Below are 56,823 nucleotides of genomic sequence, written 5' to 3'. Positions count from 1 at the left end.
CAGCGTTGATTGAGTCGGCAGCAAATGCACCGAATGACAGGACAGACAGGACGCTCAGAGCCGCTACAGTCGTTTTGATTTTCATGATTGTTTACCTCGTCGAATTTATTGGGGTCTTTCGTTTCGTGACCCTCATCACAAAATCAAGTATACACTAGTCACGGCAAAAATTAATACCACGCTAATTATTCCGTGGGTAATTACGTGTTAACCAGTCACTTTTTTATAACCAAATTGCATAGAAATGATCGTTTTTTCGTCACATTGAGAATGGATACATAAGTAAATCATAGGGATATGAAACTTTGATTTTTTGTGCGATTTGTTGATTTACGATTCACTGGATGAATAAAAACAGGCAGGTAAAAGCACTATTTGCAAAAGTAACGGCAACAGAATGGGGAGGTTAACGAGACGGGTGCAGAAGATTCCCCGCTGCGAGGGCAGCAGGGAAAGGGATTACAGCTCTTGTTCGAACAACATCAGGATCGCTTCGTAGAGATCTTTAACGGAGAAACCGTTCGCCGGCGTGGTAAAGATGGTGTCATCACCCGCGATGGTGCCGAGGATCCCTTCTGCTTTACCCAGTGAATCCAGCAGGCGGGCAATCAGCTGTGCCGCACCAGGACTGGTGTGGATCACCACCACCGCATCGTTGTAATCAATATCCAGCACCAAATTCTTCAGCGGGCTGGAGGTGGTCGGCACGCCCAGCTCGGCTGGCAGGCAGTAGACCATTTCCATTTTGGCGTTGCGGGTACGCACGGCGCCAAACTTGGTTAACATACGGGAGACTTTCGACTGATTAATGTTCTCGAAACCTTGTTCCTGTAAAGCCAGAACAATCTCTCCCTGAGAACTGAATTTCTCTTCTTTGAGCAGCGCTTTGAACGCCTTCACTAATTCTTCTTGTTTTGACGAGCTACGCATAAGTCACCCGGAATATGACGAAAGAAACTTCATTATTATGCATGTAAATGAATTTTTATGCAAATTATCTGCCCGAACCCAGGCTGAAATAATGTTATGAAAGGGAGTGATTTTATCAAATTTCGTTATCAGAAAACATGCCTGCATCACGGCACGCAAATAACCTTAAAAGTAAATTAAATGTTATCAAAATGATGTTGTTTTGCTGGCGAGTGAGGGTGTATTGTAACCACCGTCTTGATTGGCTACTTCGTTGCCACAGCTTGCTGAGTGCATACCGGCAAAGATGAAAGGCGCGTGACCTCAAATTCTTTAGCTACGAAAATTGTAATTATTTACCTGCTGAATTAATGTCGCCGCAACGGAGTAACAGATATTAAAGTTAACCATAATAAGGAGTTTAGGATGAAAGTTGCAGTCCTCGGCGCTGCTGGTGGTATCGGCCAGGCGCTTGCCCTACTACTGAAAACCCAACTGCCTTCAGGCTCAGAACTCTCCCTGTATGATATTGCTCCGGTCACCCCTGGTGTCGCTGTTGACCTGAGCCACATCCCAACAGCTGTGAAAATCAAAGGCTTCTCCGGTGAAAACGCACGCCCGGCGCTCGAAGGCGCAGACGTGGTGCTGATCTCCGCGGGCGTTGCCCGTAAGCCTGGCATGGACCGTTCCGATCTGTTCAACGTCAACGCCGGTATCGTGAAGAACCTGGTGCAGCAGATCGCAGAAACCTGCCCGAAAGCCTGTATCGGTATCATCACTAACCCGGTCAACACCACTGTGGCTATCGCTGCGGAAGTGCTGAAGAAAGCGGGCGTGTACGATAAGAACAAACTGTTTGGCGTGACCACGCTGGACATCATCCGTTCCAACACCTTCGTGGCAGAACTGAAAGGCAAACTGCCTTCAGACATCGAAGTGCCGGTGATCGGTGGTCACTCTGGCGTGACTATCCTGCCACTGTTGTCTCAGATCCCAGGCGTGAGCTTCTCCGAGCAGGAAGTGGCTGACCTGACCAAACGTATCCAGAACGCGGGCACCGAAGTGGTGGAAGCGAAGGCGGGTGGCGGCTCTGCAACCCTGTCTATGGGCCAGGCGGCTGCACGTTTTGGTCTGTCTCTGGTTCGCGCCCTGCAAGGCGAGAAAGGCGTGGTGGAATGTGCGTATGTGGAAGGTGACGGCGAACACGCCCGCTTCTTCTCACAGCCGCTGCTGCTGGGCAAAAACGGCGTTGAAGAACGTCAGTCAATCGGCAAGCTGAGCGCGTTTGAACAACAAGCGATGGAAGGCATGCTCGATACGCTGAAGAAAGATATCACCCTGGGTGAAGAGTTCGTTAACAAGTAAGCGAATGCCAGGCGATAAAAAACCGGAGCCATAATGACTCCGGTTTTTTTATGCCACTCAGTTGGTGGCCGGGTATTCCTGGATGGTGACCTGAATGGTCAGCTTCTTATCATTACGCATGACTTCCACCGGAATGATGGAACCCGGGCGAATCTCCGCCACCTGGTCCATGGTCTCCAGCGCTGACACCGCCGGCGTCCCGTTTACCGACACAATCACGTCGTTGACCTGCAGTCCTGCCGCGGCCGCCGGGCCACCCGGAGTGACTTCGTTTACCACGATACCCTGAATCTGATCGATCCCGCCGCCCTGACTATGCATCGGCGCGATTTCACGCCCGCCAATCCCAATGTATCCACGGATCACTCGACCGTCGCGGATCAGCTTATCCATAATTTTGGTCGCCAGCTGGAAGGGGATCGCAAAGCCAATCCCTTCCGGCGTCTCGCCGTCGTTGCTCTTATCAAACGACAGGGTATTGATGCCCATCAGTTCGCCCAGCGAGTTCACCAGCGCGCCGCCAGAGTTCCCGTGGTTGATAGAGGCATCTGTCTGCAGGAAGTTCTGCCGTCCTGACGGGTTCAGGCCGATACGACCGGTGGCGCTGATAATCCCCTGGGTAATGGTCTGGCCCAGGTTATAAGGGTTACCGATCGCCATCACCACGTCGCCGATATGCGGCGTGCGTTTACGGTTAATCGGGATCACCGGCAGTCCGCCCGTCGCTGTGATTTTCAGCACGGCGAGGTCCGTCAGACTATCTGACCCAACCAGCAGGGCTTCAAAGACACGGCCATCCTGCAACGCCACGATAATCTGATCGGCGTCGTTGATGACGTGCTTGTTGGTAATGATGTACCCGCGCTCGTCCATGATCACGCCGGACCCGAGCGTGCGGATCTCCAGCTGATTATTGGCGGAACTGTTGAGACCGCGGTTATAGACGTTAACCACGGCAGGTGCCGCACGGCGAACCGCCTGGTTGTAACTCACCGGGGTTTCATCCGTACTGTCGAATTGAGGCGCCGCCAGTTTGTTGAACTGACGTAAAGAGGGCATTGCAGCCAGTAATAAACCGCCAACAACCAAACCGATGGCGACCGAACGAAAGAGCTTAAGAACCATGATGCGGGCGTCGTTAATTAAGGAACGGTTGCAGCATAACATGACTTATCCGGACATCACACGCAGCGGTGATGTCCGGCGTCAGTGCTTAGCGTAATAAGATGTAGAGCGTATCGTTGCCGCGGACGATTTGCAGGGCAATCACCGTCGGTTTGCTCTCCAGCACTTTGCGCATTTCCGCGATTGACTGCACGCGGTTGCGGTTCACCCCGATGATCACGTCATCCTGATGCAGACCTGCCTGTGCGGCCGGGCTGCTCTTCTCTACGCTCTCAATGGTGATGCCTTTGGTACCGTCTTTCAGCTGTCCGTCGCTCAGGGCCGCACCTTGCAGGGCAGGGGCGATCAGCTCGGCGCTGGCCGATGCCGAGGTGCTTTTATCCAGCGTCACTTCCACGTCGAGCGGTTTGCCGTCGCGCAGCAGGCCGAGTTTCACTTTCGTGCCCGGCTCCGTGGTGGCGATGCGCGAGCGCAGTTCGGCGAAGCTGCTGAGCGGCTTACCGTTCAGGCTGACAATTACGTCGCCCGATTTCACGCCCGCTTTCGCCGAGCCAGAGTTGGCCAGCACTTCGCTGACAAAGGCCCCGCGCTGCACGTTGAGATTAAAGGCTTTGGCAATATCGGCGCTCATCTCCATGCCTTTGATGCCCAGCAGCCCGCGTTTCACTTCGCCGGATTCAATCAGCTGCTGCGCCAGGGTTTTGGCCATATTGCTCGGAATAGCGAAGCCAATGCCGATGCTGCCGCCGCCCGGCGCGAGGATCGCGGTGTTAATCCCGATCAGCTCGCCGTTGAGGTTCAGCAGTGCGCCGCCGGAGTTCCCGCGGTTAATGGAGGCGTCGGTCTGGATAAAGTTCTCCAGCCCTTCCAGATTCAGGCCGCTGCGACCGAGCGCCGAGACAATCCCGGAGGTGGCGGTCTGGCCTAAACCAAACGGGTTGCCGACGGCCACAGCGAAATCACCGACGCGCAGTTTGTCGGAATCCGCGATAACAATTTGCGTCAGGTTGCTGGGGTTTTGAATTTGCAGCAGCGCGATGTCGCTCTGGTCGTCGCCGCCGATCAATTTGGCGTCAAACTCGCGACCGTCATTCATCTGCACGCTGATTTTATCGGCCTGGCTGATGACGTGGTTGTTGGTCAGCACGTAACCTTTAGCTGCGTCAATGACCACGCCGGAGCCGAGCCCTTCAAAGGGTTGAGCCTGCTGATCCGGACCCTCTTCACCGAAGTATTTTTTCAGCTCTTCCGGCACGCGCTGGCTTTGTGCCGCGGTGCCTTCCACTTTCACACTCACGACCGCAGGCAATACTTTTTCAAGCATCGGCGCCAGGCTTGGGATCGCCGCTGCGCCAGGCACTTGCGAAGGAAGCGCCGCGGCCGCAGGCCAGGACGCCGTCAAAGATAACCCGACACTTAACGCTATCGCGCTTAACAGCTGGTTTTTTTTCTTCATTGATGCTGGCTCTCGTTGCCTGGAGTAAGGAAAAACGGCCCAAAAACAGTTTGATGTTATTGAATTTTAAACCACTGAACAATGCGGCAATTGACTAAATAATAGCTGGGAAGGGAAAGAAAGGACGGGCGCGATGACGGCGCCCGTGAAATAGTTCGTAGATGTGCGATTAATCGCGTTTTGCGCCACCGCGCAGCAGGCCGGATGCTCCGTCGGAGTAATCACGTGGCATCTGTACCGGTGCCTGATCGTTGCTGGCTTCGGACTCGGCCAGACGATTGCGGAACGGGTTGGTGTCACCGCTCAGTTCCGGCAGCAGGCTGCTGGAGCTTTTCGCCATGTGCTGATACAGCTGACGATAATCTGTCGCCATGTTATCCAGCAGTTCGGCGCTACGGGCAAAGTGGCTGACCAGCTCTTCACGATACTCTTCCAGCTCAGCTTTGTTCTTTTCCAGTTCATACTGCAGCGACTGTTGCTGACGCAGTTTGCGATTACCAAAACGCATGGCCACGGCACCGATGGCGATACCGACGACTAAACCAATTAGCGCATATTCCCAGGTCATGAACTTCTCCCGTTGTCTTGTTGTTCCGTAGGGTAGTGGCTCGGCTCCTGCCTGTGCCTGATTATGCCACTATAACCGCTATTTCTTCAGAAGTGGAATCCTGACGCATCATCGCGTACTGTAGAACGGCCTTTTTTTCGCCAGTCACGCACTCAGGCGAGGTTTAATTGAAGGAATAACAACAAGATCATGCAAAGCCTGTCCCCCACATCGCGTTACCAACAAGCCCTGAACGAGGGCACTCACCAGCCCGATGACGTTCAGCGTGAAGCCGTTCATCGCCTCGATGTTATCTATCAGGAATTGACTCAACAAACGCCCGCCCCCGCGCAGAGCGGCGGTCTGAAAGCGGCGTTTGGTCGATTGCTCGGAAAAAAAGAGCCGCAGAGTGCCGCGCCTGTTCGCGGCTTATATATGTGGGGCGGGGTAGGCCGGGGAAAAACCTGGCTGATGGACATGTTTTATCAGAGCCTGCCGGGCACCCGTAAACAGCGTCTGCACTTCCACCGTTTTATGCTGCGGGTCCATGAAGAGCTGAACGCTCTGCAGGGCCACAGCGATCCGCTGGATATCATCGCTGAGCGCTTTAAAGCCGAAACCGACGTTTTGTGTTTCGACGAGTTTTTCGTCTCGGATATCACCGACGCCATGCTGCTCGGCGGCCTGATGAAAGCCCTGTTTGCGCGCGGTATTACGCTGGTGGCCACCTCCAACATTCCGCCGGACGATCTCTATCGCAACGGTCTGCAGCGCGCGCGTTTCCTGCCCGCTATTGATGCTATCAAAGCACATTGCGACATCATGAACGTCGATGCGGGCGTGGACTATCGTTTGCGCACGCTGACTCAGGCGCACCTCTGGCTGTCACCGTTAAATGATGAGACGCAAAGCCAGATGGACAAACTCTGGCTGGCCCTGGCCGGTGCTAAGCGCGACAAAGCTCCGGAGCTGGAAATTAACCACCGCCCGCTGCAAACCCTGGGCGTTGAAAACCAGACCCTGGCCGTCTCTTTCGCGACGCTGTGTGTCGATGCCCGCAGCCAGCATGATTACATCGCGCTGTCGCGCCTGTTCCATACGGTGATGCTATTTGATGTTCCGGTGATGACGCCGCTGATGGAAAGCGAAGCCCGCCGCTTTATCGCGCTGGTGGATGAGTTTTACGAGCGTCATGTGAAGCTGGTGGTAAGCGCCGCTGTACCCCTGTATGAGGTGTATCAGGGCGAGCGGCTGAAGTTTGAGTTCCAGCGCTGCCTGTCGCGCCTGCAGGAAATGCAGAGCGAGGAGTATTTGAAGCGCGCGCACATGCCTTAGTACGCTACCCTCTCCCCGTGGGAGAGGGGCTGGGGGTGAGGGCATCAGGCCGCACAGAGGCTATGCTCGAAAACCTTGCGACTAATCACATTTAAGGGTCGATCTTTGACCTCGACTTCTCTATAATCTTGCGACCCCACGTTACGAGAAGGTTTTTTTCCCAAAACTTTCTATGTGCTGGCATAGGCTATTCGAAGGGGTAGGTTTGCCGGACTTTGTCGTGTGAGCCTCAACTTTTAAAACGTTTGGGTGTTCACCAACGTGTAACTTATTTATTTGGGTAAGCTTTTAATGAAAACTTTTACAGCTAAACCAGAAACCGTACAGCGCGACTGGTATGTTGTTGACGCGACCGGTAAAACTCTGGGTCGTCTGGCTTCCGAACTGGCTCGTCGCCTGCGCGGTAAGCACAAAGCGGAATACACCCCGCACGTAGATACCGGTGATTACATCATCGTTCTGAACGCAGAAAAAGTTGCTGTAACCGGCAACAAGCGTGAAGACAAGGTGTACTACCACCACACCGGCCACATCGGCGGTATTAAACAAGCGACCTTTGAAGAGATGATTGCCCGCCGTCCTGAGCGTGTGATTGAAATCGCGGTTAAAGGCATGCTGCCAAAAGGCCCGCTGGGTCGTGCTATGTACCGTAAACTGAAAGTTTACGCAGGCAACGAGCACAACCACGCGGCACAGCAACCGCAAGTTCTTGACATCTAATCGGGATTATAGGCAATGGCTGAAAATCAATACTACGGCACTGGTCGCCGCAAAAGCTCCGCCGCTCGCGTGTTCATCAAACCGGGCAGTGGTAAAATCGTTATCAACCAACGTTCTCTGGAACAGTACTTCGGTCGTGAAACTGCCCGCATGGTAGTTCGTCAGCCGCTGGAACTGGTTGATATGGTTGAGAAATTCGATCTGTACATCACCGTTAAAGGTGGTGGTACTTCTGGTCAGGCTGGTGCGATCCGTCACGGTATCACCCGCGCTCTGATGGAGTACGACGAGTCCCTGCGTGGCGAACTGCGTAAAGCTGGCTTCGTTACTCGTGATGCTCGTGAAGTTGAACGTAAGAAAGTCGGCCTGCGTAAAGCACGTCGTCGTCCACAGTTCTCCAAGCGTTAATCTTTTTTCTGCTTCGGCAGAGAGATTGGCGAAAAACCCGCTTCGGCGGGTTTTTTTTATGGATAATCCGACGGTTATCCACAGTATTTATTTGATTCTCAGCTCTTTTTCCGTATTTCCGGAATCCCCTCACCACAAAGCCTGCAAAATCTGGTAAACTATCATCCAATTTTCTGCCCAAATGTCAGTGAATACACCACTTTTGTTCGATTTTTGAGCGATAGAGTTTGTTCCTGGGATGGGTAACAAATCATCTGGCTGGCCCCCGGGCCGGTAGCAGTAATATTCTGAATATACCTGGAGGTTTTCATGGCTGTCGCTGCCAACAAACGTTCGGTAATGACGCTGTTTTCTGGTCCTACTGACATTTATAGCCATCAGGTTCGTATCGTGCTGGCCGAGAAAGGTGTCAGTTTTGAGATCGAGCATGTGGAAAAGGATAACCCACCTCAGGATCTGATCGATCTCAACCCGAACCAGAGCGTACCAACGCTGGTGGATCGCGAGCTGACCCTGTGGGAATCCCGCATCATTATGGAATATCTGGATGAGCGATTCCCTCATCCGCCGCTGATGCCGGTTTATCCGGTTGCGCGTGGTGAAAGCCGCCTGTACATGCAGCGTATCGAGAAAGACTGGTACACCCTGATGAACGTGATCGTGAACGGTTCATCCTCTGAAGCAGACGCGGCGCGTAAGCAACTGCGTGAAGAGCTGCTGGCGATTGCTCCGGTGTTTGGCCAGAAGCCATTCTTCCTGAGCGACGAGTTCAGCCTGGTCGATTGCTACCTGGCTCCGCTGCTGTGGCGCCTGCAGGCACTGGGCGTAGAGTTCAGCGGTCCTGGCGCGAAAGAGCTGAAAGGCTACATGACTCGCGTGTTTGAGCGCGACTCTTTCCTGGCTTCTCTGACAGAACCGGAACGCGAAATGCGTCTTGGTCGAGGTTAACGATTGTGGAAATGTCACAGCTGTCTCCACGCCGTCCGTATCTGCTGCGTGCCTTCTATGAATGGCTGCTGGACAACCAGCTTACGCCGCACCTGGTAGTGGATGTGACGTTACCGGGCGTGAGCGTTCCGATGGAATACGCACGTGATGGGCAGATCGTTCTGAACATCGCGCCACGCGCGGTGGGTAATCTTGAACTGGCTAACGACGAAGTGCGCTTCAACGCGCGTTTCGGCGGTGTTCCGCGTCAGGTTTCTGTGCCGCTGGCTGCTGTTTTGGCTGTCTACGCACGTGAAAACGGTGCGGGTACGATGTTTGAGCCGGAAGCGGCTTATGACGAAGATGTCACCAGCCTTAACGATGAAGACGGTTCACCCGCAAGCGAAAGCGAAACGGTCATGTCGATCATCGATGGCGACAAGCCGGATCACGATAACGACAATGACCCTGATGACGATCCGCCGCCGCGCGGTGGCCGTCCAGCGTTACGCGTTGTGAAATAACTGAACAGGCCCGATGGGCCTGTTTTGCTATTCAGGGCTTTTCGCCCAGCCAAAAATCCTGTGTTATGATGAATCGTTGTCACTGATTGTCACTCTTCTGACCCGAGTCTTTATGAAACCATTTGATCTTCAGGCGGAAAATTCAACCGAAACCCTTGGTCGCAGTTTGCGTCGTCGCCCGCTGGCGCGTAAAAAACTTTCCGATATGGTGGAAGAAGAGCTGGAGCAGATGATCCGCCGTCAGGAGTTTGCCCAGGGTGAACAACTCCCTTCTGAACGTGAACTGATGGAGTTTTTCAACGTCGGCCGCCCGTCGGTCCGCGAAGCGCTGGCCGCCTTGAAGCGCAAAGGGTTGGTGCAAATCAACAACGGCGAACGTGCCCGCGTCTCAATGCCCTCAGCCGACACCATCATCAGCGAACTCTCCGGCATGGCGAAGGATTTCCTCACCCAGCCGGGTGGTATAACCCATTTCGAACAGCTGCGGCTCTTTTTTGAATCGAGCCTGGTGCGTTACGCGGCGGAATACGCCACGGACGAACAGGTGGAACGCCTGTCGAAAGCGCTGGAAATCAACAGCCAGTCCCTCAACGATAACGCGCTGTTTATCCGCTCTGACGTCGATTTCCACCGCGTACTGGCAGAGATCCCCGGCAACCCAATCTTTATGGCAATCCACGTCGCGCTGCTCGACTGGCTGATCGCCGCCCGTCCGAAAGTCTCCGACGCCGAGCTGTATCAGCACAACGACGTGAGCTATCAGCAGCATATCGCCATTGTTGACGCCATCCGCCGCCGCGATCCCGATGAAGCCGACCGCGCGCTGCAAACCCATCTCAACAGCGTTTCCGCCACCTGGCACGCCATCGGCCAGGGATCCAAAAAGAAAAAATAACGATCCTTTAGTGAAGCAGATCGCAATATAAGCGTTCTGTATGGGGTGCTGATTATTTGATCTGGTATAACAGGTATAAAGGTATATCGATAAACAGACCAAACATCACTTGAGGTATCTATGGCAAAGCAATTACGTGGCGTGATGGCCGCACTCCTGACTCCGTTCAATTCACAGCAGGCGCTGGATAAAGAGAGCCTGCGCCGTCTGGTGCAATTCAACATTCAGCAGGGTATCGACGGCCTGTACGTGGGCGGCTCAACGGGCGAAGCCTTTGTGCAGAGCCTCGCCGAGCGCGAGCAGGTGCTGGAGATCGTGGCAGAAGAGGCGAAGGGCAAAGTGACGCTGATCGCCCATGTCGGCTGCGTCAGCACGGCGGAAAGCCAGCAGCTCGCGGCCGCGGCCAGCCGTAACGGCTTCGACGCTGTGTCGGCGGTCACACCCTTCTACTATCCCTTCAGCTTTGAAGAACACTGCGACCACTACCGTGCAATCATTGATTCGTCGGATGGTTTGCCGATGGTGGTGTACAACATTCCGGCGCTGAGCGGCGTGAAGTTATCCCTCGATCAAATTAATACGCTGGTGACGCTGCCGGGCGTTGGCGCGCTGAAACAGACCTCCGGCGATCTCTTCCAGATGGAGCAGATCCGCCGCGCGCATCCGGATCTGGTGCTTTATAACGGCTACGACGAGATCTTCGCCTCCGGTCTGCTGGCGGGCGCGGACGGCGGGATCGGCAGCACGTACAACATCATGGGCGCGCGCTATCAGGCGATAGCCAGCGCGATCCGTGAAGGGGACAACGCCACCGCGCAGCGTCTGCAGAGCGAGTGCAACAAGGTTATCGATCTGCTGATCAAAGTCGGCGTGTTCCGTGGCCTGAAAACCGTTCTGCACTATATGGACGTGGTCGCCGTTCCGCTGTGCCGTAAACCTTTTGCCCCGGTCGCGGAGCAGTACCTGCCGGAGCTGAAAGCCCTCGCAGAGCAACTGCTGGCTGAGAAGCGCTGATTCCTTGCCGGATGGCGCTTCGCTTATCCGGCCTACAAAACATGATCGATTCGCATATACGTAGGCCGGATAAGGCGAAGCCGCCATCCGGCAAAGGCAAACACACACGTACGCCGGATGATGTGAACCCATCGTCCGGCAATACAACACAGAATTCGTCGGGAGAGTGTTATGAGTATTTCTACCCAAAGCATCCCGTGGTACCGCCATCTTTCCCGCCCACAGTGGCGCGCATTCTCCGCCGCCTGGCTGGGATATCTGCTCGATGGCTTTGATTTTGTTTTGATCGCGCTGGTGTTAACAGAAGTCAAAAGTGAATTTGGTTTAACGACGGTGGAAGCAGCCAGCCTGATTTCTGCCGCCTTTATCTCGCGCTGGTTTGGCGGCCTGCTGCTGGGCGCGATGGGCGATCGCTACGGTCGCAAGCTGGCGATGATCACCAGTATCGTCCTCTTCTCCTGCGGTACGCTGGCGTGCGGGTTTGCGCCGGGCTACGTCACCATGTTTATCGCCCGGATGGTGATCGGCATGGGCATGGCAGGCGAATACGGCTCCAGCGCGACCTATGTCATCGAAAGCTGGCCGAAACATCTGCGCAATAAGGCCAGCGGATTTTTAATCTCCGGTTTTTCCATCGGTGCGGTGGTTGCGGCGCAGATCTACAGCCTGGTCGTTCCCGTGTGGGGCTGGCGTGCGCTGTTCTTTATTGGCATCCTGCCGATCATTTTCGCCCTGTGGCTGCGGAAAAACATTCCCGAAGCGGAAGACTGGAAAGCGAAGCACGAGGGTAAAGCGCCGGTGCGTACGATGGTCGATATCCTCTATCGCGGCAAGTATCGTCTCATCAATATCGTGATGACGCTTTTTGCCGGAACCGCGCTGTGGCTCTGCTTCGCCGGAGAGCTGAACAACGCCGGGCTGGTGGTGATTCTGGGGCTGCTGTGCGCCTGCGTGTTCATTAGCTTTATGGTGCAAAGCAGCGGCAAACGCTGGCCGACGGGTGTGACTCTGATGGTCGTTGTGCTCTTCGCGTTCCTCTATTCATGGCCGATTCAGGCGCTGCTGCCTACTTATCTGAAAACGGATCTGGCCTACGATCCGATGACAGTCGCGCACGTGCTGTTCTTCAGCGGTTTTGGCGCGGCAGTGGGCTGCTGTGTCGGCGGTTTCCTCGGCGACTGGTTGGGCACCCGCAAGGCGTACGTTTGCAGCCTGCTGGCCTCGCAGCTGCTGATCATTCCGGTGTTCGCGATCGGCGGGTCCAATATCTGGGTGCTTGGCCTGCTGCTCTTCTTCCAGCAGATGCTGGGGCAGGGGATCTCCGGGATCTTACCGAAACTGATTGGCGGCTACTTCGATACGGATCAGCGCGCGGCGGGCCTTGGCTTTACCTATAACGTTGGCGCACTGGGCGGCGCACTCGCCCCGATTATCGGCGCACTGCTGGCGCAGCGTCTTGAACTGGGCACCGCGCTGGGATCTCTGTCGTTTGGTCTGACGTTTGTGGTGATCCTGCTGATCGGTCTGGATATGCCGTCCCGCGTCCAGCGCTGGATCCGTCCGGAAGCGCTGCGCACGCACGATGCCATCGACGGTAAACCGTTCAGCGGTGCCGTACCTTTTGGCAGCATCAAAAGCGAGCGCGAGGCGGTGAAATGACCACTCTGGCTATCGATATTGGTGGGACCAAACTGGCCGCCGCGCTGATCGACGACGATTTACAGATCCGTGAGCGGTGCGAAATGCCCACGCCTGCCAGCAAAACCCCCGACGCTCTGCGCTCTGCCCTAAAAGCGCTGGTGGAACCGGTGATGGCATCGGCAAAGCGGGTGGCCATCGCCTCAACGGGGATTATCCGCGAAGGCACGCTGGTGTCGATCAATCCCCATAACCTGGGCGGGCTGTTGCATTTCCCGCTGGTGCAGACGCTGGCGTCGATAACCGGCCTGCCCGCGATGGCGGTGAATGATGCGCAGGCTGCGGCGTGGGCGGAATATCACGCGCCGGGGATAGATTCGCAGGATATGGTGTTCATCACCGTCTCCACGGGCGTCGGCGGCGGCGTGGTCCTGAAGGGCGAGTTGCAGACGGGCGAGGGAGGGCTCGCCGGACATTTGGGGCACACGCTTGCCGATCCGCACGGTCCGGTTTGCGGCTGTGGTCGCCGGGGATGCGTGGAAGCGATCGCCTCGGGCCGGGGCATTGCCGCCCGGGCGCAGGGGGAGCTGGCGGGGGTTGATGCCAAAGCCATCTTCACCCATGCGCTGCGCGGGCATCCGCATGCCCGTGAGCTGGTGGCCCATTCTGCCCAGACCCTGGCGCGCCTCATCGCCGATGTCAAAGCGGTGACGGACTGTCAGACGGTCGTCGTGGGCGGCAGCGTCGGGTTGGCGCAGGGGTATTTGGCACTGGTGAGTGAGTTTCTGGCGCAAGAGCCACCGGTTTATCACGTCAATCTTCGCCCGGCCTTTTATCGCCACGATGCGGGTTTATTGGGCGCGGCACTTTTGTCTCAAGGAGCACAACAATGATGATGGGAAAAGCCAGTGTGCTGTCGGGATTACACCCCGTGCTGGCAGAGGCACTGACGCAGGCCATCGCGGCCTGGCCGCAGGACAAAGCGCCGGGCCGCTACGAGCTGCAGGGCGACGATATCTTTATGAACGTGATGACGTTTGCCACGCAGCCGCCGGAGCAGAAAAAAGCTGAGCTGCATGAGCAATACATCGACATTCAGCTGTTGCTGGCGGGAGAGGAGCGGATTCTGTACGGTGTGGCAGGCTCAGCGCGTCAGTGCGAGGAGCGACATGTCGAGGACGATTATCAGTTATGTAGCGCTATCGACGGGATGCAGCGGCTAGATTTGAAACCCGGTATGTACGCGGTCTTTATGCCCGGAGAACCGCATAAACCTGGCTGCGCAGTGAAGGAATCAGAAGAGATAAAGAAGGTGGTCGTTAAAGTGCGCGCCACTTTGCTCGACGCATAAAAAAACCGGATGGCATCGCCATCCGGTTCGCTTTTACACTTCCAGGTAATTCATGATCCCATCAGCCGCTTTGCGGCCTTCGGCAATCGCCGTTACCACCAGATCTGAACCGCGAACGATATCGCCACCGGCGAAGATTTTCGGGTTGCTGGTCTGGAAGGCGTTCTCGTTGCCTTCTGGCGCAATCACGCGGCCCTGGGAATCCAGCTCGACGCTGTGTTTCGCCAGCCACTCCATGCTGTGCGGACGGAAACCAAACGCCATCACCACCGCATCAGCCGGAACCACGTGCTCGGAACCTGCCACGATCTCTGCGCGACGACGGCCTTTGGCGTCCGGTGCGCCCATTTCGGTACGCGCCATTTTCACGCCGCTGACTTTACCGTTCGCATTCACCTCGATGCCTAATGGCTGGACGTTGAACTGGAACTCCACGCCCTCTTCACGCGCGTTTTTCACTTCGCGTTTGGAGCCTGGCATGTTCTCTTCATCACGACGATAGGCGCAGATAACGTGCGTTGCGTCCTGACGGATCGAGGTGCGTACGCAGTCCATCGCGGTATCACCGCCACCCAGCACCACCACGCGTTTGCCTTCCATGGTGACGTAAGGCTCTGCGGTGGTTTCACCGAAGCCCATCATCTGCTTGGTGTTGGCAATCAGGAACGGCAGGGCGTCAAACACGCCCGGTGCGTCTTCGTTTTCCAGCCCACCGCGCATCGACTGATAGGTGCCGACGCCGAGGAACACGGCATCGTAATCTTTCAGCAGATCGTCGATCTGAATATCACGGCCCACTTCGATGTTCAGTTTGAACTCGATGCCCATGTCGGTGAAGATTTCGCGACGGCGGGTCATCACCTCTTTTTCCAGCTTGAAGGCCGGGATCCCGAAGGTCAGCAGGCCGCCGATCTCCGGATGACGATCGAACACCACCGCTTTGACGCCGTTGCGGGTCAGCACGTCGGCACACGCCAGACCTGCCGGACCTGCGCCGATGATCGCCACGCGTTTGTCCGTCTGACGCACGCCGGTCATGTCCGGACGCCAGCCCATTTCGAACGCTTTATCGTTGATATAGCGCTCGATGTTGCCGATGGTCACCGCGCCAAACTCGTCGTTCAACGTACAGGAACCTTCGCACAGACGGTCCTGCGGACACACGCGGCCACAGACTTCTGGCAGGGTGTTGGTCTGGTGCGACAGTTCCGCCGCTTCGAAAATGCGTCCTTCGTTGGCCAGCTTCAGCCAGTTCGGAATGTAGTTATGGACCGGGCATTTCCATTCGCAGTACGGGTTACCGCAGGACAGGCAGCGGTCTGCCTGTGCTTTGGCCTGGCCTTCTGAAAACGGCTCGTAAATTTCAACAAATTCAATTTTACGGATCTTCAGCGGTTTCTTTGGCGGATCAACGCGCTGCAGGTCGATAAACTGGTATACGTTCTGACTCATTGCTACCCCTTACTGCGCCTGCACACGCAGCTCTGCTGCGCTACGACTACGGTGACCCAACAGTGCTTTAACATCGCTGGACTTCGGTTTAACCAACGCGAATTTCGCTGAGAACGCAGGCCAGTTCGCCAGGATCTCCTCCCCGCGGGAAGAACCGGTAAGCTGCACGTGCTCGGTAATCAGACCGCGCAGATGCTCTTCGTGGATCGCCAGTGTTTCAACGTCCAGCACTTCTACCAGTTCCGGGTTAACGCGTTTACGGAACTCACCGTCTTCGTCCAGGACGTAGGCGAAACCGCCCGTCATGCCTGCGCCGAAGTTGACGCCGGTTTTGCCCATTACGCAGACAATCCCGCCGGTCATGTATTCACAGCCGTTATCGCCGATGCCTTCTACAACGGTGATAGCACCGGAGTTACGCACCGCAAAACGCTCGCCCGCACGGCCCGCGGCAAACAGACGTCCGCCGGTCGCGCCGTACAGACAGGTGTTACCGATGATGCTGGCCTCGTGGCTGCGGAACGCAGAACCGACCGGAGGACGCACCGCCAGCAGACCGCCCGCCATGCCTTTACCGACGTAGTCGTTGGCATCGCCGGTCAGGTACAGCTCAACGCCGCCCGCATTCCAGACGCCGAAGCTCTGACCCGCAGTCCCGCTGAAGTGCGCGACAATCGGATCGGCTGCCAGCCCCTGATCGCCATGGGTTTGCGCGATGTAACCAGAAAGCGTTGCCCCCACAGAGCGGTCGGTGTTGCGGATATCAAACCAGAACGTTTTGCTCTGTTTGTCATCGACGTAGGATTTCGCCTGCTGCAACAGCTGCGCGTTCAGCACGCCGTTGTCGAACGGCGGGTTGTTCTCGGTGCAGTAAACGGCTTTGCCAGCGTGCGGCTCGGCGGTTTCCAGCAGACGAGACAGCTCCAGTTTCTGCTGCTTGGCGGTAAACCCTTCCAGCTCTTTCAGCAGGTCGGTACGGCCAATCAGATCCACCAGACGCTTCACGCCCAGCTGCGCCATCAGCTCGCGGGTTTCGCGGGCGATGAATTCAAAGTAGTTGGTCACTTTGAACGGCAGACCGTGATAGTGGTTCTTACGCAGCTTTTCGTCCTGAGTGGCCACGCCCGTTGCGCAGTTGTTCAGGTGACAAATACGCAGGTATTTACAGCCCAGCGCCACCATTGGCCCGGTACCGAAGCCGAAGCTTTCAGCGCCGAGAATCGCGGCTTTGATGATGTCGAGACCGGTTTTCAGACCGCCATCCACCTGCAGACGGATCTTGTGACGCAGACCGTTAGCGACCAGCGCCTGCTGGGTTTCCACCAGGCCCAGCTCCCACGGACAACCCGCGTATTTCACGGAGGAGAGTGGGCTTGCGCCTGTCCCGCCGTCATAGCCCGCGATGGTGATCAGATCCGCGTAGGCTTTTGCCACACCGGTGGCGATGGTGCCAACGCCCGGTTCGGAAACCAGCTTCACGGAGATCATCGCTTTCGGGTTGACCTGTTTCAGGTCGAAAATCAGCTGCGCCAGATCCTCGATAGAGTAGATATCGTGGTGCGGCGGCGGGGAGATCAGCGTTACGCCCGGCACTGAGTAGCGCAGTTTGGCGATGTACGGCGTAACTTTATCACCCGGTAACTGACCGCCTTCGCCCGGTTTTGCACCCTGAGCGACTTTAATCTGAATTACGTCTGCGTTGACCAGGTACGCTGGTGTCACGCCAAAGCGACCGGAGGCCACCTGCTTGATGCGCGACACTTTGTTGGTGCCATAGCGCGCAGGATCTTCGCCGCCTTCGCCGGAGTTCGAGTTCCCGCCGATGCTGTTCATCGCTTCGGCCAGCGCTTCGTGTGCTTCCGGGCTCAGTGCGCCGATGGACATCGCTGCCGTATCAAAACGTTTATAGAGTTCGCTCGCCGGTTCAACGTCATTAATACTGACGGTTTCGCCGTTCGGATTCACCGCCAGCAGATCGCGCAGCGTTGCCGCCGGGCGCTCGTTAACCAGTTTCGAATATTGCTGATAATCGCTGTATTCGCCGCTCTGAACCGCCTCTTGCAGGGTTTTCACCACGTCCGGGTTATAGGCGTGGTATTCGCCGCCGTGAACGTATTTCAGCAAGCCGCCTTGATCCAGCGGTTTGCGCGCCAGCCATGCGCGCTTCGACAGGTTCATCAGGTCCTGCTGGAAGTCAGAGAAACCCGCCCCGCCGATGCGGCTGATCACGCCCTGGAAGCAGAGATCCGCGACGTCATCGTGCAGACCGACGGCTTCGAAGAGTTTCGAGCAGCGGTAAGAGGCGATGGTCGAGATGCCCATTTTGGACATGATCTTGTACAGGCCTTTGTTGATGCCGTTACGGTAGTTCAGCATCACCGCGCGATAATCTTTTTCGATTGCGTGAGTGTCGACCAGTTTCGCCAGCGTTTCGTACGCCAGATACGGATAAATGGCCGTCGCACCAAAGCCCAACAGCACGGCAAAGTGGTGCGGGTCGCGGGCGCTAGCAGTTTCAACGATGATGTTGGCATCACAGCGCAAGCTCTTATCGACCAGGCGAGTCTGAATCGCGCCCACCGCCATCGGTGCCGGAACCGGCAGACGGTTTTTGGCGATGTTGCGGTCGGACAGCACCAGCAGAACGGTGCCGTTACGGACCATCTGCTCGGCCTGATCGCACAGGGCTTTCACCGTCTCTTCGAGGCTCGTTTCGGTCACGTCGAAGGTAATATCGAGCGTGTCGGCGCGATAGTGATCTTCGGTCATGGTGGTGAGCTGTTTGAAATCGGAGTACAGCAGAATCGGCGACTTAAAGCTCAGGCGGTGCGCCTGGCCTTCGGCTTCGCAGAAGACGTTCATCTCGCGACCGATGCTGGTGGCCAGCGACATCACGTGCGCTTCACGCAGCGGATCGATTGGCGGGTTAGTCACCTGCGCAAACTGCTGGCGGAAGTAGTCGTAAATGATGCGCGGCTGGCTGGAGAGCACGGCAAACGGGGTATCGTCACCCATTGAACCGACCGCTTCCTGGCCATTCTCGCCGAGCACGCGGATCACGGAATCCAGCTCTTCGGCGCTGTAGTTAAACTGTTTCTGGTAGCTGGCGAGGGTATCGTCGTCCAGCTCGCGGCTGCCCACTTCCTCGTTCGACAGATCTTCGAACGGCACCAGACGGCGGACGTTGGTCTCCATCCACTCTTTGTATGGATGGCGGCTTTTCAGATCGTCATCGGTTTCCGCCGAGTGCAGAATGCGCCCGCTGCGGGTGTCGATAACCATCAGTTCGCCTGGGCCGACGCGGCCTTTTTCGACCACTTCGTCAGGCTGGTAATCCCAGATCCCGACTTCGGAGGCGCAGGTGATCAGCTTATCTTTGGTGATGACGTAGCGCGCCGGGCGCAGACCGTTACGGTCGAGGTTACAGGCGGCGTAGCGTCCATCGGACATCACGATCCCTGCCGGGCCGTCCCACGGCTCCATGTGCATGGAGTTAAAGTCGAAGAATGCGCGCAGGTCCGGGTCCATATCCGGGTTGTTCTGCCAGGCTGGCGGAACAAGCAGACGCATCGCACGCACGATATCCATCCCGCCGGCCAGCAGCAGTTCAAGCATGTTATCCATGGAACTTGAGTCGGAGCCGGTTTCGTTGACGAATGGAGCGGCGTCATGCAGATCCGGGATCAGCGGAGTCTGGAACTTATAGGTACGCGCACGCGCCCACTGGCGGTTGCCGGTGATGGTGTTGATCTCGCCGTTGTGCGCCAGATAGCGGAACGGCTGAGCCAGCGGCCAGCGAGGGACGGTGTTGGTGGAGAAGCGCTGGTGGAACAGGCAAATGGCCGATTCCAGACGCAGGTCCGCGAGGTCCAGGTAGAAGCGCGGCAGGTCAGCCGGCATACACAGACCTTTATAGATGTTCACCAGGTTCGATAGGCTACAGACGTAGAACTCTTTATCTTCCTGCAAACGTTTTTCGATGCGGCGGCGGGCAATAAACAGACGGCGTTCCATATCGCGCGGACGCCAGCCCGCAGGCGCATTCACAAAAATCTGTTCAATTCGTGGCAGCGAGGAGAGGGCGATTTCACCGAGCACCCCTTCGTTGGTGGGCACATTGCGCCAGCCGACAATTGACAGGGTTTCGCGTTGAAGTTCTTCTTCGACGATGCGGCGTGAAGCAGCGGCTTTTTCAGGATCCTGATTCAGGAACAGCATGCCGACAGCGTAGTTTTTGGCTAAACGCCAGCCGCGCTCTTCCGCTACGATGCGGAAGAAACGATCCGGTTTTTGTAGCAGCAAGCCACAACCATCGCCGGTTTTACCATCAGCGAGGATTGCACCACGGTGCTGCATACGGGCCAGTGCGTGTATAGCGGTACGCACTACCTTGTGGCTAGGTTCGCCTTCTATGTGGGCGATCAGGCCGAAACCACAGTTATCCTTCTCAAGGGATTTATCGTACAACATATCAGTGAACCTCCCCAGGCTCTTCGGGATTCCCATCTGAACCGTGGCGCACAGGCACAGAAAGAGCGCGGCGACGGGGTTTGCGTTTCATACGCGCACCTCGCATTCGCCCTCTTCATTTCCTTTTCGCACAGGTCAAACAAGTTTGAGGACTTGCTTCAGAGGGAATCTCAATTACTGCATAAATATGATAAGCAGGCTGCTTATCCAGAAAGCTTCCAGCGGATTTCCAACTTATCGGGAATTGATACACAGGTCAAATGGCAATCTTATGTATGCAAAAATGTGCTAAAGGAAGGTTAGTTCATTGAATGTAAAAGAGATTTAACGCGTTTTGCATCGGCGAAAGGCAGGGGTAAGGCGCGGGGGAGTGTGATCTGACTCACTATATGAAAGCGGTATTATCCCTCAGCCATGCTGAATAGCGGATTTTTTACAGGATAATAATCTGGTACTGGCAGTGGCGACGCATCATCACACTGTTTTACAGCTGTGGGGCGATAAGTGAAAAAATCCGCTGCAACATAAGGAAAAGTCATTGCCTGAATGATGAATGAAATTGCAGTAATAATGAGTTTTTATTCAAATGAATAATAGCCGTCCAGGGCGATTGATCCAGGTCATCGCCGACAGAGGCTAAAAATGGCAGGCTTGTCCCCTTTCTCCGGGACGGTCTATCAGATTATGCAGTTACAGAAATTAGTCAATATGTTTGGTGGGGATCTTTCACGCCGCTACGGCCAGAAGGTCCACAAGCTGACGCTGCACGGCGGTTTTAGCTGCCCAAATCGCGATGGCACCATCGGGCGTGGCGGCTGTACTTTCTGTAATGTTGCCTCCTTTGCCGACGAAGCGCAGCAGCACAACTCTATTGCCGACCAGCTTTCTCATCAGGCGAGCCTGGTCAATCGCGCGAAGCAGTATCTGGCCTATTTCCAGGCCTACACCAGCACCTTTGCGGAAGTGCAGGTTCTGCGTTCCATGTACCAGCAAGCCGTGAGCCAGGCCAATATCGTCGGTTTGTGTGTCGGTACGCGTCCGGACTGCGTCCCGGAAGCGGTGCTGGATCTGCTGAGTGAATATAAAGATCTGGGCTATGAAGTCTGGCTGGAACTGGGCTTGCAGACCGCGCACGACAAAACGCTGCACCGAATCAATCGTGGTCATGATTTTGCCTGCTATCAGAAAACAACAAGACTGGCCCGCGAGCGCGGTTTAAAAGTCTGCTCACATCTGATTGTCGGCCTGCCGGGCGAAGGTCAGCAGCAGGGTCTGGAAACTCTGGAAAGGGTCGTTGAGACGGGCGTCGACGGCATTAAGCTCCATCCGCTACATATCGTTACTGGCAGCACTATGGCGAAAGCCTGGGAGGCCGGGCGGTTAAACGGTATTGAGCTGGAGGAGTACACCGTGACGGCGGGAGAGATGATTCGCCATACGCCGCCGGAGGTGATTTACCACCGTATCTCCGCCAGCGCCCGCCGCCCAACGCTCCTCGCGCCGCTGTGGTGCGAAAACCGCTGGACGGGGATGGTCGAGCTGGATCGCTATTTGAATCAGCACGGCGTACAAGGCTCAGCGCTCGGCACGCCGTGGGTCTCCCCGCTACCGGCGACGACCGCCCAGTAAACTCCCCAGCATGCCGCGCACAATCTGATTGGTCACCTGCCGCGCGGCGCTTTTGGCCATAGTTTGCACCACGCCATCGCGTTTACCCCCACGTGGCCCGGTGCTGCCGAACAGAATGTCTTTCAGACCGCCGAGAATACCGTCGTCCACGGCGACATTGCCGCCTTTGGCCGCAGGGGACTGCTGTTGTTCTGTGTTCGCCTGGACGCCTTTCTGCAGCATTTCGAACGCGGATTCCTGATCCACTTCATCCTCATATTTGCCGTAGACCGGCGAGTGATTGATCAAAGCGTTACGTTCGTCGTCCGTGACCGGCCCCATCCGCGAGAATGGCGCAATCACCATCGCACGTTCAACGACGGACGGGCTGCCTTTGGCGTCGAGGAATGAAATCAGCGCTTCGCCGGTTCCCAGCGCCTGAATCGCCCCTTCCGTATCAAACGCCGGATTGGCGCGCATGGTTTGCGCTGCCGCTTTCACCGCTTTCTGATCTTTCGGCGTAAAGGCCCGCAGCGCGTGCTGCACGCGATTCCCAAGCTGGCCCAGCACGTTATCCGGGATGTCGGACGGGTTCTGCGAGACAAAATAGACGCCCACGCCTTTGGATCGGATCAGGCGAATCACCTGTTCGATTTTATCCAGAAGCACCTGCGGGGCGTCGCTGAACAGCAGATGGGCTTCGTCAAAGAAGAAAACAATCTTAGGCTTATCCAGATCGCCCGCTTCCGGCAGTTGTTCATAGAGTTCTGAGAGCATCCACAGCAGGCTGGCGGCATAGAGCTTTGGCATCTGATAAAGCTTTTCAGCGCTCAGAATGTTAATAATGCCTTTGCCGTTACTGTCGGTGCGCATCCAGTCTTTGATATCCAGCATTGGCTCGCCGAAGAAATGCTCCGCGCCCTGTTGTTCGAGGGTGAGCAGTCCGCGCTGAATGGCGCCGACCGAGGCGGGGCTGATATTCCCGTACTGATTCTGGAAGGATTTGGCGTTATCGCCGATGTACTGGGTAATGGCGCGCAGATCTTTGAAATCGAGCAGCAGCAGGCCCTGATCGTCGGCGATGCGGAAAATAATGTTCAACACGCCAGACTGGACCTCGTTAAGGGTTAACAACCGCGCCAGCAGCAGCGGGCCGAGATCCGAGACGGTCGCGCGCACCGGATGACCTTTCTCACCGAAAATATCCCATACCACCACCGGATTGGCCTGCGGTTGCCAGTCGGTCACGCCGATGTTTTTCAGCCGCTCAAGCAGTTTCTCCGACGCTGTGCCTTCCTGGGCGACGCCGGTTAAATCACCTTTCACGTCGGCCATAAAAACCGGCACGCCGATACTTGAAAATGACTCCGCCAGCTTTTGCAGGGTCACGGTTTTCCCCGTCCCGGTGGCGCCGGTTATCAGCCCGTGGCGGTTCGCCATGCCTGGCAGCAAGAACAGCTCTTTATCCAGCGTCCGGGCAATCAGCAGTGGTGTACTCATGGTGCGCATCCTCTCTTTGTCCTGCGTCGAGTATAGGCAACCTGACGGCAATTTGACTCAGTAAATTCCTGACTTTGCGGCGCAATATCCAACGCGGACTATGCTTTTGCATACGATTCACAAAAAGTTGGAAAGCTATGTCCAGATTCTTTTTTAATGACCGCAAACAGCTGGTCAACGACGCCATTGAAGGCATACTGATCTCCGCGCCGCATGGCAATTTGGTCAAACTCGATATCGATCCCGCCATTCGCGTGGTGGCCCGCAGTGACTGGGATAAAAGCCGGGTGGCGGTCATTTCCGGCGGGGGTTCCGGCCACGAACCGGCGCATGCAGGGTTTGTCGGCAAAGGGATGCTAACCGCAGCGGTGTGCGGCGATCTGTTTGCTTCTCCTAGCGTGGATGCGGTGCTGAACGCCATCGTGGCGGTGACGGGCGATCGTGGGTGCCTGCTGATCGTCAAAAACTACACTGGCGATCGTCTGAACTTCGGTCTTGCAGCGGAAAAAGCCAAACGCTACGGGCTGAAAGTCGAGATGATCATTGTGGCCGATGACATCGCGCTGCCGGACAACAAACAGCCGCGCGGGATTGCGGGCACGGCGCTGGTCCACAAAATCGCGGGTTATGCGGCGGAGAAAGGCAAGTCCCTGAGCGACGTTTGGGATATCGCGCAGCAGGCCTGCGATAACCTCTGGAGCCTCGGTGTGGCGATGCAGACCTGTAATCTGCCGGGAGGTGACGACGAAGAGGGGCGCATCAAGCAGGGGCACGTCGAGCTGGGCCTGGGTATTCACGGCGAGCCGGGGGCATCGGTAGCCGATACGCAAAACAGCAAAGCGATAATCGACACGCTGGTTGCGCCGCTCAAAGAGAAAGCAGGCGACGGGCGTTTTGCGGTACTGATCAACAATCTCGGCGGCGTGTCGGCGCTGGAGATGGCGCTGCTGACCAAAGAGCTGGCCCATTCGGCGCTTAAGGATCAGATCGCGTATCTGATTGGTCCTGCACCGCTGGTGAGTTCGCTGGATATGAAGGGCTTTTCTTTATCTCTGCTCAGGCTGAATGAGACCTTCGAGCAGGCGCTGAATGAGCCTGTCGAAACCATCGGCTGGCAAAAACCCGTGGCGTTTGCGCCGCTGCGTACCCTGGCGCATACGGCTATTCAGGATCGCGTGGACTCTACGCCGTCAGAAAATGCGCAGGTGGCTGCACTCGTTGCGGGCGCGACGCAAACGCTGGTCGATCTGGAAAATCGCCTGAATGCGCTGGATGCCAAAGTGGGCGACGGCGATACGGGGTCGACCTTTGCGCAAGGCGCGCGGGACATTGCGCAGCTGTTGCAGGAGAAGCAACTGCCGCTGAATGACGTGCCGAAACTGCTGCTGTTAATCGGCGAACGGCTGGCGACGGTGATGGGCGGATCGAGCGGCGTGCTGATGTCGATCTTCTTTACCGCGGCCGGGCAGCAGCTACAGGACGGTAAACCGTTGGCGGAGGCTTTGCTGAGCGGGCTTGCACAAATGAAGCAGTACGGAGGGGCGGATCTCGGCGATCGTACATTGATCGATGCGCTGCAACCGGCGCTGGAAGCGTTGCAAAAAGGGGATATCCAGGCTGCTGCGCAGGCGGCGAAGCAGGGGGCAGAAGCAACCGCGAGCATGCAAAAAGCCGGAGCGGGGCGTTCGTCGTATGTGAATAAAGAAAATCTGGATGGGGTGACCGATCCGGGAGCGGTGGCGGTAGCAGAGGTGTTTGCGACGTTGGCGCGATAGGTAAAAAATGCCCGGTGGCGCTACGCTTACCGGGCCTACAAAACCTAACCGTAGGCCGGGTAAGGCGCAGCCGCCACCCGGCAATTCAGCCTTAGAAGTCCGCTTTCAACACCACGCGGTAACGGGCTTTACCGTCGCGTACGTGCTGGATGGCTTCGTTGATTTTTGACATCGGATACAGTTCGGTGGTCGGTGCCACTTTGGTGCGGCCCGCGAACTTCATCAGTTTGCGCAGTTCAAACGGTGTGCCGGTAGCGGAACCGGAAATGCTGCGATCGCCACCGATCAGGGTGAAGGCCGGGACCGGAAGAGGCTTCAGCACTGCGCCGACGGTATGGAAATTCCCGCCGTAGGCCAGCGCTTCGAAGTACGGCTGCCAGTCGAGATCGACGTTCACGGTGTTGATGATCAAATCAAACTGACCGGCCAGCGCTTTCAGCAGTTCAGGGTCGCGGCTGTTGACTACTTTATCGGCCCCCATCGCCAGCACTTCTTTCTCTTTCGCCGGATTGGAGCTGAACGCAGTGACTTCGCAGCCCATGGCGTGCAGCAATTTGATGGCGATATGGCCTAAACCGCCGATACCAATGACGCCGACGCGGCTGGTGGCAGTGACATGATGCATCAGAAGCGGTTTGAAGACGGTAATACCGCCGCACAGCAGTGGGCCTGCGGATTCAATATCAATGCTGTCCGGGAGCGGAATGACCCACTGCCAGTCTGCGCGGAGTTTGTCGGCGAAGCCGCCTTTATTGAGGATGGTCGGCACTGAGCCTTCCAGACAGTTGATCTGGTTGCCGCTGATACAGGCGTCGCAATGGCCGCAGCTGCGGGCGGTCCAGCCAATTCCCACACGCTGGCCGATCTTCAGCCCTTTGTCCTGAGCCGCTGTGCCCAGCGCCACCACGCGGCCAATCACTTCGTGTCCGGCGACCAGCGGATAGCTCGAGAAGCCCCACTCGTTGTCGATCATCGACAGGTCTGAGTGGCAAATCCCGCAATAGTCGACCTGCACTTCGACGTCTTCTGCTTTCAGCTCGCCCGCATCGTATTCGTACAGTTCAAGTTCTGCACCTGCCTGCGGCGCGGCATAGCTTTTTATCTTCGACATCGTCTTTCCCCCGTATTGGTGTGAACTGAGAGTGTAGAGCATTCAGTTTACAGCCGCTTAACAGAAGAGGGCAGGAAAGAGATTTACAGAGTTTTCAGCATCCTGACTTCGCAATCGACATGACCAGTGCAGCCCAGCGGCGCGTCGATGTGTTCAAAGCCCAGATGTTCGTACAGGCCGATAGCTTCTTTAAGGAAGGCGGTGGTTTCGAGGTAACAGCGTTTGAAGCCCTGTGAGCGAGCGTGATCCATCGCCAGCAGCGCCAGCTTTTTCGCCAGCCCCTGCCCACGCACTGTCGGCAGGAAGTACATCTTTTGCAGCTCGCAGATATCCGACTCGCTGCAGCTCAGCGGTGCGACTCCGCCTCCGCCGACGACGCTGCCGTTTTGTTCAATCACCCAGTAGGCATGGCCCGGCTGGCTGTAGAGCTGGAACAGTTCGTCGAGATTCGGGTCCGCAACCGTATAGCCTTTATCGGCCGTCAGACCGTACTCCGCCGACACTTCGCGGATCACCGCGGCGATACCGGCGTTATCTTGCTCTGTGATCCGACGCATAGCGGCTGCGACGGGGGTAATCACGCTCATAGCATTACTCATGACAAAAATTGACACACAACTGCAGTTAATAGCACCGCAGAAAGGGGAGTGCAAGCGAGGATCATTCATATGTGGGAATTTTTATCCGAGTACTGAGCTGATGGTTTATCTGAGAATTATTGTTTGGTAGATTGAATTTATATTTGCGAAGGTGTTTAAGTTGAAATAAATAATTTCTATGTGTGGTGGTGTTTTTATTCATAGGGATGATGAAATATGAACCTTGATATGTGTTTATCAATCCGGTTCGCATATGTAAATTACGCGCATCTCATCAAGTCTAACGCCCATATTCATGTTTGCTATGGAGTCTATTAATGACATATTCGAAGCGTAAAATATTCTTAGGTGCGGTGCTAATTCTTACAGGCAGTTATCTCTTATGGGCGCAGCGCCCTGTAAATATTATTCGTGCTGGAGATCGATTTGAGTATGACCCTCGCTTCAAACAGGGGCTTTATAAAGGAAGTGAAATGGGGTTTAGTGATAATGAGGCTTATGACATCGTAGTTGATCACATGCCCTTAACCGAATGGGGGCGAATCCACTGGTATCTTGATCATAAGGCTGAACTTAAAAATAAATACAATATCCCGGCTTCCTCCTCTTACCATATTACCTTTTGGGATATCGGTGACGGGTTTATTGACGGTGATAAATCTGGCGACGGTGATTTAGCCTGTTTTAACAAAGTAGATAATTCAAACGAGAATTGCCTTGAGAAAGAGGTATTACTCTCCGTGGATTTTGACAAAGGCAGATGGGAAGAATTTCATTTTCATGGCTGCGATAGTTATTGGTTTATTATGCCGAATGGACACCCTGGATTATTTTATAAGACCCAATAAAAAAGCCGGAGATTTCTCCGGCTTTTCAATCACAGCGCTAATTACAGCGCAGCAATAACCGCCTGCTGCTCAATCAGCTTCGCTTTCGCGTCAGCGAAGGCGACCAGACGTTCACGCTCTTTGGCGATAACGGCTTCAGGGGCACGGGCAACGAAACCTTCGTTAGACAGTTTGCTCTCGATTTTCCCGATTTCCAGTTCGACTTTGGCGACTTCTTTTGCCAGACGAGCCAGTTCGGTTTCTTTGTCGATAAGCCCTGCCATTGGGATCAGCAGCTCGGCGCCTTCAATGATTTTGGTCACGGAAACCGGACCTTTGTCATCGGCTGGCAGCACGGTGATGCTTTCCAGACGCGCCATGTTCTGCAGGAAGCTGCTGTTCTCAGTCACGCGACGCACCGCCGCTTCGCTGCAGCCACGCAGCAGCAGTTCCAGCGGTTTGCCTGGAGAGAGGTTCATCTCGGCGCGAATGTTACGGATCGCCACAATCGCCTGTTTCAGCCATTCGGTATCGGACGCTGCGGCTTCATCAACCTGCGCTGCATCGAACTCCGGGAACGGCTGCAGCATGATGGTGTCGGCAGTGATGCCTTTGATGACTTTCACACGCTGCCAGATGGTCTCGGTGATGAACGGGATGATTGGGTGCGCGAGACGCAGCAAGCCTTCCAGAACGGTAATCAGCGTGTTACGCGTGCCGCGCAGTTCCGCTTCGTTACCGCCGTTCATGACCGGCTTGGTCAGCTCCAGATACCAGTCGCAGAACTGGTTCCAGGTGAACTCGTACAGAATGCCTGCCGCGATGTCGAAGCGATAGGTATCCAGCGCTTCACGATACGCTTTAATGGTCTGGTTGAACTCCGCCAGGATCCAGCGATCCGCCAGAGACAGGGTCATTTCGCCGCCGTTGAAGCCGCAATCCTGATCTTCGGTGTTCATCAGCACGAAGCGGCTGGCGTTCCACAGCTTGTTACAGAAGTTGCGGTAACCTTCCAGACGTTTCATGTCCCAGTTGATGTCGCGACCGGTAGAGGCCAGCGCCGCCAGGGTGAAACGCAGGGCGTCGGTGCCGTGCGGCTCGATGCCGTCCGGGAATTGCTTCTCGGTGCGCTTGCGAATTTTTTCCGCCAGCTGCGGCTGCATCATGTTGCCGGTACGTTTCTCCAGCAGGTCTGCCAGAGAAATGCCGTCCACCATATCCAGCGGGTCAATCACGTTGCCCTTGGATTTGGACATCTTCTGGCCTTCGTCGTCACGAATCAGACCGGTCATGTAGACGGTATGGAACGGAACCTGCGGCTTGCCGTTTTCATCTTTGATGAAGTGCATGGTCATCATGATCATGCGGGCAATCCAGAAGAAGATGATGTCGAAGCCAGAGACCATCACGCTGGTTGGGTGGAACTGACGCAGGGCGTCGGTGTTTTCCGGCCAGCCGAGGGTGGAGAAGGTCCACAGGGCGGAGGAGAACCAGGTGTCCAGAACATCGTCGTCCTGGCGCAGGGCGACGTCAGCGCCCAGGTTGTTTTCCTGACGCACTTCTTCTTCGGTGCGGCCAACGTACACGTTGCCGTCGTTGTCATACCAGGCCGGGATACGGTGACCCCACCACAGCTGACGAGAGATACACCAGTCCTGAATATCGCGCATCCAGGAGAAGTACATGTTTTCATACTGCTTAGGAACGAACTGGATGTCGCCGTTTTCAACCGCTTCAACCGCCGGTTTCGCCAGCACGTCAGCGCGGACGTACCACTGGTCGGTCAGCATCGGTTCGATCACCACGCCGCCACGGTCGCCGTAAGGAACGGTAAGATCGTGAGGTTTGATCTCTTCCAGCAGGCCGAGTGCGTCGATGGCAGCCACAACGGCTTTGCGCGCGGCGAAACGTTCCAGTTTCTGGAATTCAGCCGGGATCTCAGCGGAGTAAACGTCAGACTCTTCGCCTTTGGTGTCATACACTTCCGCGCTTTCACGGATATCACCGTCAAAGGTCAGAATATTAATCATCGGCAGGGCGTGACGACGGCCCACTTCATAGTCGTTGAAATCGTGCGCCGGGGTGATTTTCACGCAGCCGGTGCCTTTTTCCATATCGGCGTGTTCATCGCCCAGGATCGGAATGCGGCGGTTTACCAGCGGCAGAACCACGAATTTGCCAATCAGATCTTTGTAGCGCGGATCTTCCGGGTTAACGGCCACGCCGGTATCACCCAGCAGGGTTTCCGGACGGGTGGTCGCCACCACCAGGTAATCTTTACCGTCTGCGGTTTTTGCGCCATCGGCCAGCGGATAGCGGATGTGCCACATGGAGCCTTTAGACTCGCGGTTTTCCACTTCCAGATCGGAGATCGCGGTGCGCAGTTTCGGGTCCCAGTTGACCAGGCGTTTGCCACGGTAAATCAGGTCTTCTTTGTACAGGCGGACGAAGACTTCTTTAACGGCGTTGGAAAGGCCTTCATCCATGGTGAAGCGCTCGCGCTCCCAGTCCACGGAGTTGCCGAGACGGCGCATCTGACGGGTAATGGTGCCGCCAGATTCCGCTTTCCACTGCCAGATTTTGTCGATGAACGCGTCGCGACCGTAGTCGTGGCGGGTTTTACCTTCTTCAGCGGCAATCTTACGCTCCACCACCATCTGGGTTGCGATACCCGCGTGGTCAGTACCAGCCTGCCACAGGGTGTTTTTGCCCTGCATGCGCTGGTAGCGGATCATGGTATCCATGATGGTTTGCTGGAAAGCATGACCCATATGCAAACTGCCGGTGACGTTCGGCGGCGGGATCATGATGCAGAAGGACTCTTTGCTTTCATCGCCATTAGGCTTGAAATAGCCCTGCTCTTCCCAGTGCTCGTAAAGCGGCTGTTCGATATCTCGTGGGTTGTATGTCTTTTCCATTATTTCCAGGTTGCCGTATTCAGGTTAAAACCAGCCAGGCGGTACGCCTTGTAGCGTTCGCGCGCCAGTTGTTTCAGAGAATCTTCGTGAGGGACAAAGTCTACCACTTCTGTGAAAGCGGTGGCAAAATCTGCAAAGCCGATACGCAGGCTGATCAGAATATCGCGCGCGCTGCTGTTACGCTTTTGCGGCCAGGCGATTTCCACCGGTGCGCCGCCGCGCGGACCTTCTCCCGACAAATTATGCGGAACAAAACTTTCGGGCGGCCTTGCCCACAGCGCTTCGTCGAGGCGAATCGCCTGCGCTTCATCTTCGCAGGCAATCAGGACGCGTTTACCGCTGCGCCAACGTTCTGCGGCAATTTCACACACCAGATGCTCGACGGCGCTTAAGCCATCGGCGGTGTTGTCGTTGTCCAGAAGGTAGAACGTTGCATTCTTCATATATGGGGCTTCTTGTGGTCACTTTAAACGGGTGCCCGGTGGCGCTGCGCTTACCGGGCCTACGGTTACGAGCCATGTTGTAGGCCGGGTAAGGCGAAGCCGCCACCCGGCATGTAACATTACTCTTCGCCGTTAAAACCCGCGCGGTTGAGCAGGAACTGCGACAGCAGGGCGACCGGACGACCGGTGGCGCCTTTAGCTTTACCGGAGCGCCATGCGGTGCCAGCGATGTCGAGGTGCGCCCAGTTGTACTTGCGGGTAAAGCGCGCCAGGAAGCAGCCTGCGGTGATGGCACCGCCAGGACGGCCGCCGATGTTGGCCATATCCGCGAAGTTAGACTCCAGCTGCTCCTGATACTCATCGCCAAGCGGCAGACGCCACGCGCGGTCGCCCGCTTGCTCGGACGCGCCGATCAGCTCATGGGCCAGCGGATTGTGGTTCGACAGCAGGCCGGTGATGTGATGGCCGAGGGCAATCACACAGGCACCGGTCAGCGTCGCCACGTCGATCACCGCTTCAGGATCAAAGCGCTCAACGTAGGTCAGCACGTCGCACAGCACCAGACGGCCTTCGGCGTCGGTGTTCAGTACTTCAACGGTCTGGCCGGACATGGTGGTTAGGACATCGCCTGGACGATACGCGCGACCGCCAGGCATGTTTTCGCAGCCCGCCAGCACGCCGATGACGTTAATCGGCAGCTGAAGCTCCGCGACCATACGCATCACGCCGTACACCGCCGCCGCACCGCACATGTCGTACTTCATCTCATCCATGCCTTCGGCTGGCTTGATGGAGATACCGCCGGAGTCAAAGGTGAGCCCTTTGCCGACCAGCACGATAGGACGCGCGTCTTCGGACGGATTGCCTTTGTACTCGATGACCGACATCAGCGATTCGTTTTGCGAACCGTTGCCGACCGCAAGGTACGAGTGCATCCCCAACTCTTTCATCTGCTGTTCGCCGATGACACGGGTGACGACGTTTTTGCTGTAGGAATCGGCCAGCTGACGCGCCTGAGACGCCAGGTAACCGGCATTACAGATGTTTGGCGGCATGTTGCCGAGATCTTTCGCCGCTTTGATTCCAGCGGCAATCGCCAGACCGTGCTGAATGGCGCGCTCGCCGCTGGTCAGCTCGCGACGAGTTGGGACGTTAAAGACCATTTTACGCAGCGGACGACGCGGTTCGCTTTTGTTGGTCTTCAGTTGATCAAAACTGTAGAGGCTCTCTTTCGCGGTCTCAACGGCCTGACGCACTTTCCAGTAGGTGTTGCGACCTTTCACGTGCAGTTCGGTCAGGAAGCAGACGGCTTCCATTGAGCCGGTATCATTCAGGGTATTAATAGTTTTCTGAATGACCTGCTTATACTGGCGCTCATCCAGCTCGCGCTCTTTGCCACAGCCAATCAGCAGAATGCGTTCGGACAGCACGTTGGGAACATGGTGCAGCAACAGCGTCTGCCCAGGTTTGCCTTCCAGTTCGCCACGGCGCAGCAGGGCGCTGATGTAGCCGTCACTGATTTTATCGAGTTGCTCGGCGATCGGGGAGAGTCGGCGTGGTTCAAAGACGCCCACAACGATGCAGGCACTCCGCTGTTTCTCCGGGCTACCGCTTTTTACACTGAACTCCATGCACTACGCTCCTGAATCTTAAAGACAACGACGGCTGCTACGGATAGAATTGAAACCTTTCGTAACTCATGTCCGCTGTTGTGGTGACTTCGTGTTAATCTTACGTTACTACAGTTTCGGCACGTCAAAAAATATCCTGAAGCGCGACACCGCCGTGTTTTTAAATTTTAGCGATGTTTTCGACGACTCAAGAGAATAAATGACGTTTAAGCCATGAAACAAGCAATTTTCCAGCAAAGAGACGGGTTTTTACGGGCGTATTTAAAGTGATAATCATAAGATATCTGGTGCGGGAGACGCTCAAAAGCCAGCTGGCGATCCTTTTCATCTTACTTCTGATCTTTTTCTGCCAGAAGTTAGTCAGGATCCTCGGCGCGGCCGTTGACGGTGAAATCCCAACAAATCTGGTGCTTTCTCTGCTCGGATTAGGCGTGCCCGAAATGGCGCAGCTTATTCTGCCGCTTAGCCTTTTCCTCGGCCTGCTGATGACGCTGGGGAAACTCTATACCGAAAGTGAAATCACGGTGATGCATGCCTGCGGCTTGAGTAAAGCCGTGCTGGTGAAAGCCGCGATGGTGCTGGCGTTGTTCACGGGTATCGTGGCGGCGGTGAACGTCATGTGGGCCGGTCCCTGGTCTTCCCGACATCAGGATGAAGTGCTGGCCGAAGCCAAAGCCAACCCTGGCATGGCGGCGCTTGCGCAGGGCCAGTTCCAGCAGGCCACCGACGGCAGTTCAGTCCTCTTTATTGAAAGCGTCAGTGGCAGTCGTTTCAACGACGTTTTCCTCGCGCAAATCCGTACCAAAGGCAATGCCCGTCCTTCCGTGGTGGTTGCAGATTCCGGCCAGCTCTCCCAGCGTAAAGACGGTTCTCAGGTGGTGACGCTGAACCAGGGCACCCGCTTTGAAGGCACTGCGCTGCTTCGTGACTTCCGTATTACCGATTTCCAGAACTATCAGGCGATTATTGGCCATCAGAACGTGGCGCTCGATCCGACGGATACCGAGCAGATGGACATGCGGACCCTGATGAATACCGATACCAACCGCGCTCGAGCTGAGCTGCACTGGCGCCTGACGCTAGTATTCACGGTGTTTATGATGGCACTGATGGTCGTGCCGCTGAGCGTGGTCAACCCGCGCCAGGGCCGTGTGCTTTCGATGTTGCCAGCCATGTTGCTCTATCTGGTGTTCTTCCTGCTGCAAACGTCGATCAAGTCTAACGGCGGCAAAGGTAAGCTCGACCCGATGATTTGGATGTGGGTGGTCAACGGTCTGTACCTGTTGCTGGCAGTGGTATTAAACCTGTGGGACAGCGTGCCGATGCGCCGCATGCGTGCCCGTTTTGTGCGTAAAGGAGCGGTGTAATGCAGGCTTTTCGCGTTCTTGACCGCTATATCGGTAAAACCATTTTTACCACCATCATGATGACCTTGTTCATGCTGGTGTCGCTCTCGGGCATCATCAAGTTTGTCGACCAGCTGAAAAAGGCAGGGCAGGGGAGCTATGACGCCCTGGGTGCCGGGATGTATACCCTTCTCAGCATTCCAAAAGATGTGCAGATCTTCTTCCCGATGGCCGCGCTGTTAGGCGCACTGCTGGGTCTGGGGATGCTGGCCCAGCGCAGTGAACTGGTGGTGATGCAGGCTTCCGGCTTTACCCGTATGCAGGTGGCGATGTCGGTGATGAAAACCGCGATCCCGCTGGTTCTCCTGACGATGGCCATCGGCGAATGGGTTGCGCCGCAGGGCGAGCAGATGGCGCGTAATTACCGTGCGCAAGCCATGTACGGCGGCTCGTTGCTTTCGACCCAGCAAGGGCTGTGGGCGAAAGACGGTCACAACTTTGTTTACATTGAACGAGTGAAAGGCGATGACGAACTGGGCGGCGTGAGTATTTACGCCTTCAACGATAATCGTCGTCTGCAGTCCGTGCGTTATGCCGCCACGGCGAAATTCGATCCGGCGCAAAAGCTCTGGCGTTTGTCGCAGGTGGACGAATCCAATCTGACCGATCCTAAGCAAATCACCGGGTCGCAAACCGTGTCCGGCACCTGGAAAACCAATCTGACGCCTGACAAACTGGGCGTGGTGGCGCTGGATCCGGATGCGCTGTCGATCAGCGGTTTGCATAACTACGTGAAGTACCTGAAGTCGAGCGGCCAGGACGCCGGACGTTATCAGCTCAACATGTGGAGCAAAATCTTCCAGCCGATGTCCGTGGCGGTGATGATGCTGATGGCCCTGTCGTTTATCTTCGGGCCGCTGCGTAGCGTGCCGATGGGCGTGCGCGTGGTGACCGGTATCAGCTTCGGCTTTGTCTTCTACGTGCTGGACCAGATTTTTGGCCCGCTGACGCTGGTCTACGGAATTCCTCCGCTGATTGGCGCGCTGCTCCCGAGCGCCTCGTTCCTCCTGATAAGCCTCTGGCTGCTTCTCAGACGCTCCTGATCGCCACACCTCCTCACTCCCGCATCGCCGGGAGTGAGGCTAATCTCCTGATTCACGCCGCACTTTTTCACACAACCTTCAACGCCTTGCCCGGAATTTGAGTATTATTGAGCGATGAAGTCGTGAAGGGATCCCCTATGAAGCAAATTCGTATGCTTGCACAGTACTACGTCGACCTGATGATGAAGCTCGGCCTGGTACGTTTCTCACTGCTGTTGGCTCTGGCGCTGGTGGTGCTGGCGATTGTCGTGCAGATGGCCGTCACTATGGTGCTCCACGGCCAGGTTGAAAGTATCGACGTTATCCGCTCGATCTTCTTTGGCCTGTTGATCACTCCCTGGGCGGTCTATTTCCTGTCGGTGGTGGTGGAACAGCTGGAAGAGTCGCGCCAGCGTCTTTCCCGCCTGGTGCAAAAGCTTGAAGAGATGCGCGAGCGCGATCTCAAACTTAACGTCCAGCTGAAAGATAACATTGCGCAGCTGAACCAGGAGATTTCGGATCGTGAGAAAGCGGAAGCCGAACGTCAGGCGACGCTGGAACAGCTGAAGGTAGAGATGAAAGAGCGTGAAGTCACGCAGATCCAGCTTGAGCAGCAATCCTCCTTTCTGCGCTCCTTCCTCGACGCTTCGCCGGACCTGGTTTTCTATCGCAACGAGGATAAAGAGTTCTCCGGCTGTAACCGGGCGATGGAGCTGCTGACAGGCAAAAGCGAAAAACAGCTGATTCACCTCAAGCCGCAGGATGTCTACTCCGAAGAGGCTGCAGCCAAGGTTATCGAAACCGACGAGAAGGTGTTCCGTCATAACGTCTCCCTGACCTACGAGCAGTGGCTGGATTATCCCGACGGTCGCAAAGCCTGTTTCGAAATCCGTAAAGTGCCTTACTACGATCGCGTGGGGAAACGCCACGGCCTGATGGGCTTTGGGCGCGATATTACCGAACGTAAGCGCTACCAGGATGCGCTGGAGCGCGCCAGCCGCGACAAGACGACCTTCATTTCAACCATCAGCCACGAGCTGCGTACGCCGCTGAACGGTATCGTCGGCCTGAGCCGCATTCTGCTGGATACCGACCTGACCGGCGAGCAGGAAAAATACCTCAAGACCATCCACGTTTCCGCGGTGACGCTGGGCAATATCTTCAACGATATTATCGATATGGATAAAATGGAGCGCCGTAAAGTCCAGCTGGATAACCAGCCTGTCGACTTCACCGGGTTCCTGGCGGATCTTGAAAACCTCTCCGGCCTGCAGGCCCAGCAAAAAGGGCTGCGCTTTGTGCTTGAGCCGTCCCTGCCGCTGCCGCATAAAGTGGTGACGGACGGTACGCGTCTGCGCCAGATCCTGTGGAATCTCATCAGTAACGCCGTCAAGTTCACCCAGAAGGGTGAAGTGGTGGTGCGGATCCGCTTCGACGCGGGCGATATGCTGCACTTCGAGGTGGAAGATTCCGGGATCGGTATTCCGCAGGAGGAGCAGGACAAGATCTTCGCCATGTATTATCAGGTGAAAGACAGCAATGGCGGCAAACCGGCAACGGGCACCGGGATTGGCCTGGCCGTATCGCGCCGTCTGGCGAAGAGCATGGGCGGGGATATCACCGTTTCCAGCCAGCAGGGCAAAGGCTCGATCTTTACCCTGACGGTGCATGCGCCTGCGGTCGCCGAAGAGGTGGAAGATACCTTCGAGAACGACGAACTGCCGCTGCCGGCCCTGCACGTCCTGCTGGTGGAAGATATTGAGCTGAACGTGATTGTTGCCCGCTCCGTACTGGAGAAACTGGGGAACAGCGTGGATGTGGCGATGACCGGAACGGCCGCGCTGGAGATGTTCACGCCGGGCGAGTATGACCTCGTGCTGCTGGATATTCAGCTGCCGGACATGACCGGGCTGGATATCTCTCGCGAGCTAACGCGTCGTTATGCCCGCGATGAGTTGCCGCCGCTGGTGGCCCTGACCGCGAACGTGCTGAAGGACAAAAAAGAGTACCTCGATGCCGGGATGGACGACGTGCTCAGCAAACCGCTGGCGGTGCCTGCCCTGACTGCCATGATCAAGAAGTTCTGGGATACCAATGACGAAGAGGAGAGCACGATGACGCCTGTAGAGAGCGAAAAAGCACAATCACTTCTGGATATCGCGATGCTTGAGCAGTACATCGATTTGGTCGGGCCGAAGCTGATTACCGATGGCCTGGCCGTGTTCGAGAAAATGATGCCGGGCTATTTGAACGTGCTGGAATCCAACCTGACGGCGCGCGATCAGAAAGGTATCGTCGAAGAAGGGCACAAAATAAAAGGTGCGGCCGGTTCAGTCGGATTACGTCATTTGCAGCAGTTGGGTCAGCAGATCCAGTCTCCGGATTTACCGGCGTGGTGGGATAACGTGGGTGAATGGGTTGAGGAGATGAAACAAGAGTGGCAGAACGACGTCGACGTGTTGAAAGCCTGGGTGGAATCCAGAAAAAAATGACCCCGGCTAAACCGGGGTGCGCGAATACTGCGCCAACACCAGGGAAATCTTGGCCGCGCCTGTTTTTTTAGTATTGTGACTACATTGACGCTGCCTGAAAATTTAGGCCGCACGCAGATAAGATAGCAAATCTTAAATGATTTGTTACAGGAATCAGTGAAATGTGTGAAGCATAGCGTTTTAATCAAAATTATTAATGTGCTTCAGACAGTTGGAGAGAAGGAACAGCGAAATGAAAAAGGTGGGTGTAGTCCTGAGCGGATGCGGCGTTTACGACGGCGCAGAGATTCACGAGTCCGTTCTGACGCTGCTTGCGCTGGCAAAACAGGGGGCGGAAGCCGTCTGTTTTGCGCCGGATAAAAATCAGGCAGATGTTATCAATCATTTGTCTGGTGAATCGATGCCTGAAACCCGCAATGTGCTGATTGAAGCCGCGCGCATTGCCCGGGGCAATATCCAGCCGCTGGCGCAGGCCAATGCCGATGAGCTGGACGCCCTGATCGTGGCGGGTGGTTTTGGTGCGGCGAAAAATTTGAGTAATTTCGCAAGCCAGGGCAGTGAATGCCGGGTGGACGACGCGCTGAAAAACCTGGCGCAGCAGATGCACGCCGCGGGTAAACCGCTGGGCTTTATGTGCATCGCCCCGGCAATGCTGCCTAAGATTTTTGATTTCCCGCTGCGTCTCACCATTGGGACGGACATCGATACCGCTGAAGTGATCGAAGAGATGGGCGGCGAGCACGTCCCGTGCCCGGTGGAAGATATCGTTGTCGATGAGGACAACAAAATCGTCACTACCCCTGCCTATATGCTGGCGCAAAACATCGCCGAAGCGGCAACCGGCATTGAGAAGCTGGTGGAACGTGTTATGGTGCTCTCCCGGTGAGTAAAAAACGGTCTCCTGTCGCGTGGGCGAAACGCATTTTGCTGCGCGTGGTGCTGGCGCTGGCGGTGTTCTGGGGCGGCGGTATTGCGCTCTTCAGCATTCTGCCGGTGCCGTTTTCTGCGGTGATGGTCGAGCGCCAGCTCGGCGCATGGCTGACGGGGGATTTCAGCTATGTGGCCCACTCTGACTGGGTGAGCATGGATGAGATCTCACCCTGGATGGGTCTGGCGGTGATTGCGGCGGAAGATCAGAAATTCCCGGATCACTGGGGCTTTGACGTTTCGGCGATTGAAAAAGCGCTGGCCCACAATGAGCGTAACGAAAACCGCGTGCGCGGGGCTTCGACGCTTTCTCAGCAGACCGCGAAAAATCTGTTTTTATGGGATGGCAGAAGCTGGGTGCGAAAAGGGCTGGAAGCGGGCCTGACGTTAGGCATGGAAACCGTCTGGAGTAAAAAACGTATTCTGACGGTCTATCTGAATATCGCCGAATTTGGTGATGGGGTGTTTGGTGTCGAGGCGGCAGCTCAGCGCTATTTCCACAAACCTGCCAGCCGCCTGACCCTCGCCGAGGCCGCGCTGCTGGCCGCGGTACTGCCGAACCCCATCCGCTTTAAAGCGGATGCCCCGTCAGGGTACGTCCGCAATCGTCAGGCATGGATTATGCGCCAGATGCGACAGCTGGGCGGGGAAGGGTTTATGACCGGGAATAAATTGTACTAGATGAGGACTTAGTCCTCATCAAATCCAGCGTTGAACAGCGCCACGACCGCAGCCAGGGCTTCCACTTCCTGCGGGCCGGTCGCTTCCACTTCGATCTGACGTCCTTTTGCCGAATCCAGCATCAGCAGCGCAATCACGCTGTTGGCTTCTGCCTCTGTGCCTTCGTCGTTACGCAGCAGCACTTCGGCATCAAACCCTTGCATCAGTTCAAACAGCTTCATCGCCGGGCGGGCGTGCATGCCCAGCTTGTTGGTGATTTCAACAGTATGTTTTACGGTCATGTTTTACGTTTTTCCAGCGTGCGATGACGAGACTGAACGTTTTTACCGCGTGAGCGGAAATAATCGGCCAGCTGTTCGGCAATATACACCGAACGATGTTTACCGCCGGTACAACCAATCGCCACCGTCAGGTAACTGCGGTTGTTGGTTTCCAGCATAGGTAACCATAGCTCAAGGTAGCTTCGCGTCTGGTAGATAAAATTGTGAACTTCTGTGTGCCGGTCAAGGAACGCCGCCACCGGCTTGTCCAGACCGGTCATTGGACGCAGTTTCGGATCCCAGTGCGGGTTCGGCAGGAAGCGCACGTCGAAGACATAATCCGCATCGATGGGAATGCCGTGTTTGAAACCAAAGGACTCGAACACCATCGTCAGCTCACGCTCGCGTTTGCCCAGCAGACGGGTACGCAGCATCTCTGCCAGCTCGTGAACGGACATCTCGGAGGTATCGACGATCAGATCTGCGCGGGAACGCAGGGGCTCCAGCAGATCGCTCTCTTCGTCGATGGCGCTCTCGAGCGACAGATTCTTGCTGGACAGCGGGTGCAGACGACGGGTGTCGCTGTAGCGACGGATCAGCGTGTTACGGTCAGCGTCCAGGAACAGCAGCTGAGGTGTGAAGTTCTCCGGCAGGCTGTTCATTGCCTGCTCGAAGATTTCCGGGGATTCCGGCATGTTACGCACGTCGATACTGACGGCGGCAGAGATCTGCCGGTCCGCCAGCGTCCGCGCCAGGTCAGGCAGCAGCACTACCGGAAGGTTGTCGACGCAGTAAAATCCCATATCTTCAAGGGCGCGCAAGGCCACGGATTTCCCCGAGCCTGAACGACCGCTGACGATCATCAGCACCATGTTCCGTTTCTCCTCACGACTGCAGATGTGAAGGCCATCTCCTGGTTACGCATCATCCTGATTGCCTTCCGCTTCGGTGATAATTTGGTACAGCTCTTCATCACTTTGGGCTGCGCGCAGACGGCGGCAAATGGTTTTATCCGCCAGACGTTTTGCCACCAGCGAAAGCGTATGCAGATGGGTTTTCGTCTGGTCAGCAGGCACCAGGAGAGCGAAAAGCAAATCCACCGGCTGGTTATCAATCGCATCAAAAGCGATCGGCGTTTCAAGCTGCACAAAAACGCCGACGGCGCGTAGTGTGTCTTCTTCCAGTTTGCCATGTGGAATGGCAATGCCATTGCCGATGCCGGTACTGCCCATTTTTTCACGGGTCAGAATGGCCTCGAACACCACCTGAGGTGGCAGGCTTAACTGTTTAGCGGCCAGTTCACTGATGATCTCCAGAGCGCGTTTTTTGCTCTGGCAGTGAACGCCACTGCGGGTACATTCCTGGTTAAGGACATGACTCAATTGAAGCGAGGAATCGTTGTTCATCATAATTTCACCTAAGCGCTAACTGTACAAATGGCCTGTTGTGTTTCACAACAGGCCGCCCTGCACCCGTTAACTGCCCGGACAATTAGTGTTGTTTCAGTTTATCTTTATGTTTATTAAGCTGTCGTGCCAGCTTGTCAATCAAGCCGTCGATAGCCGCATACATGTCTTGCCCTTCCGCACTGGCATGGATTTCGCCCCCGTTAATATGCAGGGTTGCGTCCGAGATATGAGTCACTTTCTCCACTTTTAACACAATGTAGACCTGGTTGATCCTCTCGAAATACTGCTCCAGCTTGGCGAATTTGGTATTCACAAAATCGCGCAGGGCTTCAGTGATCTCGACGTTGTGTCCTGTGATGTTGAGCTGCATAGTGTCTTCCTTATCGGTTGTGTCAAACCAGTTGTTTACGCTGGTTAGACGGCGGAATGGATAAAGACTCTCGATACTTCGCAACAGTACGACGTGCCACCATAATACCCTGATCGGACAGCATGGTGGTTAACTTACTGTCACTCAGTGGCTTCGCGGGGTTTTCCGCGGCGATCAACTTCTTCACCAGAGCACGAATGGCCGTCGACGAGGCTTCGCCGCCGCCCTCGGTATTCACATGGCTGGAGAAGAAATACTTAAGCTCAAAAATACCGCGCGGGCTGTGCAGATACTTCTGCGTGGTCACGCGCGAAATGGTCGATTCGTGCATCTCGACGGCCTGGGCGATATCCGCCAGCACCATCGGTTTCATAAACTCTTCGCCCTGATCGAAAAACGCCTGCTGCTGCTCGACAATACAGCGACTGACCCGGAGCAAGGTATCATTTCGGCTCTCGAGGCTTTTGATCAGCCATCGCGCTTCCTGAAGATTGCTGCGGATGTATTGATTGTCGGAATCGTTGCGCACGCTGGTGCACATGGAGGCGTATTGCTGATTGATCTGCAGGCGAGGAATGCTGTCGGAATTGAGTTCAACGGTCCAGCGGCCATTGTGTTTGCGCACCAGCACGTCAGGGATCACATACTCAGGTTCGCCAGTCTGGATCGACTGTCCGGGGCGCGGATCGAGGGACTGAATCAGATTCACCGCCTCTTTCAGCACATCTTCTTTCAGACGCGTGACGCGCATCAGGGAGCGGAAGTCGTGATTCGCCAGCAGATCTAAATGCTCGCTGATGATCAGCCGCGCTTCGTCGATCCACGGCGTCTCTTTGGCGAACTGGGAGAGCTGGATCAACAGACAATCGCGCAGATCTTTCGCTGCGACGCCGACCGGATCAAAGCGCTGGATGCGCTTGAGCACCGCTTCGATCTCATCGAGATCGATATCGCCGTTGCCGACGCTCTCCAGAATATCTTCCAGCGAGACGGTCAAATAGCCGGTGTCATCCACGGCATCGACAATGGAGGTGGCAATCGCGCGATCGGTTTCGGTGAACGGCGTGAGCTCCACCTGCCACATCAGATAATCCTGCAGCGACTGGGTGGTTTCACCCTGATAGACGGGTAACTCGTCGTCCTGGTAGTCTGCACGCGTGCCGGAAGGCGTTCCGGCGGTGTAGATCTCATCCCAACTGGCATCGAGCGGGAGCTCGTCGGGCATCTCTTTTTGTTCGAGTGCGTCTGCCGTATCAAGGGATTCGGTGTCCTGCTTTTCCTGGGTATCTACCTCGTCATGAAGATCGGTTTGCTCCAGCAGTGGATTGCTATCCAGCGCTTGCTGGAGTTCCTGCTGAAGTTCTAACGTGGACAGCTGCAACAGACGGATCGCCTGTTGTAGCTGTGGCGTCATCGCCAGTTGCTGGCTGAGCCTTAATTGCAAACCTTGCTTCATGTTCAGAGCGTTTTTCCCCGCTTTGGCGTGACTTAACCTCTACCCTATCAGAGTCTGAAGTCTTCCCCAAGGTACACGCGCTTCACATGCTCGTCTTCGAGGATCTCAAGTGGCGTGCCGTGGGCGATTAAATGGCCCTGGCTGACGATATAAGCGCGTTCACAAACCGCCAGCGTTTCACGTACGTTGTGGTCAGTAATGAGCACACCGAGGCCGCTGTCGCGCAGATGTTCGATAATTCGCTTGATGTCGATGACGGAGATCGGGTCAACGCCCGCAAAAGGTTCATCCAGCAGGATAAATTTCGGATTCGCTGCAAGGGCGCGGGCGATTTCCACGCGGCGGCGTTCACCACCGGAGAGGGCCTGACCCAGACTGTCGCGCAGATGTTCGATGTGGAACTCTTCCATCAGCTCGTTGGCGCGATCCTGACGCTGTTCGGAGGTCAAATCATCACGGATTTGCAGGACCGCCATCAGGTTGTCGAAGACGCTCAGGCGGCGGAAAATCGACGCTTCCTGCGGCAGATAGCCAATCCCACGGCGCGCGCGGGCATGCAGCGGCAGCAGGCTGATGTCTTCATCATCAATGATGATGTTGCCCGCATCGCGCGGAACAATGCCGACGACCATGTAAAAAGTGGTGGTTTTGCCCGCACCGTTTGGGCCGAGCAGGCCCACGATTTCACCGGAGTTCACGGTCAGACTGACATCTTCCACGACGCGGCGGCCTTTATAGGCTTTGGCGAGGTTCTTTGCAGTTAATGTTGCCATAACGAATTAGTTACTCTTTTTCTGTGCCGGGGCCTGAGCTTTGTTCTTGTCCTGCAGCTGAGAAGGAACCAGAACGGTGGTGACGCGCTTACCTTTTTCGCTGAAAGCTTGCATTTTCTGCTCTTTCACGAGGTAAGTGATCTTATCGCCGGTGATGTTGCTATCCAGCTGTTCCAGATAGGCATTGCCGGTCAGGATGACGAGATCTTTCGCCAGCTCATAATGCATATGAGACGCGCGGCCTTTTACCGGCTTGCCGTTATCCTGCATCTGGTAGAAGGTGGCCGGATTGCCGTAGCCATCAATAATCTCTTTGCCCTGTTCGCCGCCCGGACGGGTGACAACCACTTTATCGGCGTTGATTTTGATCGTGCCCTGGGTCATGACCACGTTGCCGGTGAAGGTCACGACGTTACCCTGCATATCAAGCGACTGAGTGTCAGATTCGATATGAATCGGCTGCTCGGTGTCGCCCGTTACAGCAAGCGCGGGGAGGCTGGCGGCCAGCAGCGCGCTGGCAATGATAACTTTAAGGCTGAGTTTGTTTGTTTTGAATTTCATAGGAGGTTCTAACCTTTTCAATCAGCTCGGCGTTTTTGCTGCGTAAGTTCCCGCGCATTCTCAGACCGCTGGAATTAAATGTTGTGCCGTATAACGTCACCAGATCCTGCGACGTGACATCCTGGGTGACCAGGTTGATCTGGGCATTATCCGTAGTAATTTTGCGCAGTTGAGAATCTGGCGTCAGGGCGTTGACTTCAACATGACCATACAGATAAAGCATACGGTCATTCGTCAATTTTGCTCTGTCAGATTTAATCGACCACGTCGGAATTTTGTTGGTATCAAATGTGGTCATCACCGGTTGGGTAAACCACGAGATGCCATCATCGGAAAAATACTCTACATGCTGCGCAATCAGGCGATAGTTGAGCGCCCCTTCAGGGCTATAAACCACCGTGTCGCTGTGATCGCTTTTGTAGGTTGGTTCGCTGGTATTGACCACTTCATTCGGCGTATCGTCTTTATCAGCGAGATTCACGCCAATCAGAACCAGCACGGCCAGTGAAAGCAGAATGATAACCCAACGTCTGGTTTTACTCATATCGATTGCCCTTTGGCCTCATCAAGCTTGCCCTGTGCCAGCAATAACAGATCGCAGACTTCACGAACGGCACCGCGCCCGCCGTTGATCCGGGTGACATAATCCGCGCGCGGGATCAGCAAAGGATGTGCATCCGCCACGGCGATACTCAATCCCACTTCCGCCATCACCGGCCAGTCGATCAGATCATCTCCCACATAGGCGACGTTTTCAGGGGCAATGGCCAGTTTCGCCAGCAAATCCCGGAACGCGACCATCTTGTCGGATTGTCCCTGATACAAATGGGTAATGCCTAATGTTTCGCAGCGATCTTCTACCAGTTTAGCCTTACGTCCGGTGATGATAGCAACTTCGATGCCGGATGTGATCGCACAGCGAATTCCGTAGCCGTCGCGGACGTTAAAGGCCTTTAGCTCTTCGCCGTTATTGCCCATAAAAATCAAGCCATCGGACAGCACGCCATCGACGTCCAGAATCAGCAGACGGATTTTCTCCGCCTGCGCCATCATCTGGGTACTGACCGGGCCATAACAGGTTGCAAGGGATGCACCCGCATTACTCATTGTCTTATCCTTCATTACACTACGCCTGCGCGCAGAAGATCATGCATATGTACCACACCCAGCAGTTGGTCGCCATCGGCAACCATGGCTGAGGTAATATGACGGGACTGCATCAGGTTCAACACTTCGACCGCCAGCGTGCCCGGACGCACCCGAATTCCGCCCGGTGTCATGACATCTTTGATGCCCAGCGTGCGTACGTCGACGCCCATATCAAACACGCGACGTAAATCCCCGTCGGTGAAGATCCCTTCGATCTTCATCAGGTCATCACAGATGACGGTCATGCCAAGATTTTTCCGGGTGATTTCCAGCAGCGCATCTCGCAGCGAGGCATCTTTACTGACGTGGGGAATTTCATCGCCCGTGTGCATAATATCATTCACGCGCAGCAGAAGTTTACGTCCCAGCGCGCCGCCCGGGTGAGAGAGGGCGAAATCTTCCGGGGTAAACCCGCGCGCTTCGAGCAGTGCGACGGCGAGGGCATCGCCCATCACCAGCGCCGCAGTGGTGCTGGAGGTGGGCGCCAGGCCGAGTGGGCAGGCCTCTTTCGGGACTTTCACGCACAGGTGAATGTCCGCGGCGCGCGCCATGCTGCTCTCCGGGCGACTGGTCATGCAAATAAGGGGAACGTGCAGACGCTTGAGCACCGGGATCAGTGCCAGAATTTCGTTCGATTCACCGGAGTTGGACAGGGCAATAACCACGTCCTGCGGTGTCACCATCCCGAGGTCACCGTGGGCGGCTTCACCCGGATGCACGAAGAATGACGATGTTCCGGTGCTGGCGAAGGTCGCGGCCATTTTACGGCCAATGTGGCCCGATTTGCCCATCCCCATCACCACGACTTTACCGGCGCAGGAGGCTATTCTCTCGCACGCATGGGTAAAATCCTGATTAATATATTGATCTAACTGCGCCAGACCTTCACGTTCAATCTCCAGAACTTGTTTGCCTGCTTTCTGAAAGTCAAAACCCGGCTGCAATTCTATGTGCGACATAATGCGTTTCCGTTTACCCAGAGAGAAGAGGCGACAGCCAGTACAGCATCGCCATCCATACGATAAAACCACCCGTCAGCAAGGCGCCAGCCCCTTTGCCTATCTGCTGTTTTCGCCGCCAGCAGAGCAGGGCGAAAATCACGCTGACTAACAGCATCACTCCGTAATCGCGGGAGAAGGCCAGCGGATTAAATGCCCCTGGCGCAATCAGTGCGGGTAAACCCATGACGATAGCGATGTTGAAGATATTCGAGCCAATGATATTGCCAATCGCAATATCACCTTCGCCTTTCCGTGCGCCCGCAATCGCCGTCGCCAGTTCTGGCAAACTGGTGCCTATCGCAATCACGGTCAGGCCAATGGTCAGTTCACTGATGGCGAAGTAGTTGGCAAGCACCGTGGCGTTATCGACCACCATGCGGGTGGCCATCGGCATAATAATCAGCGCCACCCCGAGCCACAGTAGCGCAACGGGCAGGGTGCCTTCGCGAGGCAGTTCGGCCACCTGTTCCCGCGTCAGACTGTCGTTACCCTGTTTTTCCGCCAGTCGGGCGATTTTAACAATATAGAGCAGCCAGATGATCGCCAGCGCCAGCAGTAAAATACCGTCGTCGAAGGTGAGCTGACCATCATAAAGCACATAGCCCGCCAGCAGGCTGACAATTAACATTAGCGGCAATTCGCGGCGCAGAACATCAGAATCCACGCGAAATGGATGCAGCAGCGCGGCAAGGCCGAGGATCAATAAAATGTTGACGATATTCGAGCCGATCGCCGTGCCGATGGCGAGATCAACCTGACCATGGAGCGATGCGGACACAGAGACAATAATTTCCGGGAGCGATGTCCCGACGCTGACGACCGTCATGCCGATAATCAGCGGCGGTATACCGAAGAGTCTGCAAAGGATGGATGCGGCAAAAACCAAACGGTCAGCACTGTAGACCACCAACAGTAAACCAATTATTAACAGTGCCGTTGCTAAAAGCATCAAAAATCCTTTATTCAGGTATACTCGCCGGTCCACTGAGAAAGAATCTCTGGCGCCGCATGCAGTCTGTAGACGTAACGAATTCCTAATTTTGACTTTATGCGCCGGAAAAGTAAAACAAATGCCAGCTTTCGCTAACCTGCGCGGATAATTATCTGTAAAAATGTCGGGTTTAAGGCTGAATTAAGCGCCATGCTTAACCTTGATGGGAAAGAAAGGAACGTTCAATGAGCCAAACGACGGCGAATTTAGTCGATGTCCGCGACGTCAGCTTCTCGCGCGGAAACCGATTGATATTTGAAGACATCACATTGACGGTGCCGCGGGGCAAGATCACGGCGATCATGGGGCCCTCCGGCATCGGCAAAACCACGCTGTTGCGTCTGATCGGCGGACAGATCCCGCCGGACCGCGGCGAGATTCTCTTCGACGGTGAAAACGTGCCGGAGATGTCGCGCTCACGCCTGTATACCGTTCGCAAACGCATGAGCATGCTGTTTCAGTCTGGCGCGTTATTCACCGACATGAACGTCTTTGATAACGTGGCATATCCGCTGCGCGAGCATACTCGTTTACCCCCGGAACTGCTGAAAACGACGGTGATGATGAAGCTCGAAGCGGTGGGCCTGCGTGGTGCCGCCAAACTGATGCCGTCAGAACTTTCCGGCGGCATGGCGCGTCGTGCTGCGCTGGCGCGCGCCATTGCTCTGGAACCGGACTTAATCATGTTCGACGAACCCTTCGTCGGCCAGGATCCTATTACTATGGGCGTGCTGGTGAAGCTCATTTCAGAACTGAACAGCACGCTGGGTGTCACATGTATTGTGGTTTCCCACGATGTGCCGGAAGTACTGAGTATCGCGGATTACGCCTACATTGTGGCGGACAAAAAAATCGTCGCCCACGGTGGTGCACAGGCGTTGCAGAACAACAGCGACCCGCGCGTTCGCCAGTTCCTCGACGGCATTGCGGATGGTCCTGTACCGTTCCGCTATCCGGCGGGTGACTATCATCACGATTTACTGGGAATAGGGAGTTAAGCCGCTGATGCTGTTAAATGCGTTGGCCGCCCTTGGACACCGTGGCATAAAAACCATCAGGACGTTCGGGCGTGCCGGGTTGATGTTATTCAATGCGCTGGTGGGTAAGCCGGAATTTCGCAAGCACTCCCCGCTGCTGGTACGTCAGCTCTATAATGTCGGCGTGTTGTCGATGCTGATTATCATCGTGTCGGGTCTGTTTATTGGCATGGTGCTGGGGCTGCAGGGCTATCTGGTACTGACCACCTACAGTGCGGAAACCAGTCTCGGAATGCTGGTGGCGCTTTCGCTGCTGCGCGAGCTGGGTCCGGTGGTGGCGGCGTTGCTGTTTGCCGGGCGCGCGGGTTCTGCGTTGACCGCCGAAATTGGCCTGATGCGCGCGACGGAGCAGCTCTCCAGTATGGAGATGATGGCCGTCGATCCGCTGCGTCGCGTTATCGCGCCGCGCTTCTGGGCGGGGGTTATCTCTCTGCCGCTGCTGACCATCCTCTTTGTGGCGGTGGGCATCTGGGGCGGTTCGTTGGTGGGCGTTCAGTGGAAAGGCATTGATGGAGGTTTCTTCTGGTCCGCGATGCAGGATGCTGTCGATCTGCGAATGGACCTGGTGAACTGTCTGATTAAGAGTGTGGCATTTGCTATCACTGTGACCTGGATTGCGTTGTTCAATGGGTATGACGCGATACCGACTTCTGAGGGCATCAGTCGCGCGACTACGCGCACTGTGGTTCATTCGTCGCTGGCCGTCCTTGGCCTGGATTTTGTGCTCACCGCACTGATGTTTGGGAATTGAGTTCATGCAAACAAGAAAAAGTGAAATTTGGGTAGGTGTGTTCCTGTTGCTGGCGCTGCTGGCGGCGCTGTTTATCTGCCTTCGGGCGGCGGATATCACCTCCATTCGGACTGAACCCACTTATCGTCTCTATGCGACCTTCGATAATATCGGTGGTCTGAAGGCGCGTTCTCCGGTGCGCATCGGCGGTGTGGTGATTGGCCGCGTCTCGGACATCACCCTGGATGAAAAAACCTATCTGCCGCGCGTGGAGATGGATATCGAAGAGCGCTACAACCACATCCCGGACACCAGCTCGCTGTCTATCCGCACCTCTGGTCTGTTGGGTGAGCAATATCTGGCGCTGAACGTCGGCTTTGAAGACCCGGAACTGGGAACGTCTATTCTTAAAGACGGCGGCGTGATTCAGGATACGAAGTCAGCCATGGTGCTGGAAGATATGATTGGTCAGTTCCTTTACAGCGGTAAAGGGGATGACAAGAAATCTGACGAGTCCTCTGCACAGAGTGAAGGCCCAACTGACGCCGCACCGGCCCCTGGTGCGACGAATTCATCTCAGGAGAAGTAATTCATGATTAAACGACTGTTAATGGTTGCCATGCTGGTGATTGCCCCGTTGACCTCAGCTGTCGCTGCAGATCAGAGCAACCCCTACAAACTGATGGACGAAGCGGCGCAGAAGACTTTTGACCGCCTGAAAAATGAGCAGCCTAAAATTCGTGCCAATCCGGATTACCTGCGTGACGTGGTAGATCAGGAATTGCTGCCGTATGTGCAGGTGAAATACGCGGGTGCGCTGGTGCTGGGTCGTTACTACAAAGATGCGACTCCTGCGCAGCGTGATGCTTACTTCGCCGCTTTCCGTGAATACCTGAAACAGGCTTACGGCCAGGCGCTGGCGATGTACCACGGCCAGACCTACCAGATTGCCCCTGAACAGCCGCTGGGCGACGCGACTATCGTGCCAATCCGCGTGACGATTCTCGATCCGAACGGCCGTCCGCCGGTTCGTCTGGATTTCCAGTGGCGTAAAAACACCCAGACCGGCCACTGGCAGGCGTATGACATGATCGCCGAAGGGGTGAGCATGATCACCACCAAGCAGAACGAGTGGAGCGACCTGCTGCGCACCAAAGGCATTGATGGCCTGACCGCACAGCTGAAATCGATCTCCAGCCAGAAAATTTCTCTGGACGAGAAAAAGTAATGACACAGCAATTCAACTGGGCGCGTGAAGGCGACAAACTGATGTTGTCCGGTGAGCTCGACCAGGATCTGCTGAATCCGCTCTGGGATGCGCGTCATGACGCCATGCAGGGCGTGGCGCTGATCGATTTAAGCAACGTCACGCGTGTGGATACGGCAGGCGTGGCCCTGCTGGTCCATCTGGTGGCGGAAGGCAAAAAGCAGGGAGCTGCGGTCGCGCTAAGCGGCGTCAGCGAAAAGGTGCTTACGCTGGTGCAGCTCTATAATCTGCCTGAAGACGTATTGCCTCGCTAATATTTTCAGTGCGTTACTTCTGAAAGCCTCGACTGTTTCAACGTCGGGGCTTTTTGCCTGTTTAAGCCTGCGCCACTTTGCTCTAAGATGTTGGGCTTGTTTCACTACCCGATGATTTAGAACCCATGGAAAATCATGAAATCCAGACAGTGCTGATGAACGCACTCTCCCTTCAGGAAGTCCACGTCACTGGCGATGGCAGTCACTTTCAGGTTATTGCTGTGGGTGAATTTTTCGACGGCATGAGCCGTGTGAAGAAACAGCAGGCTGTCTACGCGCCGCTGATGGAATACATTGCGGATAACCGCATCCATGCTCTGTCGATCAAAGCCTATACCCCGCAAGAGTGGGAACGCGATCGCAAGTTAAACGGTTTTTGAGCTGAGGGTGTTTAGCCCGCAGCACGGTTGAATTCATAAGAGAGCATATTCATGGACAAATTTCGTGTACAGGGGCCTACGCGTCTCCAGGGCGAAGTCACAATTTCCGGCGCGAAAAACGCCGCGCTGCCGATCCTCTTCGCCGCACTGCTGGCAGAAGAGCCGGTAGAAATCCAGAACGTACCGAAACTGAAAGATATCGACACCACCATGAAGTTGCTCACTCAGTTGGGCACCAAAGTGGAACGTAACGGTTCCGTATGGATCGATGCCAGCAAGGTAAACAACTTCTCCGCACCCTATGACCTGGTGAAAACCATGCGTGCCTCCATCTGGGCGCTTGGCCCGCTGGTGGCGCGTTTTGGTCAGGGCCAGGTTTCTCTGCCGGGTGGCTGCGCCATCGGTGCGCGTCCGGTTGACCTGCACATCTTCGGCCTCGAAAAACTGGGCGCGGACATCAAGCTGGAAGAAGGTTACGTGAAGGCCTCCGTCAATGGCCGCCTGAAAGGCGCGCACATTGTGATGGATAAAGTCAGCGTGGGCGCGACCGTGACCATCATGTCAGCGGCAACGCTGGCAGAAGGCACCACCGTTATCGAAAACGCCGCGCGTGAGCCGGAAATCGTCGATACCGCGAACTTCCTCGTTGCGCTGGGTGCGAAAATCACCGGCCAGGGCACCGATCGTATTACCATCGAAGGCGTTGAGCGCCTGGGTGGCGGTGTCTACCGCGTTCTGCCAGACCGTATCGAAACCGGTACTTTCCTGGTGGCGGCAGCTATTTCTGGCGGCAAAATCATGTGCCGTAACGCCCAGCCGGACACGCTGGATGCGGTTCTGGCGAAACTGCGTGATGCAGGTGCCGACATCGAAGTGGGTGAAGACTGGATTAGCCTCGATATGCACGGTAAGCGTCCGAAAGCGGTGAACGTGCGTACCGCACCACACCCGGCTTTCCCGACAGATATGCAGGCGCAATTCACGCTGCTGAACCTGGTGGCAGAAGGGACGGGCTTTATCACTGAAACCATCTTTGAAAACCGCTTTATGCACGTCCCGGAACTGATCCGTATGGGCGCGCATGCGGAAATCGAAAGCAACACGGTCATTTGCCACGGCGTGGAAACACTGTCTGGTGCGCAGGTGATGGCGACGGATCTGCGTGCGTCTGCGAGCCTGGTGCTGGCGGGTTGTATCGCGGAAGGCACAACGATTGTGGATCGTATCTACCACATCGATCGTGGCTACGAACGTATTGAAGACAAACTGCGTGCGCTGGGTGCCAATATCGAGCGCGTGAAGGGCGAGTAATCGTTCCGGCAGCCCCCTGCCAGTTTGACCGGGGGGTTGCTGTTCCTGTCTGTTAAAAGCGTCAGTTCTGGCGCTCTTTTTCCTGCACTTTCTGGCGCATCATGCGCGTTCTGTCGATAAATTCGTGCGTAATGGGATCGTGGTAACGCGAGGGCCAGATTATCCAGGGCTGCGTTTCCAGCGCGTTGGCGATGATTAATTCACCCTTTGGCCAGGGACGGGTTAACGCGTTTGCCAGCGTTGATGAACTTAATCCACTGCGCCGCGATTCGGCTGCCAGCGATGTCCCTCTTTTACGCAATGCCGCAATAATGTCGGCCGAATGCCAGTCGATAAACTGCTTATCCATATGCTGTCCTTTGGTTTAAATGCGTCTACGTCAAGTCGGCGGAACTGACGATGGCGATTATACCTTCTTCGAACATCGGTTCTAAAAAGTTCGAATAACAGGATGCAATATTCAGAATATAACAGGGCTTTATTCACGCGGCCTGTAAGCCGATTATTTAACAGGAATAGATGCTTTATTGGAGCTTTTGGAATCTCCCCGTGAGACCACGGGGAGAGCGTGTGAGGCTTAACGATCGCGCTGAACGGCGATGTGGGCGAGCCCGATAAGCGCGTCACGCCACGGGCTGTCTGGGATAACCTGAATGGCGGCAATCGCTTTATCAGCTTCTTCTTCCGCACGCTGACGCGTCCAGTCGAGGGATCCACAGATTGCCATTGTTTCCAGTACGGGTTCCAGAAGGTGTCGACCGTTTCCTTGTTCAATGGCTTCGCGGATCAGCTTCGCCTGATCCGATGTGCCGTTACGCATTGCGTGCAGCAGCGGCAGGGTCGGTTTGCCTTCGTTCAGGTCGTCACCGACGTTTTTGCCCAGCGTTTCGCCATCGGCGCTGTAGTCGAGCAGATCGTCGATCAGCTGGAACGCAGTGCCAAGGTAGCGGCCATAATCCTGCAGGCCACGCTCTTGCGCCTCAGTACAGCCAGCGAGAATCCCGGAGCACTGAGCCGCGGCTTCAAACAGGCGCGCGGTCTTGCTGTAGATGACGCGCATGTAGTTTTCTTCGGTGATGTCCGGGTCGTTGACGTTCATCAATTGCAGGACTTCGCCTTCAGCAATGACGTTGACCGCCTCAGACATCACTTCCAGCACTTTGAGCGAGCCGAGGCGAGTCATCATCTGGAAGGCGCGGGTATAGATAAAATCGCCCACCAGGACGCTTGCCGCGTTGCCAAAGGCCGCGTTCGCGGTGGCTTTACCGCGACGCATATCGGATTCATCCACCACGTCGTCATGAAGCAGCGTGGCTGTGTGGATAAACTCAATCAGGGCCGCAATATTGACGTGATCATTTCCCTGATAGCCAACGGCTCTCGCCGCCAGGATGGCGATCATCGGGCGGATGCGTTTCCCGCCGCCACTGACAATGTAATAACCCAACTGATTGATGAGTTGAACATCAGAGTTGAGTTGCTCCAGGATTGCTGCATTCACACCCGCCATATCTTGCGCGGTTAACTCGTTGATTTTTTCTAAATTCATCGCAAAAGCCGGGCTTCTTATTCTGTTTAGCGCATGACAACTGGGCTAATGAAGGTTTCGGTTTATCAATAGTATTGCTGATTGTACTGAAAAAACGGCTCAGATAAACGTTAGCGTACGCGTTGTGTTTTTTTTCTTCATGTATTGATGGTAGCACTTGTCAAAGGCTCGCGTTTTGCGTAATATTCGCGCCCTATTGTGAATATTTATAGCGCACTCTGAATCACACGAGGATGTGCGCGGAAGCGGAGTTCTATATGTACGCGGTTTTCCAAAGTGGTGGTAAACAACACCGAGTAAGCGAAGGTCAGACCATTCGCCTGGAAAAGCTGGACATCGCAACTGGCGAAGCTGTTGAGTTCGCTGAAGTTCTGATGATCGCAAACGGTGAAGAAGTCAAAATCGGCGTTCCTTTCGTTGATGGCGGCGTGATTAAAGCTGAAGTTGTTGCTCATGGTCGTGGCGAGAAAGTTAAAATCGTTAAGTTTCGTCGTCGTAAACACTACCGTAAGCAGCAGGGCCACCGTCAGTGGTTCACTGATGTGAAAATTACTGGCATCAGCGCCTAAGACCTGAGGAGAGATTTAAATGGCACATAAAAAGGCTGGCGGCTCAACTCGTAACGGTCGCGACTCAGAAGCTAAACGTCTTGGCGTTAAGCGTTTCGGTGGCGAATCTGTTCTGGCGGGTAGCATCATCGTTCGTCAACGTGGTACCAAATTCCACGCTGGCAACAACGTAGGTTGCGGTCGTGACCACACTCTGTTTGCTAAAGCAGACGGTAAAGTGAAATTTGAAGTTAAAGGCCCGAACAACCGTAAATACATCAGCATCGTTGCTGAGTAAGTTTTTCGTGGTCCGGTAACGGATTAAAGCCCCGCAACGTGTTGCGGGGCTTTTTACATTGAAAACCCGGAAAATTTTCTGCAGGGAAAACGGGCATGAAACAGCAGGCTGGCATCGGCATTCTTTTGGCACTCACGACAGCGGTGTGCTGGGGGGCGTTGCCAATTGCAATGAAGCAGGTCCTGGAAGTGATGGAACCGCCTACGGTGGTGTTTTATCGCTTTCTGATGGCCAGTATCGGCCTTGGCGCGATTCTGGCGGTAAAAGGCAAACTGCCGCCGCTGCGGATTTTCCGTAAGCCACGATGGCTGGTGCTTCTGGCTATTGCGACGGGCGGTCTGTTCGGTAACTTCATTCTGTTCAGCTCTTCCTTGCAATATTTGAGTCCTACCGCGTCCCAGGTAATTGGCCAGCTTTCACCGGTTGGCATGATGGTGGCCAGCGTCTTTATCCTCAAGGAGAAGATGCGGGGCACGCAGGTCATCGGGGCAATCATGTTGCTGTGTGGTCTGGTGATGTTCTTTAACACCAGCCTGATTGAGATCTTTACCCGACTGACGGATTACACCTGGGGTGTGATTTTTGGCGTCGGGGCAGCAACGGTCTGGGTGAGCTACGGCGTCGCGCAAAAGGTGTTATTGCGCAGACTTGCCTCACAGCAGATCCTCTTTTTGCTGTACACTTTGTGTACGATAGCACTACTGCCTTTAGCGAAACCGGGTGTGATCACCCAACTGAGCGACTGGCAACTGGCGTGCCTCATTTTTTGTGGGCTTAACACGCTGGTCGGTTATGGCGCGCTGGCCGAAGCGATGGCGCGTTGGCAGGCAGCACAAGTGAGCGCATTGATCACGCTTACGCCGCTGTTTACGCTGTTATTTTCAGATTTGTTATCAATGGCCTGGCCCGATTTCTTCGTCAAACCGATGTTAAACCTGTTGGGTTATCTCGGTGCGTTTGTCGTGGTTGCGGGCGCGATGTATTCCGCCATTGGTCATCGTCTTTGGGGACGTTGGCGCAAAAGTGAAGCGGTTGTAGTTGTCCCCCGCTCAGGCGAATGATTTACGGAGAGTAAGATGAAGTTTGTTGATGAAGCAACGATCCTGGTTGTTGCAGGTGATGGCGGTAATGGTTGCGTAAGCTTCCGCCGTGAAAAATACATTCCTCGTGGCGGCCCAGACGGCGGCGACGGTGGAGATGGTGGTGACGTGTGGTTAGAGGCGGATGAAAACCTCAACACGCTAATCGACTACCGTTTCGAAAAATCTTTCCGCGCTGAGCGTGGTCAGAATGGTCAGAGCCGCGACTGTACCGGTAAACGCGGCAAAGACGTCACGATTAAAGTGCCAGTCGGTACGCGCGTTATCGATCAGGGTACGGGCGAAACCATGGGTGACATGACCAAACACGGTCAGCGTCTGATGGTGGCGAAAGGCGGTTGGCACGGTCTGGGTAACAGCCGTTTCAAATCTTCCGTAAACCGTACTCCGCGTCAGAAAACGATGGGTACGCCGGGCGATAAACGCGATCTGCAGCTCGAACTGATGCTGCTGGCAGACGTGGGTATGCTGGGTATGCCAAACGCCGGTAAATCTACCTTCATCCGTGCCGTTTCTGCGGCTAAACCAAAAGTGGCGGATTATCCGTTCACCACGCTGGTGCCAAGCCTCGGCGTTGTCCGTATGGATAACGAAAAGAGCTTTGTGGTCGCTGACATCCCGGGTCTGATTGCGGGTGCAGCTGAAGGTGCGGGTCTGGGTATTCGCTTCCTTAAACACCTCGAGCGCTGCCGCGTCCTGCTGCATCTCATCGATATCGATCCGATCGACGGCTCTGATCCGGTTGAGAATGCGCGCGTCATCATCGGCGAGCTGGAAAAATACAGCGATAAGCTGGCCGCTAAGCCACGCTGGCTGGTCTTCAACAAGATCGACCTGATGGACAAAGCCGAAGCAGAAGCCAGGGCGAAAGCCATTGCTGAAGCGATGGGTTGGGAAGAGAAATACTACCTGATCTCTGCGGCAAGCCAGATGGGCGTGAAAGATCTCTGCTGGGATGTGATGACGTTTATCATTGAGAACCCAATTGCTCAGGCAGAAGAAGTGAAAGGTCCTGAGAAAGTTGAGTTCATGTGGGATGACTATCATCGCCAGCAGCTCGAAGAACAAGAAGTTGACGTCGAAGATGACGAAGACTGGGATGACGACTGGGACGAAGACGACGAAGAAGGTGTCGAATTCATCTACAAGCACTAATCCGCTTAGAAGCCCCCGGAATGGACTGACCCCATAAAGTTGGACAGTTCATGTTAAGCGGCTATCGGGGTCTGGGTTCGGTATTCTACCGGACTCAGGCCTTTTAATTTCAGACTGATCCGCTCGTTGTTATAGTAATGGATATAGT

General features: G+C 55.5%; 57 protein-coding genes (1 of these 57 only partly in view). 30 read left to right on the top strand and 27 right to left on the bottom strand.

The genetic code is table 11. From position 1 onward, the window contains the following. Window positions 1-85: the 5' end (the start) of a peroxide/acid stress response protein YhcN gene (gene yhcN / locus QQF33_RS07285; RefSeq protein ID WP_282491868.1), read on the bottom strand. 179 nt of this gene lie to the left of the window's left edge; the window shows 85 of its 264 coding nt (coding positions 1-85); its start codon is at window positions 83-85; the stop codon falls past the left edge of the window. Between the two features lie 374 nt (window positions 86-459). Continuing rightward, window positions 460-930 (bottom strand): transcriptional regulator ArgR, encoded by a 471-nt coding sequence (gene argR, locus QQF33_RS07280; RefSeq protein WP_100778698.1) that lies wholly within the window; start codon window positions 928-930, stop codon window positions 460-462. Window positions 931-1,335: 405 nt separating this feature from the next. Between argR and mdh the strand changes: the two genes are divergently transcribed. Next, a complete protein-coding gene (gene mdh, locus QQF33_RS07275; RefSeq protein WP_095283614.1) occupies window positions 1,336-2,274 on the top strand; it encodes a malate dehydrogenase in 939 nt (312 codons plus the stop codon). A gap of 57 nt (window positions 2,275-2,331) precedes the next feature. On the opposite strand, the gene degS is transcribed toward mdh, so the two are convergent. The 3 genes from degS to zapG form a co-directional block, all read right to left on the bottom strand. After that, window positions 2,332-3,399 carry an outer membrane-stress sensor serine endopeptidase DegS gene (gene degS / locus QQF33_RS07270; protein WP_282491908.1) on the bottom strand — a complete coding sequence of 356 codons (1,068 nt, stop codon included), beginning with the start codon at window positions 3,397-3,399 and terminating at the stop codon, window positions 2,332-2,334. A gap of 88 nt (window positions 3,400-3,487) precedes the next feature. After that, window positions 3,488-4,855 carry a serine endoprotease DegQ gene (gene degQ / locus QQF33_RS07265; protein WP_282491863.1) on the bottom strand — a complete coding sequence of 456 codons (1,368 nt, stop codon included), beginning with the start codon at window positions 4,853-4,855 and terminating at the stop codon, window positions 3,488-3,490. A gap of 169 nt (window positions 4,856-5,024) precedes the next feature. Further along, the gene (zapG, locus tag QQF33_RS07260) at window positions 5,025-5,423 is read right to left on the bottom strand and encodes a Z-ring associated protein ZapG (RefSeq protein ID WP_095283611.1); all 399 of its coding nucleotides are present in this window, start codon (window positions 5,421-5,423) and stop codon (window positions 5,025-5,027) included. 189 nt (window positions 5,424-5,612) lie between these two features. Between zapG and zapE the strand changes: the two genes are divergently transcribed. The 10 genes from zapE to nanQ all read left to right on the top strand — a co-directional run bounded on the left by zapE (window position 5,613) and on the right by nanQ (window position 14,214). Further along, window positions 5,613-6,737, top strand: a complete 1,125-nt coding sequence (zapE, locus tag QQF33_RS07255) for a cell division protein ZapE (RefSeq protein ID WP_285157622.1) — start codon at window positions 5,613-5,615, stop codon at window positions 6,735-6,737. Between the two features lie 291 nt (window positions 6,738-7,028). Continuing rightward, window positions 7,029-7,457, top strand: coding sequence for a 50S ribosomal protein L13 (gene rplM, locus QQF33_RS07250; RefSeq protein WP_095283609.1), 429 nt, complete (start codon window positions 7,029-7,031; stop codon window positions 7,455-7,457). 15 nt (window positions 7,458-7,472) lie between these two features. Continuing rightward, window positions 7,473-7,865 carry a 30S ribosomal protein S9 gene (rpsI, locus tag QQF33_RS07245; RefSeq protein ID WP_064543072.1) on the top strand — a complete coding sequence of 131 codons (393 nt, stop codon included), beginning with the start codon at window positions 7,473-7,475 and terminating at the stop codon, window positions 7,863-7,865. A 309-nt stretch (window positions 7,866-8,174) separates the two neighbouring features. After that, a complete protein-coding gene (gene sspA / locus QQF33_RS07240; protein ID WP_100778703.1) occupies window positions 8,175-8,813 on the top strand; it encodes a stringent starvation protein SspA in 639 nt (212 codons plus the stop codon). A gap of 5 nt (window positions 8,814-8,818) precedes the next feature. Next, a complete protein-coding gene (gene sspB / locus QQF33_RS07235; RefSeq protein WP_285148113.1) occupies window positions 8,819-9,316 on the top strand; it encodes a ClpXP protease specificity-enhancing factor in 498 nt (165 codons plus the stop codon). A gap of 112 nt (window positions 9,317-9,428) precedes the next feature. Next, window positions 9,429-10,211 carry a transcriptional regulator NanR gene (gene nanR / locus QQF33_RS07230; protein WP_282491854.1) on the top strand — a complete coding sequence of 261 codons (783 nt, stop codon included), beginning with the start codon at window positions 9,429-9,431 and terminating at the stop codon, window positions 10,209-10,211. Window positions 10,212-10,331: 120 nt separating this feature from the next. Further along, window positions 10,332-11,225, top strand: coding sequence for an N-acetylneuraminate lyase (gene nanA, locus QQF33_RS07225; protein WP_285157621.1), 894 nt, complete (start codon window positions 10,332-10,334; stop codon window positions 11,223-11,225). Window positions 11,226-11,396: 171 nt separating this feature from the next. Further along, on the top strand, window positions 11,397-12,884 hold the full coding sequence (locus QQF33_RS07220; protein ID WP_285157620.1) for an MFS transporter: 1,488 nt from the start codon (window positions 11,397-11,399) through the stop codon (window positions 12,882-12,884). Further along, the gene (nanK, locus tag QQF33_RS07215) at window positions 12,881-13,756 is read left to right on the top strand and encodes an N-acetylmannosamine kinase (protein WP_285157619.1); all 876 of its coding nucleotides are present in this window, start codon (window positions 12,881-12,883) and stop codon (window positions 13,754-13,756) included. Before QQF33_RS07220 ends, nanK begins: the two co-directional genes overlap by 4 nt. Beyond that, the gene (gene nanQ, locus QQF33_RS07210; protein WP_285157618.1) at window positions 13,753-14,214 is read left to right on the top strand and encodes an N-acetylneuraminate anomerase; all 462 of its coding nucleotides are present in this window, start codon (window positions 13,753-13,755) and stop codon (window positions 14,212-14,214) included. The genes nanK and nanQ overlap by 4 nt, the downstream gene beginning before the upstream one ends. 33 nt (window positions 14,215-14,247) lie before the next feature. Here the strand turns inward: nanQ and QQF33_RS07205 are convergent, their stop codons facing one another. Both QQF33_RS07205 and gltB read right to left on the bottom strand, forming a co-directional pair. Then, a complete protein-coding gene (locus tag QQF33_RS07205) occupies window positions 14,248-15,666 on the bottom strand; it encodes a glutamate synthase small subunit (RefSeq protein ID WP_282491848.1) in 1,419 nt (472 codons plus the stop codon). A 9-nt stretch (window positions 15,667-15,675) separates the two neighbouring features. Beyond that, complete coding sequence (gltB, locus tag QQF33_RS07200; protein WP_285157617.1) at window positions 15,676-20,136, bottom strand: glutamate synthase large subunit; 4,461 nt, start codon at window positions 20,134-20,136, stop codon at window positions 15,676-15,678. 684 nt (window positions 20,137-20,820) lie between these two features. Between gltB and QQF33_RS07195 the strand changes: the two genes are divergently transcribed. Further along, entirely contained in the window at window positions 20,821-21,765 is a 945-nt protein-coding gene (locus QQF33_RS07195; RefSeq protein WP_285157631.1) for a TIGR01212 family radical SAM protein, read from the top strand. On the opposite strand, the gene QQF33_RS07190 is transcribed toward QQF33_RS07195, so the two are convergent. Continuing rightward, complete coding sequence (locus QQF33_RS07190) at window positions 21,742-23,244, bottom strand: helicase HerA-like C-terminal domain-containing protein (protein WP_285157616.1); 1,503 nt, start codon at window positions 23,242-23,244, stop codon at window positions 21,742-21,744. The two genes, QQF33_RS07195 and QQF33_RS07190, sit on opposite strands and share 24 nt — an antisense overlap. A 137-nt stretch (window positions 23,245-23,381) precedes the next feature. Between QQF33_RS07190 and QQF33_RS07185 the strand changes: the two genes are divergently transcribed. Further along, complete coding sequence (locus QQF33_RS07185; protein WP_285157615.1) at window positions 23,382-25,019, top strand: dihydroxyacetone kinase subunit DhaK; 1,638 nt, start codon at window positions 23,382-23,384, stop codon at window positions 25,017-25,019. Window positions 25,020-25,110: 91 nt separating this feature from the next. Here the strand turns inward: QQF33_RS07185 and ahr are convergent, their stop codons facing one another. Together ahr and QQF33_RS07175 are read right to left on the bottom strand one after the other, a co-directional pair. After that, complete coding sequence (ahr, locus tag QQF33_RS07180; protein WP_285157614.1) at window positions 25,111-26,130, bottom strand: NADPH-dependent aldehyde reductase Ahr; 1,020 nt, start codon at window positions 26,128-26,130, stop codon at window positions 25,111-25,113. Between the two features lie 83 nt (window positions 26,131-26,213). Further along, complete coding sequence (locus tag QQF33_RS07175) at window positions 26,214-26,717, bottom strand: GNAT family N-acetyltransferase (RefSeq protein ID WP_285153838.1); 504 nt, start codon at window positions 26,715-26,717, stop codon at window positions 26,214-26,216. A 329-nt stretch (window positions 26,718-27,046) separates the two neighbouring features. Here QQF33_RS07175 and QQF33_RS07170 point away from each other — a divergent pair, with 329 nt between their 5' ends. Beyond that, the gene (locus QQF33_RS07170) at window positions 27,047-27,577 is read left to right on the top strand and encodes a DUF943 family protein (RefSeq protein ID WP_285157613.1); all 531 of its coding nucleotides are present in this window, start codon (window positions 27,047-27,049) and stop codon (window positions 27,575-27,577) included. 41 nt (window positions 27,578-27,618) lie between these two features. Here the strand turns inward: QQF33_RS07170 and QQF33_RS07165 are convergent, their stop codons facing one another. From QQF33_RS07165 to pepA, 3 genes are all read right to left on the bottom strand, one after another. Next, entirely contained in the window at window positions 27,619-30,474 is a 2,856-nt protein-coding gene (locus QQF33_RS07165) for a valine--tRNA ligase (RefSeq protein ID WP_285148129.1), read from the bottom strand. Continuing rightward, a complete protein-coding gene (holC, locus tag QQF33_RS07160; protein WP_285157612.1) occupies window positions 30,474-30,917 on the bottom strand; it encodes a DNA polymerase III subunit chi in 444 nt (147 codons plus the stop codon). The genes QQF33_RS07165 and holC overlap by 1 nt, the downstream gene beginning before the upstream one ends. 119 nt (window positions 30,918-31,036) lie before the next feature. Continuing rightward, window positions 31,037-32,548: a leucyl aminopeptidase gene (pepA, locus tag QQF33_RS07155; protein ID WP_282491838.1), complete on the bottom strand. Its 1,512-nt coding sequence runs from the start codon at window positions 32,546-32,548 to the stop codon at window positions 31,037-31,039. A 266-nt stretch (window positions 32,549-32,814) separates the two neighbouring features. Here pepA and lptF point away from each other — a divergent pair, with 266 nt between their 5' ends. From lptF to mtgA, 5 genes are all read left to right on the top strand, one after another. Next, window positions 32,815-33,915, top strand: a complete 1,101-nt coding sequence (gene lptF, locus QQF33_RS07150; RefSeq protein ID WP_282491837.1) for an LPS export ABC transporter permease LptF — start codon at window positions 32,815-32,817, stop codon at window positions 33,913-33,915. Next, the gene (gene lptG / locus QQF33_RS07145) at window positions 33,915-34,997 is read left to right on the top strand and encodes an LPS export ABC transporter permease LptG (RefSeq protein WP_282491836.1); all 1,083 of its coding nucleotides are present in this window, start codon (window positions 33,915-33,917) and stop codon (window positions 34,995-34,997) included. The genes lptF and lptG overlap by 1 nt, the downstream gene beginning before the upstream one ends. A 137-nt stretch (window positions 34,998-35,134) precedes the next feature. Continuing rightward, complete coding sequence (arcB, locus tag QQF33_RS07140; protein ID WP_285145830.1) at window positions 35,135-37,468, top strand: aerobic respiration two-component sensor histidine kinase ArcB; 2,334 nt, start codon at window positions 35,135-35,137, stop codon at window positions 37,466-37,468. A 232-nt stretch (window positions 37,469-37,700) separates the two neighbouring features. Next, on the top strand, window positions 37,701-38,354 hold the full coding sequence (gene elbB, locus QQF33_RS07135; protein WP_285157611.1) for an isoprenoid biosynthesis glyoxalase ElbB: 654 nt from the start codon (window positions 37,701-37,703) through the stop codon (window positions 38,352-38,354). Further along, window positions 38,351-39,076 (top strand): monofunctional biosynthetic peptidoglycan transglycosylase, encoded by a 726-nt coding sequence (gene mtgA, locus QQF33_RS07130; RefSeq protein WP_285148131.1) that lies wholly within the window; start codon window positions 38,351-38,353, stop codon window positions 39,074-39,076. Before elbB ends, mtgA begins: the two co-directional genes overlap by 4 nt. Before the next feature lie 8 nt (window positions 39,077-39,084). On the opposite strand, the gene npr is transcribed toward mtgA, so the two are convergent. From npr to QQF33_RS07075, 11 genes are all read right to left on the bottom strand, one after another. Next, the gene (gene npr, locus QQF33_RS07125; RefSeq protein ID WP_095283587.1) at window positions 39,085-39,357 is read right to left on the bottom strand and encodes a PTS phosphocarrier protein NPr; all 273 of its coding nucleotides are present in this window, start codon (window positions 39,355-39,357) and stop codon (window positions 39,085-39,087) included. Then, window positions 39,354-40,208 carry an RNase adapter RapZ gene (rapZ, locus tag QQF33_RS07120; RefSeq protein ID WP_095283586.1) on the bottom strand — a complete coding sequence of 285 codons (855 nt, stop codon included), beginning with the start codon at window positions 40,206-40,208 and terminating at the stop codon, window positions 39,354-39,356. The genes npr and rapZ overlap by 4 nt, the downstream gene beginning before the upstream one ends. Before the next feature lie 45 nt (window positions 40,209-40,253). Then, window positions 40,254-40,745 carry a PTS IIA-like nitrogen regulatory protein PtsN gene (gene ptsN / locus QQF33_RS07115; protein WP_282491832.1) on the bottom strand — a complete coding sequence of 164 codons (492 nt, stop codon included), beginning with the start codon at window positions 40,743-40,745 and terminating at the stop codon, window positions 40,254-40,256. An 82-nt stretch (window positions 40,746-40,827) separates the two neighbouring features. Continuing rightward, window positions 40,828-41,115 (bottom strand): ribosome hibernation promoting factor, encoded by a 288-nt coding sequence (hpf, locus tag QQF33_RS07110; protein ID WP_095283584.1) that lies wholly within the window; start codon window positions 41,113-41,115, stop codon window positions 40,828-40,830. 22 nt (window positions 41,116-41,137) lie between these two features. Next, window positions 41,138-42,571 (bottom strand): RNA polymerase factor sigma-54, encoded by a 1,434-nt coding sequence (gene rpoN, locus QQF33_RS07105; protein WP_282491831.1) that lies wholly within the window; start codon window positions 42,569-42,571, stop codon window positions 41,138-41,140. Window positions 42,572-42,618: 47 nt separating this feature from the next. Then, window positions 42,619-43,344, bottom strand: a complete 726-nt coding sequence (gene lptB, locus QQF33_RS07100; RefSeq protein ID WP_059177326.1) for an LPS export ABC transporter ATP-binding protein — start codon at window positions 43,342-43,344, stop codon at window positions 42,619-42,621. A 6-nt stretch (window positions 43,345-43,350) separates the two neighbouring features. Further along, on the bottom strand, window positions 43,351-43,905 hold the full coding sequence (gene lptA / locus QQF33_RS07095; protein ID WP_282491830.1) for a lipopolysaccharide ABC transporter substrate-binding protein LptA: 555 nt from the start codon (window positions 43,903-43,905) through the stop codon (window positions 43,351-43,353). Then, window positions 43,874-44,449, bottom strand: a complete 576-nt coding sequence (gene lptC / locus QQF33_RS07090; protein WP_285145827.1) for an LPS export ABC transporter periplasmic protein LptC — start codon at window positions 44,447-44,449, stop codon at window positions 43,874-43,876. Before lptC ends, lptA begins: the two co-directional genes overlap by 32 nt. Next, a complete protein-coding gene (gene kdsC / locus QQF33_RS07085; protein ID WP_095283580.1) occupies window positions 44,446-45,012 on the bottom strand; it encodes a 3-deoxy-manno-octulosonate-8-phosphatase KdsC in 567 nt (188 codons plus the stop codon). Before kdsC ends, lptC begins: the two co-directional genes overlap by 4 nt. A gap of 14 nt (window positions 45,013-45,026) precedes the next feature. Then, window positions 45,027-46,013 carry an arabinose-5-phosphate isomerase KdsD gene (kdsD, locus tag QQF33_RS07080; protein WP_282491828.1) on the bottom strand — a complete coding sequence of 329 codons (987 nt, stop codon included), beginning with the start codon at window positions 46,011-46,013 and terminating at the stop codon, window positions 45,027-45,029. A gap of 13 nt (window positions 46,014-46,026) precedes the next feature. Next, on the bottom strand, window positions 46,027-47,004 hold the full coding sequence (locus QQF33_RS07075; RefSeq protein WP_282491827.1) for a calcium/sodium antiporter: 978 nt from the start codon (window positions 47,002-47,004) through the stop codon (window positions 46,027-46,029). A gap of 227 nt (window positions 47,005-47,231) precedes the next feature. Between QQF33_RS07075 and mlaF the strand changes: the two genes are divergently transcribed. The 7 genes from mlaF (at window position 47,232) to murA (ending at window position 52,025) form a co-directional block, all read left to right on the top strand. After that, on the top strand, window positions 47,232-48,044 hold the full coding sequence (gene mlaF, locus QQF33_RS07070; RefSeq protein ID WP_282491826.1) for a phospholipid ABC transporter ATP-binding protein MlaF: 813 nt from the start codon (window positions 47,232-47,234) through the stop codon (window positions 48,042-48,044). A 7-nt stretch (window positions 48,045-48,051) separates the two neighbouring features. Beyond that, window positions 48,052-48,834 carry a lipid asymmetry maintenance ABC transporter permease subunit MlaE gene (gene mlaE, locus QQF33_RS07065; protein WP_282491825.1) on the top strand — a complete coding sequence of 261 codons (783 nt, stop codon included), beginning with the start codon at window positions 48,052-48,054 and terminating at the stop codon, window positions 48,832-48,834. Window positions 48,835-48,838: 4 nt separating this feature from the next. Then, the gene (mlaD, locus tag QQF33_RS07060; RefSeq protein WP_282491824.1) at window positions 48,839-49,402 is read left to right on the top strand and encodes an outer membrane lipid asymmetry maintenance protein MlaD; all 564 of its coding nucleotides are present in this window, start codon (window positions 48,839-48,841) and stop codon (window positions 49,400-49,402) included. Between the two features lie 3 nt (window positions 49,403-49,405). After that, entirely contained in the window at window positions 49,406-50,041 is a 636-nt protein-coding gene (mlaC, locus tag QQF33_RS07055; protein WP_282491823.1) for a phospholipid-binding protein MlaC, read from the top strand. Beyond that, window positions 50,041-50,334, top strand: a complete 294-nt coding sequence (mlaB, locus tag QQF33_RS07050; protein ID WP_282491822.1) for a lipid asymmetry maintenance protein MlaB — start codon at window positions 50,041-50,043, stop codon at window positions 50,332-50,334. The genes mlaC and mlaB overlap by 1 nt, the downstream gene beginning before the upstream one ends. 125 nt (window positions 50,335-50,459) lie before the next feature. Then, window positions 50,460-50,714 carry a BolA family iron metabolism protein IbaG gene (ibaG, locus tag QQF33_RS07045; protein WP_282491821.1) on the top strand — a complete coding sequence of 85 codons (255 nt, stop codon included), beginning with the start codon at window positions 50,460-50,462 and terminating at the stop codon, window positions 50,712-50,714. A 51-nt stretch (window positions 50,715-50,765) separates the two neighbouring features. Then, on the top strand, window positions 50,766-52,025 hold the full coding sequence (gene murA, locus QQF33_RS07040; RefSeq protein WP_282491820.1) for a UDP-N-acetylglucosamine 1-carboxyvinyltransferase: 1,260 nt from the start codon (window positions 50,766-50,768) through the stop codon (window positions 52,023-52,025). 61 nt (window positions 52,026-52,086) lie between these two features. Here murA and sfsB read toward each other — a convergent pair whose 3' ends face one another. Beyond that, on the bottom strand, window positions 52,087-52,374 hold the full coding sequence (sfsB, locus tag QQF33_RS07035; RefSeq protein WP_282491819.1) for a DNA-binding transcriptional regulator SfsB: 288 nt from the start codon (window positions 52,372-52,374) through the stop codon (window positions 52,087-52,089). A gap of 228 nt (window positions 52,375-52,602) precedes the next feature. Next, window positions 52,603-53,574 (bottom strand): octaprenyl diphosphate synthase, encoded by a 972-nt coding sequence (gene ispB / locus QQF33_RS07030; RefSeq protein WP_285157610.1) that lies wholly within the window; start codon window positions 53,572-53,574, stop codon window positions 52,603-52,605. A 257-nt stretch (window positions 53,575-53,831) separates the two neighbouring features. Between ispB and rplU the strand changes: the two genes are divergently transcribed. The 4 genes from rplU (at window position 53,832) to cgtA (ending at window position 56,675) form a co-directional block, all read left to right on the top strand. Then, complete coding sequence (gene rplU, locus QQF33_RS07025) at window positions 53,832-54,143, top strand: 50S ribosomal protein L21 (protein WP_095284390.1); 312 nt, start codon at window positions 53,832-53,834, stop codon at window positions 54,141-54,143. Window positions 54,144-54,162: 19 nt separating this feature from the next. Continuing rightward, entirely contained in the window at window positions 54,163-54,420 is a 258-nt protein-coding gene (rpmA, locus tag QQF33_RS07020) for a 50S ribosomal protein L27 (protein WP_004385076.1), read from the top strand. A gap of 95 nt (window positions 54,421-54,515) precedes the next feature. Beyond that, window positions 54,516-55,481, top strand: a complete 966-nt coding sequence (locus QQF33_RS07015; RefSeq protein WP_282491817.1) for a DMT family transporter — start codon at window positions 54,516-54,518, stop codon at window positions 55,479-55,481. Window positions 55,482-55,496: 15 nt separating this feature from the next. Further along, entirely contained in the window at window positions 55,497-56,675 is a 1,179-nt protein-coding gene (gene cgtA / locus QQF33_RS07010) for an Obg family GTPase CgtA (protein ID WP_285148136.1), read from the top strand. A 53-nt stretch (window positions 56,676-56,728) separates the two neighbouring features. Here the strand turns inward: cgtA and QQF33_RS07005 are convergent. Next, on the bottom strand, window positions 56,729-56,823 hold a 95-nt coding region (locus QQF33_RS07005), incomplete at its 5' end, for an IS3 family transposase (RefSeq protein ID WP_271121941.1).

The organism is Lelliottia wanjuensis, from assembly GCF_030238365.1.
In the GTDB taxonomy this organism is placed as follows: Bacteria; Pseudomonadota; Gammaproteobacteria; order Enterobacterales; family Enterobacteriaceae; genus Enterobacter; species Enterobacter wanjuensis.
This window is presented reverse-complemented; position numbering and strand designations above follow the sequence as displayed.

Coding starts and splice junctions, on each gene's coding strand:
- rplM (WP_095283609.1), top strand. CDS start 7,029: ATGAAAACTTTTACAGCTAAACCAGAAACCGTACAGCGCGACTGGTAT.
- QQF33_RS07175 (WP_285153838.1), bottom strand. CDS start 26,717: ATGAGCGTGATTACCCCCGTCGCAGCCGCTATGCGTCGGATCACAGAG.
- holC (WP_285157612.1), bottom strand. CDS start 30,917: ATGAAGAATGCAACGTTCTACCTTCTGGACAACGACAACACCGCCGAT.
- zapG (WP_095283611.1), bottom strand. CDS start 5,423: ATGACCTGGGAATATGCGCTAATTGGTTTAGTCGTCGGTATCGCCATC.
- ispB (WP_285157610.1), bottom strand. CDS start 53,574: ATGAATTTAGAAAAAATCAACGAGTTAACCGCGCAAGATATGGCGGGT.
- degQ (WP_282491863.1), bottom strand. CDS start 4,855: ATGAAGAAAAAAAACCAGCTGTTAAGCGCGATAGCGTTAAGTGTCGGG.
- cgtA (WP_285148136.1), top strand. CDS start 55,497: ATGAAGTTTGTTGATGAAGCAACGATCCTGGTTGTTGCAGGTGATGGC.
- nanK (WP_285157619.1), top strand. CDS start 12,881: ATGACCACTCTGGCTATCGATATTGGTGGGACCAAACTGGCCGCCGCG.
- ahr (WP_285157614.1), bottom strand. CDS start 26,130: ATGTCGAAGATAAAAAGCTATGCCGCGCCGCAGGCAGGTGCAGAACTT.
- mlaB (WP_282491822.1), top strand. CDS start 50,041: ATGACACAGCAATTCAACTGGGCGCGTGAAGGCGACAAACTGATGTTG.
- nanQ (WP_285157618.1), top strand. CDS start 13,753: ATGATGATGGGAAAAGCCAGTGTGCTGTCGGGATTACACCCCGTGCTG.
- mlaF (WP_282491826.1), top strand. CDS start 47,232: ATGAGCCAAACGACGGCGAATTTAGTCGATGTCCGCGACGTCAGCTTC.
- gltB (WP_285157617.1), bottom strand. CDS start 20,136: ATGTTGTACGATAAATCCCTTGAGAAGGATAACTGTGGTTTCGGCCTG.
- QQF33_RS07195 (WP_285157631.1), top strand. CDS start 20,821: ATGCAGTTACAGAAATTAGTCAATATGTTTGGTGGGGATCTTTCACGC.
- mlaD (WP_282491824.1), top strand. CDS start 48,839: ATGCAAACAAGAAAAAGTGAAATTTGGGTAGGTGTGTTCCTGTTGCTG.
- QQF33_RS07220 (WP_285157620.1), top strand. CDS start 11,397: ATGAGTATTTCTACCCAAAGCATCCCGTGGTACCGCCATCTTTCCCGC.
- lptC (WP_285145827.1), bottom strand. CDS start 44,449: ATGAGTAAAACCAGACGTTGGGTTATCATTCTGCTTTCACTGGCCGTG.
- degS (WP_282491908.1), bottom strand. CDS start 3,399: ATGGTTCTTAAGCTCTTTCGTTCGGTCGCCATCGGTTTGGTTGTTGGC.
- rpoN (WP_282491831.1), bottom strand. CDS start 42,571: ATGAAGCAAGGTTTGCAATTAAGGCTCAGCCAGCAACTGGCGATGACG.
- npr (WP_095283587.1), bottom strand. CDS start 39,357: ATGACCGTAAAACATACTGTTGAAATCACCAACAAGCTGGGCATGCAC.
- QQF33_RS07075 (WP_282491827.1), bottom strand. CDS start 47,004: ATGCTTTTAGCAACGGCACTGTTAATAATTGGTTTACTGTTGGTGGTC.
- rplU (WP_095284390.1), top strand. CDS start 53,832: ATGTACGCGGTTTTCCAAAGTGGTGGTAAACAACACCGAGTAAGCGAA.
- QQF33_RS07205 (WP_282491848.1), bottom strand. CDS start 15,666: ATGAGTCAGAACGTATACCAGTTTATCGACCTGCAGCGCGTTGATCCG.
- QQF33_RS07015 (WP_282491817.1), top strand. CDS start 54,516: ATGAAACAGCAGGCTGGCATCGGCATTCTTTTGGCACTCACGACAGCG.
- nanR (WP_282491854.1), top strand. CDS start 9,429: ATGAAACCATTTGATCTTCAGGCGGAAAATTCAACCGAAACCCTTGGT.
- ptsN (WP_282491832.1), bottom strand. CDS start 40,745: ATGATGAACAACGATTCCTCGCTTCAATTGAGTCATGTCCTTAACCAG.
- argR (WP_100778698.1), bottom strand. CDS start 930: ATGCGTAGCTCGTCAAAACAAGAAGAATTAGTGAAGGCGTTCAAAGCG.
- lptG (WP_282491836.1), top strand. CDS start 33,915: ATGCAGGCTTTTCGCGTTCTTGACCGCTATATCGGTAAAACCATTTTT.
- mlaE (WP_282491825.1), top strand. CDS start 48,052: ATGCTGTTAAATGCGTTGGCCGCCCTTGGACACCGTGGCATAAAAACC.
- rapZ (WP_095283586.1), bottom strand. CDS start 40,208: ATGGTGCTGATGATCGTCAGCGGTCGTTCAGGCTCGGGGAAATCCGTG.
- elbB (WP_285157611.1), top strand. CDS start 37,701: ATGAAAAAGGTGGGTGTAGTCCTGAGCGGATGCGGCGTTTACGACGGC.
- lptA (WP_282491830.1), bottom strand. CDS start 43,905: ATGAAATTCAAAACAAACAAACTCAGCCTTAAAGTTATCATTGCCAGC.
- mlaC (WP_282491823.1), top strand. CDS start 49,406: ATGATTAAACGACTGTTAATGGTTGCCATGCTGGTGATTGCCCCGTTG.
- hpf (WP_095283584.1), bottom strand. CDS start 41,115: ATGCAGCTCAACATCACAGGACACAACGTCGAGATCACTGAAGCCCTG.
- rpmA (WP_004385076.1), top strand. CDS start 54,163: ATGGCACATAAAAAGGCTGGCGGCTCAACTCGTAACGGTCGCGACTCA.
- ibaG (WP_282491821.1), top strand. CDS start 50,460: ATGGAAAATCATGAAATCCAGACAGTGCTGATGAACGCACTCTCCCTT.
- kdsD (WP_282491828.1), bottom strand. CDS start 46,013: ATGTCGCACATAGAATTGCAGCCGGGTTTTGACTTTCAGAAAGCAGGC.
- murA (WP_282491820.1), top strand. CDS start 50,766: ATGGACAAATTTCGTGTACAGGGGCCTACGCGTCTCCAGGGCGAAGTC.
- pepA (WP_282491838.1), bottom strand. CDS start 32,548: ATGGAGTTCAGTGTAAAAAGCGGTAGCCCGGAGAAACAGCGGAGTGCC.
- mdh (WP_095283614.1), top strand. CDS start 1,336: ATGAAAGTTGCAGTCCTCGGCGCTGCTGGTGGTATCGGCCAGGCGCTT.
- QQF33_RS07185 (WP_285157615.1), top strand. CDS start 23,382: ATGTCCAGATTCTTTTTTAATGACCGCAAACAGCTGGTCAACGACGCC.
- lptB (WP_059177326.1), bottom strand. CDS start 43,344: ATGGCAACATTAACTGCAAAGAACCTCGCCAAAGCCTATAAAGGCCGC.
- QQF33_RS07190 (WP_285157616.1), bottom strand. CDS start 23,244: ATGAGTACACCACTGCTGATTGCCCGGACGCTGGATAAAGAGCTGTTC.
- zapE (WP_285157622.1), top strand. CDS start 5,613: ATGCAAAGCCTGTCCCCCACATCGCGTTACCAACAAGCCCTGAACGAG.
- rpsI (WP_064543072.1), top strand. CDS start 7,473: ATGGCTGAAAATCAATACTACGGCACTGGTCGCCGCAAAAGCTCCGCC.
- sspA (WP_100778703.1), top strand. CDS start 8,175: ATGGCTGTCGCTGCCAACAAACGTTCGGTAATGACGCTGTTTTCTGGT.
- sfsB (WP_282491819.1), bottom strand. CDS start 52,374: ATGGATAAGCAGTTTATCGACTGGCATTCGGCCGACATTATTGCGGCA.
- arcB (WP_285145830.1), top strand. CDS start 35,135: ATGAAGCAAATTCGTATGCTTGCACAGTACTACGTCGACCTGATGATG.
- nanA (WP_285157621.1), top strand. CDS start 10,332: ATGGCAAAGCAATTACGTGGCGTGATGGCCGCACTCCTGACTCCGTTC.
- QQF33_RS07165 (WP_285148129.1), bottom strand. CDS start 30,474: ATGGAAAAGACATACAACCCACGAGATATCGAACAGCCGCTTTACGAG.
- kdsC (WP_095283580.1), bottom strand. CDS start 45,012: ATGAGTAATGCGGGTGCATCCCTTGCAACCTGTTATGGCCCGGTCAGT.
- QQF33_RS07170 (WP_285157613.1), top strand. CDS start 27,047: ATGACATATTCGAAGCGTAAAATATTCTTAGGTGCGGTGCTAATTCTT.